Here is a 57,671-nt window from a genome sequence, read left to right on the forward strand (position 1 = left end):
CTATATTTTTAATTACTTACCATGTCTCGTCTAACTCTCCCTGCTTTTCATTTTGAGCAATCAATAACACCGGAGATATATTTCTTTCATTCAAAATCTTCAGTAAAGGATTAGACAGTTTTTCTTCGCTTAATGTCTTATCTAAAATATAACCCAATCGTTGGATTACAGGAGTATTTGGATATCTTCTTGCTGTTCTATAGAGTGCTGTTGCTTTCATCGCCTGGACTAGCTCTTGTAAAAGAGTAACAGTTCTATTCATCCCTATTTTATCGACGTAGGCTAGTAAATCCAATGCAGTCAATTCGGGAGAAGAAACATTGAGATAACCGACGTCGGTTGTTTTCTGAACAATATCATCTTGTTCCCATGAGTTTTTTGAAAAAAATGAGATCTTCAATTTTTTATTATTAATACTCCTAGGGGCCGGGGTTTCTGCCATTACAAAGTATTCCATCGGTTGTTGATGTGCTGCCCCATGCAAAGCTGCCGCAGACAACAAAGCTACATAATAGGGTTTACTCAAGGACTTCATCAGGTCGTCGATAAACAAATATGGAGGGAGCATTCCCTGATTTGAATAATTAGGTGGAATGATCACATAAAAGCCTTTTCGTATTTGAGCTATCTGTTTCTTGGTTTTATATCTATACAAGCCTTGCAGCAATGTTTTTTTAGACGACTTGAAATGATCACATACTTCTTCAAATGTAAAGGCATAACGTCCTTGGGATTGCAGGTCGACAAAGAACTGATCCCATTTATTACTTCTATCCAATTTCAAATCATCCATAATTTACATTTTCAAAACACTACATAATCTGTAGTTGTTTGCAAATATAGATAATTTATCTGATTTTTTAGTGTTGGCGCATAAAAATGGGGTTACGAAAGCTAAAAAATATCTCAATATAATTGTGAACTAAACTTGAAACATAATTTTTATACTTAAAAGGCGTTCTTTGTATGTATGAAAATGGCGTATAAAAACGGGATCTGCTCGTTTCTGAACCGTTACCGGTTTACTGAGGATGTGGTATAATGCATTGATTTTCAATAAATAATAAATGGTCGTATGGCTAGCACAGTGCCAAGAAAGATGCTTGTTGATGCCGCATCGTTTGGCGGCCGCGTTGATACCGTACAGGCAATTTATGTATGGAGGAACGGGTAATATCTTATCATTCGGAAACCATTAAATCCCAAATCGTTATCCTTCTTTTTTCGTGTCTATTCCATAACCTGAATGCGGGGTTACGGATTAGCAACATCGCTCCGTTTTAACTTGGCTTTTGAACGGTTTTCGTTGGCTTTAACCTGTTTTAGCATTCTATCCTAACTCTCTGTTTCTCAATTTTATTTCTGTACTTTCCGCTATCTCGATTTTCATATTTACTTTTATACTTCTAAGTTACTGACTTACGGGAATTTTTGTTTTATCGGGCAAATAGGAGAAACGAGTGACAGAAACCGGAATAATGGTAATAATTCCGATGAATTGTCTACAAAGTTGTTGCCTGGAGCTGTCTATTTTTGTATTGGAAGAACTATAAATGAAAAGATTATGCCACACATTGCAGTAAGTATGTTGCCCGGACGTAACCGGGAAGTAAAACAAGAACTGGCCGAAAGGCTTCGTGACACGCTGATGGAAACGCTCGGCGTGGATGAAAAATTTGTTTCCGTGTCCGTTGAGGACGTGGAACTGGAAGACTGGGACGATTCGATGAAACGTTTCCCGGAAGAGCATATTTTAATAAACCCTAATAAAAAGTAGCGGTATGAGAAAGTTTTTATTTATCCCCCTGCTATTGGTAACCCTGATGTCCATGGCATCCTGCGGAGGTTCGGACAACGATCCGCTGACACCGGAAACGCCGGGAGAAGGCGACGATAATCCGGATACGCCCACACCCGGTGGAAACGGGCGCTATCTGGTGCTCTACTGTTCACGTACAAGCAATACGGAGCGGGTGGCACAGCAGATTCAAACAACGCTTGACTGCGATATCCTGGAGGTGGAACCCCAGACTGCTTTTGAGAGTGATTACAATGCCATGCTCAGCCGGGCCCAGACGGAACTGGCAGCAATCCGAGAGGGAAATTATCCCGCAATTAAAACTTCGGTGGAGAGCTTCGGGAAGTACGATCTGATTTTCGTCGGTTATCCGATCTGGTACGGAAGCATGGCCACTCCGATGCAGACGTTTCTGCACGAACATGCCGCGAAGTTGGCAGGTAAACGCATTGCCTTGTTCGCGACGAGCGGTAGCAGCGGTATCTCTTCATCGGTCAGCGAGGCAAAAGGGCTTTGTTCCGGTGCAACTTTTACCGAAACCCTGTTGCTGACTTCTTCAACGCTTTCGCAAATGGCAAGCCGCGTGACTACATGGCTCGAACAACTCGGAGCCAACCGGGAAGAAAATAATAATAACAATACGTCTATGAAAATGAATATTACGGTTGGCGGCCGCACCATTACCGCCACGATGGAAGACAATGCCGCAGGACGGGATTTCCTGTCGCGCCTGCCGCTGGAGGTGACACTCAATGACTATAATAATATAACCGAAAAGATTTTTTATCCGTCGCCCGCGCTGACAACGGCGGGCGTCACACGCGGCTGTACGCCTGTACCCGGTGACATTACAATTTATGTCCCGTGGGGCAATGTGGCGATTTTCTGTAAGAACTGGTCGCAGACCAATGATCTGATTAAGATCGGCCACATCGACGGTGACGGTATCAGTGCGTTGAATGTGGCAGGGGATGTTGCCGTAAAGTTTGAAAAGCAATAAAAGGGTTACCACTCTACTCCTTTCGCTATGCTGCCGGAAGGGAAGCGATTGTGTTTAATCCGGCAATAAAACCTGAAATGTGGTAAGAATATCAGTAAATCAGGCACAAAGCCTCTGCCCGTAAGGACGTATTTTTGTATCAGAAATAATAAAAGGAATATAAGATGAAAAAGAATTTAGGGAATACACTTGCTCTTTATCCTACGCCGGCCGTGGTTGTCGGTACGATGGTCGACGGAAAACCGAACTGGGTGCTGGTGGGACATCTGGGCATTATCGGGCACGACCGTATTTTGGTGTCACTGGCTAAGGTGCATTATACGAACCAGGGGATTAAAGCTACCGGACGGCTATCGGTGAATACCATCGACGATAAGTTGCTCCAACGTGCGGATTATGTAGGTTGCGTAAGCGGTGCCAAGGTGGATAAGTCGGAAGTGTTCGATTATCATATCAGTGAAAACGGCACGCCGATGATCGACGATTCGCCACTGGTGATGGATTGTGAAGTGGCAGACAACTACGAAACGGATACTTTCGACAGCTTTATCTGCCGTATTTCAGCTACTTATGCCGAGGAAACCGTGCTGGGTGAGGACGGAAAGATCGATTACGGGAAACTGAAACCGATTCTGTTTGAGATGCCGACCTATTCGTATCTGCGAACGGGCGAAGTGGTGGCTAAATGTATGACTTTAGGAAAAGAATGGAAAGAGAACCGATAAATTAAACCGAATAAAAAGAGAGAGTATGCCATCGATAACAATGGAACTGGTAAAAATGAGCAAAGAAAAGAAGGCTCAGCTGGTAAAGGAAGTAACGGAATCGACTTCCCACATCACGGGATTGCCGGAGCAGACTATTTTCGTATTTATCAAGGAGAACGAACCCGAAAATGTGGGCGTAGGTGGTGTGCTTTTGCCTGACCTGAAGAAATAGTTTTTCGGCCATGAACAGCTTAAAAGTATTGTTGGTAAACGGTAGTCCGCATAAAGAGGGATGCGTGTTTACAGCCCTGACGGAAATTGCCGGAGTGCTGAAAGCGGAAGGGGTGGAATCCGACATTTTCTGGGTGGGTAATGCACCCGTTGCGGGGTGTATCGGCTGCGGGGCCTGTATCGGCAAAAGAAAGTGTTTCAGAAAGGACGTGGTCAATGATTTTGTGGCCCGGATGGACGAATACGATGGGTTTATTTTCGGCACGCCTGTCCACTATGCCGGAGTAAGTGGAGCGATGACTTCGTTTATGGACCGCCTGTTTTTTATCGATGAGTTTAATGGTGAGCATTTCGCCGGTAAACCCGCGGCTGCCATCGCCACCTGCCGTCGTAGCGGCGGTACGGCGGCACTCGATCAGATGAATAAGTATATGGCGGATTGCAATATGCCCCTCGTGCCCTCGCAATATTGGAACATCGTGCACGGGAATACTCCGGAGGAAATCCGCCGTGATGCGGAAGGGCTGCAAACGATGCGCACGCTTGCACGGAATATGGCATGGCTGCTGAAGTGTATCGAAGCGGGACGGGCTGCCGGAGTTTCTTTTCCGGCACACGAAGCGCATGCAATGACCAATTTTATCCGTTAGTTTTTTGTTTCAGAAATAATAAAATAAGGAGGAATATAAAATGAAAAAGCAACCTTTAATAGCATTAGGAACCTGGTCGTGGGGCACAGGAACGGTCGGCGGTGACCAGGTATTCGGAAATCATTTGGGAACGGAAGAATTGAAGCCCGTATTCGATGCGGCGATGGCAAACGGCCTGAATCTCTGGGATACGGCCGTAGTATATGGTATGGGAGCCTCCGAGACGGTGCTCTCTTCGTTTACAAAAAACTGCAAGCGGGAAGAGGTGCTGATTTCTACCAAGTTTACGCCGCAGATTGCCGGCGATTCGGCAAACCCCGTAGCCGATATGCTGGCCGAAAGCCTCGAACGCTTCGGGACGGATTATATCGATGTATATTGGATTCACAACCCGGCGGATGTAGAAAAATGGACTCCCCTTCTGGCTCCGCTGGTAAAGGAGGGAAAAGTGAAGCACATCGGAGTTTCCAACCACAATCTGTCCCAGATCAAACGGGCGGAAGGGATCCTGTCGAAAGAAGGGGTACACGTTTCGGCCGTTCAGAATCATTACAGTCTGTTGTACCGTTCATCGGAAAAGGCCGGAATCCTGGACTATTGCAAGGAAAACGGAATGGATTTCTGGGCATACATGGTGCTGGAACAAGGTGCGCTGAGCGGGAAATACGACACTTCCCATCCGTTGCCGGAAGGCAGTCAGCGCGGTGCGACCTATAACCCGCTGCTTCCGCAAATCGGGAAACTTGTGAGCGTTATGCGTACAGTGGGCGACCGTTACGGCATCACTCCGGCACAGGTAGCCCTGGCCTGGGCTATTGCCAAAGGAACCACTCCGATTATCGGGGTGACGAAAACCGCCCAGGTACAGGATGCCGTGCAGGCTACCGGAATCTCTCTGACAGAGGCAGATGTAAAGACCATCGAAGATGCGGCCGAAAGTACAGGCGTGGACACACGGGGTTCGTGGGAAATGCCGATGATTTAAAAAAGAGATAGGACGATGAAACGATATGCGGTTGTTATTTTGAATCTGTTTTTAGCAGGTACGGCTATGGCACAACAGGCGATGGATGTACACAGTCACACTGTTTTGCCGGAGTTCACGGCATTGCTGGAGCAGCATGATGCGGCACTGGAAGAGACGTTCCCCTTGCCTGCCTGGGATGTCGCTTCACACCTGAAGTTTATGGAGGACGCGGGTATCAAGACGAGTGTGCTTTCGATGCCTGCCCCCCAGCCTTATTTCGGGGATACAGAGGAGTGCCGCCGTGCCACACGGGGGTACAATGAAGCCTGCGCCCGGCTGAAAGCGGAATATCCCGGCAAATTTCTGTTTTGTGCTTCGCTTCCTTTGCCGGATGTAGATGCGGCTATCCGGGAAGCGGTTTATGCCCTCGATACGCTTGGCGCAGACGGCATCAAACTGGCAACGAACAGTCGGGGGCAATATGTCGGCGACGCTGCACTCGACCCGTTGATGGAGGTACTGAACGAGCGCGGAGCTGTCATACTCCTGCATCCGCATAAACCGGCTCCGGTAAATGAAGGAATTATCGCTACCGCACCGCTGGCCATTTACGAATATCCGGCCGAGACGACGCGCACAGTGATCAATATGATTTCGCGCAATGTGCCTGCCCGTTATCCGAAGCTAAAAGTAGTGGTGCCGCATTGCGGTTCGTTCCTGCCGCTGGCGATTCCCCGCATGAAAGCGGTTCACCCCGTGATGCAGGCAAAAGGATTTATGGAACCGATAAATTGGGAAGCAAACCTCCGTAATCTCTACTATGATCTGGCAGGAGGTGCTACGCCTGAAGTGGTGAAAACCTTGCTGACGATTACTACACCGGAACATCTGCTCTACGGTTCGGACTATCCTTACCAGCCGGAGCGTGTGCTGACTGCCGGACTGGCAGGGATGCGGAGATGGATCAAAGAGGACGCAACCCTTGCGCCTTATGTGGAGCAGATCCTGTACGAAAATGCAAATTACTTATTCCGTAAATGATAGTATATGAACAGGCGGAAATTCTTAAAACGCACAGCGGCAGTTGCCGCAATCGCCCTGCTGGCGAAAACGGCATCTGCCGGCAAGTGGATTGCAGGGACAGCCGGACTGCCTGCGGAAACTTTAAAATCAAAGAAAATGAATATAGTCGTATTGACCGGCAGTCCCCGTCGCAATGGGAACACGAATTATCTGGCCGAACAGTTTATCAAGGGGGCGGAAGAGAACGAGCATACCGTTTTCCGCTTTAATTGTGCCGAACATAAAGTGGCCGGGTATATGGCTTGTAATCGTTGCGGAATGGATGGCGAATGTGTGCTGAAAGATGATTTTTCCATTGTCCGTCCTCATCTGGTCGGGGCGGATATGGTGGTGTTTGTGACACCCATGTATTATTTCGGTTTTTCTTCCCAACTGAAAAGTGTGATCGACCGTTTTTATGCGATCAACGGACGCATCAAAGGTGCTCCGAAAAAAACGGCTTTTCTGATGGCTTATGCCGATACGGCCGAAAGCGAAGCAGAGCCGATGCTGCTGCACTACCGGACACTGTCCCGTTATCTGGGCTGGAAGGACTGCGGGGCGGTGGTGGCTCCGGGCGTATGGACGGCAGGGTCGGTGAAAAGTACCCGCTATGGAGACGACGCCTACCGCCTGGGTAAGAGTGTATAATCTTTAAATAAAAGAGTATGAAGAAATTAATTATCGCTTTTCTGCTGATTTCCGGAGGTATACCGGTGATGGCACAAGAAAATAAAGAGGAGGTAAAAAAGATGGATAGAACAGAGCTTTATAAAGAAACGTTTACGGCCTTATTCGGCGGTGAAGCATTGACAGGTCAGGGCACTGATCCGGAGTTTATGGATATTCTCCAGAAATTCATTTTCGGGGAAGTTTTTGCCGTCGGTGATCTTGACCATAAAACCCGGGAACTGATTACCTGTACGACCCTGGCTGTGATGCAGACTTTGCCGCAACTGAAAGCGCATGCCGCCGCAGCCCTCCACGTGGGGGTCAGCCCGGTGGAACTGCGGGAAGCGATTTATCAGTGCGCCCCTTTTATCGGTTTTCCCAAAACACTGAACGCTATTGCGGTGATGAACGAGGTATTTAAGGTACAAGGTATTCCGCTTCCTCTCGAAGCGCAGGGAACGGTTACCGAGGAAAACCGCGGAGAAAAAGGCCGCGCTATCCAGCAGCCGCTCTACGGGGATGAAATCGAGAAAAGAATGGCGGATGTGCCGGGAGGCATGGGAAAAGAGGTATCCCGTTTTCTGACGGAATATTGTTTCGGGGATATTTATACCCGGGGAGGATTGGATGTAAAAACCCGTGAGCTGCTGATTTATTGCATTCTGACTACGCTGGAAGCCGACAGCCAGCTTTCTTCGCATACCCTGGGTAATCTGAAACTGGGCAACAGTAAGGAAACGCTGACGGCGGCTGTGATCCAGTGCCTTCCCTATATCGGTTTTCCGCCGGCCATGAAGGCACTAAATGCCATCAAATCGGCCGGTCAACCTGCTCCGGAGAAGAATATGGTACGCTTGTCGAAGATCACCGTCGATCCGGCACACCTCGCGGAATACAATGTCTTTCTGAAAGAGGAAATAGAAGCCTCCATGCGGTTGGAACCCGGCGTATTGGCTCTTTATGCAGTAGCTGAAAAAGAGCGTCTGAATGAGGTAACTATCCTGGAAATTTATGCGGATGAGGCTGCCTACAAAAGCCATATCGCAACTCCGCATTTTCAGAAGTATAAACAGGGAACACTCGATATGGTGAAACACCTTGAACTGATCGACGCCATGCCGCTGATTCCCGGACTGAAAATGAAATAATCCTGATGGTTACCAATTGTTTGTTATCTTGCTTACTGTCGGATGGGGATGGTCAAAAACAATAAACCGGGGCTGAACAGCAGTGGAAGGTTCGCTCAGACAACTACGTACGGATCATATCGGTTTGCTTTACCAGCACCGGGTTGATCCGAATACGCCGATTGAGGAAGTGGGAGATACGTTTGCCGGACTTATTAAGGAGGGAAAGGTGTTGCATTGGGGTCTTTCGAAAACCGCTCCTGCCACAGTACAGCGTGCGCATGCCGTTTGTCCGCTGACGGCCGTACAAAGTGAATATTCCATGTGGTACCGGAATCCGGAAAAGGAATTGCTTCCTGCCCTGGAGGAATTGGGTATCGGTTTCGTGCCGTTCAGCCCTCTGGGAAAGGCCATACTGACAGTACGGTACGGATACGACTTTCGGGGGGTCGGATTTCCGCAGTACGATTCCCCGTTTCAGTCCGGAGAATCTGGAGCATAATGTTCTGCTTGCGGAATATGTGAAGGAGCCTGCAGCTTCCAAACAGACAACTCCGGCACGGGTAGCTCTGGGATGACACTGGAAACGTTTACTACTTTTGGTACCCGGTTGTGTAATTGTTCTAACCATAACACATTAATTGGTTTTAATGGCTCAGATACACTCTTGTTGCAGACCTGCAGGAAAGTCAACATAAGAATAGAGCTATCTTGCTTTTTAAGGTTAGAAGAGAATAAAGCCCTTATGCTTAAAACCAATTAATGTGTTAATATTCAATTATTTATTTTAAAGTCAACTTTTAATATCTCCCGGTTTTATCTGGACTTACAAATATTATTTACTCAAGGTAAACCCCAATTCAAGTTTTAAGGTATTATTGAAAATAGTTGTAATTTGACTTTTAAAACTATCTATAATGCTTTGTTTCACTATATCCGGTAATTGGTCGAAACCGTCTATGAGGTTGGGTAAAATCAAGGAAAGCAACTGGTCCTGCATCATAGCTACCATATTTTTCAAATAGGTTTTATCAAAATACATCAGTAATTCATTTTTATTTAGCTGGTAGATAAAACTGATTTTGGGAATATCCGGTACTGTTCCTCCGGTCAGTTGTCCTAAATCTGCTGAACGGAGAGCTACTTCTATATACCGTTCATCCAGTTTATAAGTAGCCCCTAAAGTAGCGGGAGTTCCGTCCTGTAAACTCATATTCACTTTCAATGTATTGTCGGCTGCAAAAGTGATACCTTTAAAATAATCTCCCATTTTTTCTTTTGCCATACTCAGGAAAATTGTTTTCAAATCTTCCACAGCTATTGACATTTTACTTTTACCAGCAGAGATTACTATAGAATCCTGGGCATATTCGAATTCAAAATGAGGTTGTCCGTAATTCCAGGTACCGATTAACGGATTGGGTTCGTCCTCACTATCACTACAGGAATACAACACGCTTGCCAGTGTCAGAATCAGAGAAAAGAGTACATACTTTTTCATATACAAAATTTTTATCCTTGTTAGATTTTAAATGAAACAGAAGCTCCAAAACGGGCAGGAGAGCCGGATTGCCCCATATCGTAATACTGGGGTAATTTTTCTCCGACCGGATTGTTGAGCATATATGTAAAAAATGCTTTATCCAGTAAATTCTTTCCCCAAATATGGAAATCAGCATATTTACCGGAAAAGTGCAGGTCCAGATTCCAAAGGAAATAAGGAGATTGTTTCAGTAAATTGGCTTCGTCAAAATACTGGGTTCCGAAACCGGTAACAGTAGTGGAAACTGCAAAATTTTCAAAGCTCAGCCAATGTAAGGGTAATTGATAGGAGAGTCCCATATGACCCGTAAATTCGGGAGACATAACAATACGGTTCCCTTCATAGGTTTTTGTCAGATGGTGATAATATTCCGAATGATTATATCCTGCTGAGAAAGTATAGGTCAAACGGGGAATAATCTCCCATTGCAAATCCACTTCTCCTCCGACACTTCGCGCATCTCCGGCATTTTTAATACTAGGTCCCATCATTCCCATTACAAAAATCTGCTGGTCCTTCCAATCGATATAAAATAGAGCCGTGGTCAGGTTGAATTTTTGACCGGGACTGAAATACTTCATTCCGACTTCATAATTCCACAACTTTTCTTTGTCATAACCCAGATCCACAAATTGAGAACTCATTTCATTTACGATGATATTGTATCCACCGGCTTTATATCCTTTTGCTATATTGGCATATACAGAAACTCCTTTTCCCCATTTTTGTAAAAAAGAAAATTTCGGTAACCAGGCAGAAAAAGCATTGTCTTTTCGGGAAACATGATAGGCCTCAAACCGGGCGGAACCGGTCAATAACAAACTATCCCGGTAATTTAAACTAACCTTCTCGTAGTCATACCGCAATCCTGCCGTCAAAACCATTCCCGGCCATAATTCTTTAACCGAAATCTGACCGTAACCGGCTATTCCTTTCGTAGCCGTCGAATTGTAATACTTTGCTTCATCCAAAGGCATAGGCAAAAGATAATGTTTGTCTTTCCCGAAAGTAGCCAGATACTTGTTTTCCAAATCCTTATAAAACCCGAATGTCCCAATCGTCCAATCCCAGTGTTTCGTGCCCACAGATTGCAGGTTTATTTCCTGTGTAACCAGATTCTGCTTCGATTTCTTATGATTGTCAAACACATCCAGATATGTAAAATCAGCATCTAAAATTTGCTTGTCTTTCGACCAGGAATAAGAAGTCATCCAGTTAAAAGCGGTATACTGTCCTTTTTTCCTCAAATTCAGATGAGAAGTCAACAAATCCCGCTTGTAAGAGGAAGGAGTATTATAATTTACCCTGTACCGCTCTTTTTTCAAGGAATCTACTGCATAATAAGCATACCCGCCGTCATAAGAATGTTCATAATTCGCTCCGAACGAAATCTTCCAATTCCGGGCAGCATAAATATTACCCAGGTATTGTCCATTATAAGATTCTGTCGGATTAGATCTCCTTCCGTTTTCAAAGGCATTTTTAAAATAACCTTTGGATTTATTATAGGAGAAAGAGAGTTTATTGTAAACACTCTTTACCGGCAAGTCAAGAATAAGATTGTAATGCTGAGAAGTATAACTAGCCACTCCGATTTTTCCCCTCAGGGCAAATTTATTTCCGGCCGGACGGGTATTTATATTAATTAAACCGTTGATACTATTTCTTCCGTATAAAGTGGTTTGCGGCCCCCTCAGCACCTCAATCTGTTGGATATCGTACAGATCAAAAACAAAGGCATTTTTGTCAAAAACCGGCACCCCGTCTACGTAAAGGCCTACAGGAGGAGTTCCGGAGACCGTGCCGATTCCACGAATATACATAGGAGTAGAAAGTTTTAATCCTCCTTCCTGCATATAAAAATTGGGAACTATACCCGAAATATTACGTAAGTCAGGATTATTTTCGCCCGGAATAGACCGCTCATTGATTACAGTTAAGGCGACCGGAATATCGGAAGGAGACAGTTCCCGTTTTTCCGCAGTAACCGTTACTTCCTGCAATTGCCGGACAATACTGTATACTGAATCGGGACTCAATAGCGCAGATTGTTGGGTAAATGCCGGAAAGTAAGCGCAGCATAATAAAATTATAAATATATAACGCATACTCATAAATCAAAATGATAATAAAATAGATAAAAATCCCGATGAGGGAAAAAATAGACTTCCGTTTCTATAAAAAGTTTTCACCTAAAGTCACTTAGCCTCTACGGTAAACTTTTATACAAATAAAGTAATTTCCGAAAAGACAACAGGAGGAGCCCTTAAAAAGGAAAAATCAGAAAAAATACCCGGGGAATGAGGAGAGAAATAGATTAACTGTTTTACCTCCGGGATAAAATCTGAATGCCGATATTCAATTTTTTCTTCTTTTTTTTCACAGGCAACATACCATTCATTTGCATTTTCCGTTTTTTCAGTTGCTTTAATGTCCGCTACTAATACTTCCGACGGAACGATCTTTTCCTGAATACAGAAAAAAATTCCGAAAAAAGCCGGAACCAGAAAATAGATTAATATGTTGGTTGATGCGCTTAAGAAAAACATGTGACAAATATATAAAAATATTACTGATATGTATGAGAAACCCATTTATTTAAAATAAATATAAAATAGTCTATTGGTCCATAAAAATCTTCCGTTTTTTTGAAAAATTAAAAAAAATATGTATTTTTGTAGTGAAAACAAATTTGTACTGATTACAAATAAAGTATGGATACAGTCTTTACAGCTCAGGATTATTTAATAAAATACAGAATCAAGCCTTCGGTGCAGCGGATTGCCATTCTGGATTATCTGATGAAGTACAGGACGCATCCGTCTGCAGACGAAATATACGGGGCCCTTTTCAGAAGTATCCCGACTTTATCCAAAACGACGGTATACAATACGTTAAAACTATTTGCGGAACAGGGGGTTTTGTGTATATTGGGAATAGATGAACGGAATGTGCGTTACGATATTGACACCTCCGGTCATGCTCATTTTATATGTATCGGATGTGGTAAGATATATGATATCCGGGTTGCAGATCTGGATAAATTAATCTCAAAAGGAAAAGAAGAATTTTCTGTAACAGAAATGCGTCTCTATTACAAAGGATATTGTAAATATTGTCAGAAAGCGAAAGAACTGAAAAATGTAATAACAGAATAGGCTATTATTAAAATTAAATTGTTATGAAAAAATTTATTTGTACTGTATGTGGTTATGTGTATGAAGGAGAAGAAGCTCCGGAATTTTGTCCTCAGTGTAAGGCTCCGAAAAATAAATTCAAAGAATTGGAAGAGACGGAAGGGGCTCTTACGTTCGTAGATGAGCACGTGATTGGAGTTGCACAAGGCGTGGATACTGAAGTATTAGAAGGATTAAAAGCTCATTTTAACGGAGAATGCACAGAAGTAGGTATGTATCTGGCTATGAGCCGTCAGGCAGACCGGGAAGGTTATCCTGAAATAGCAGAAGCTTTTAAGCGTTATGCCTGGGAAGAGGCGGAACATGCATCTAAATTCTGTGAATTGCTTGGTGAAATGGTTTGGGATACCAAGACAAACCTGAAAAAAAGAATGGAAGCCGAAGCCGGTGCTTGTGAAGATAAAAAACGGATTGCAACTTTAGCTAAAAAACTGAACTTAGACGCCATACACGATACGGTTCACGAAATGTGTAAGGATGAAGCCCGTCATGGAAAAGGTTTTGAAGGTTTATATAACCGCTATTTCAAAAAATAAAGGAAATTAAATCCCCCCATCTGTTCTTTTTAGTGAATAAGGGATGATGCCTGATCAGGGTTTGTTTGAACAGGATTGGTCAACGGACCTGGAAAGGGAATCCGGTACTTTTATTTTGCCGGAAAAAGTCTTGATCTGTTCCCGGGAATATTGCACTAAAAATGGATGGGGGGTATTTTTTATACGGATATGATTTATTTCTGTCTTTCTCTTTATGCCAGGAGACTGTAAATTCCGGGGGAATATTATCTTTGCAGAAAAATGGAGTAATGATTCCTATCAGAAATAACGACTTATTTACTTTCACAACCCCGTCTTCTTTCAGTTTACCCAAACATTCCGGGCGGCTTTATATCCCATTGAAAAAATGGGAATTCTTATGTCATACTTTGTATTTAAAAAAATATCCCTTTTTATTAGGTCCGAAAGGATGTGGCAAATCTTCGGTTGCCCGTGAACTGGCTGAAGCCATGGGAATGGATTATTATGCATTTAATATGGGGCAGGCTTTTAAACCGAAAAAAATGTTTATCGGAGGATTGATTATCGGAGACAGTGGAAAAACAGAAGCGGTACGGTCTGAATTTTTTAAAGCTTTTATTTCTTCCCGGCCTACATTAATTTTTTTGGATGAACTTACGCGTACGCCGGCTGTGGCGGCTAATTTTTTGATGACGGTATTGGATCGCCAACAGTCTTACCTCTACGATGAAGACTCCGGGAAACGATATAACAAAGGTGAACAGGTTTTGTTTGCAGCTGCCGGCAATACAGGTTTTGCTTATGTGTCGGCCCAGCGGTTGGATACGGCTTTTGAGGACCGTTTTGTTAAAACCCGCTTGGATTATCTTTCTCCGGCCGAAGAGACAGCTTTACTGATGCATGAAATAAAAAATATTTCCCGTTCAGAAGCTTCCCGTCTGGCTGAAGTGGCTCGTCTTTTGAGACTGGGGGAAGAAAAAGAAGTATTGAGTGTTTCTTTGTCTACCCGCCAGGTTTTGGATGCAGCAGCTTATCTTCCTTTGGGCTATACGTTACAGGAAATTGTGGAAGAAGTTATTCTTACGAATTATCTGATTTCCGGAGAAGAAACCATTGCCCGTTCTTTATTGCAGACGTTATGAGCGATTTAACTTCCGGCTATTTGGAACGAATATTTGAAGATCAGTACATTGAACGGGAATGGTGGGGAGATTTTCCTGTCCCGTCCGCCTTGATCGGGAAAAATATTCACTTTAAATCCCTTTCCGACCTGACGGCTGTAAGTGCAAAGATAGCCTTGTATTTACTGGGAGAAATTCCTTCTATTGTATTGTCCAATAAGGCCCCTTGTCTATCGGCAACTCCCTCAAAAATCGCACTTAATATTAAATTGTTGCGTCTGAATCTCCCTGAGAATATCAAAACAGAGGCTCTTTTCGGATGTTTTATCCATGAATTAGCGCATGCTATGTATACCCGCAGAGACTGGGAAGCTGCCGGACAGAAATCTTATCCGAAGTCCCTAAGCGGTTTTATACATCTTATTGAAGACAGAAGGGTGGAATCCAGACTAGTACTCGATTTCCCGGGATATCACCATTTTTTATATACTGCCCGCCGTTTATTTGCATCAGTCGGTTGGGAAGCTATTGAAAAACGCATCGGCTTTTACGGAGGAATACATCCGGAAAATGACGGGGCAGGTACGGAGGGTACAGAAGCTTTGTGTGATTACATATCTACCTTTATATTATATCCCCATATACTGGAAGATCCTTTTTATATAAAAGATATATGCGCTTTCCCAGGAAATGAAAAGAAAATAGAGGAAGTCGGGCGCGTGCTGAAAAAGATCCGGAATTACGCTGCTCTTTCTTTTCCGGAAGTGGAGGAACTGGCAGAGGAATTAACCCGTATTACAGGTATCCGGGATATTTATTACGAAGATTTCTATTTGAAAGAAATGAAAAATGCCCTAAGAGGTATGGAAAACTATAAGTCGGATCAGGAGGTCCGGTTGGCAGAATCTGTTATCCGGTGTATGCAAAAAACATTTAATCCGGAAAAACAATATACGTATTTACCTGCCGGACATCCGGCAGACCATCATTCCCAGACGGCAGAGAGAACATTTGTACATCAAATCCGGGAAACCGAAGCCAAATCCGGGGAAATATCGGAAACTATTCTGAATAAAGCCCGTGAACTGGCCTCAGGCATACAACTTCAGTTGTCTATGTTTTCCGCAAAAACGGATAAATACCGGATTTTGTACGAACAGGATGCCGGCGAATTGGATGAAGAAGAATTATATCAGTCCCGTTTTAATAAAAATATTTTCTGGGAAGAATCGCCTTTACCTGCGGTTTATCTGGAAATTGTCATTCTCCTCGACCTGTCCGGTTCTATGATTACAGGAGATAAAATCCCTATGCAAATTACATTATCTCTGGCTTTAGCACTGGCTTTCGAAAGATATGCGAACCGAATCAGTTATTCTATATATGGACATCGTTGTGATGAAGAAGGAATAGAGATTACTTGTTTCCACAAAAGGGGAACTCCTTTTAAAATTCATAAGTTATTTTCCCAGGAAGCGAATCATGCCAATGCGGATGGTTATGCTTTAGACTATTGTCTGAAGAAATTCCGGACAGAGGCTCCTCACAAATTGTTTTTGATGATTTCAGACGGGACACCTTCTGTTGTAGGATATGAAGGAGAAGATGCAAAAGAACATGTAAGGCAGGTAGTAGATGAGGCGAAACGACAGCATATAGAAGTACTTTCTTTAGGGATCGACAACTTCGATCAGGAAGATATGTATGACGAATTTATCCCTTATTCCGGTATAGAAACGGCAAACCGTTTGTCAAGATGGCTCAGGCGAAAATTTATTTCTTTTGCTGATGAAATTACTTTTATCCTATTTCTCTTTTTTTTCTCTTCGCTGTCCCTCGGGCACATATAATATAAAAATGGCAGGGCGTTTATTTATATCCGGGATTTTCCCTTGCCAGGACCTGACGGGAAGAGTTTCTATGTATTCATTTTCTGTGGTCAAATCACAGGCAATACACAACAGGGTAGAAGGGGAAAGGGTAGTTAGTATTTCCTGAAAAAGTTTCAGATTCCGGTAAGGAGTCTCAATGAATATTTGGGTCCGGTTCTCCTGGGCCGACTGTCTTTCATAAGTTTTCAGGGCCTTTGTGCGTTCGGGGGATTTTACCGGAAGATAACCATTAAAAGAAAAATGCTGCCCGTTACAACCGGATGCCATAAGGGCCAATACTATGGAAGAAGGGCCTACCAAGGGTATAACTTGATAAGCACGGGCATGGGCCAGCGCAACCAATTCTGCCCCCGGATCGGCAATCCCGGGACAACCGGCTTCTGAGATAATCCCGACATCTTCTTTTTCCAGCCACTCCAGGCAAGATTCAATTTCGCGGGGAGTGGAATGTTCATTCAGATCCAGAAAAACAAGTTGGCCGACATCTATAGCCCGGTCTATTTTTTTCAATAAACGACGTGTATTTTTAGGGTTTTCCGTTGCAAAAACCTTCAGCCTTTTTAAGACCTCCATTACTTTCAAAGGTAAAACAGCTGAAAATTCTGTTTCCCCTAATACATTGGGCAATAAATAAAGTTTTCCCATACCTGATTCTTTGGGACAAAATTAGTAAAAAGCCCTGAAATTTTTCTTTTCTTTCAGAAAAAGAGCTAAGTTAAATCCTTTTTATCAAAATTTGCGTGGCTTTAAAGAAGGAGATTTCCACATTATTTTTATCTTTGTGAAAGGAATTGAGATTCAGAAAATTTTATGAAATTAACAATATTAGGGAGTGGGACTTCTCAAGGTATTCCGGTTATTGCTTGTGAATGTGATGTTTGTAAATCGGAAGATCCAAAAGATAAAAGATTGAGGTGTTCGGCTATGCTGGAGATAAACGGTAAAAAAATTATTATCGATGCCGGTCCGGATTTCAGATATCAGATGTTAAGGGCAGGAGTGAAGGATATCCGGGCTATTTTATTGACACACGGCCATAAAGATCACGTTGGCGGATTAGACGATGTCAGGGCTTTCAATTGGGTAAAACACGGAGCTGTAGATATTTATGCTGATATTCGTACAAAAGAAATTGTTTTCAAAGATTATTCTTATGCTTTCAGTGAGTACCGGTATCCGGGAGTACCGGAAATGAATGTACGGTTAATGGACCGCGCTCCTTTTTTTATCGATGAAATTGAAGTACAACCGGTAATCGTGATGCACCATAAATTACCGGTTACGGGATTCCGGATTGAAAATTTTGCTTATATTACAGATGCAAATGTTATTCCGGAAGAATCGATGCAAAAGTTAAAGGGTGTGGAATATATGGTTATCAACGCATTGCGAAAAGAAAGTCACTTATCTCATTTTACGTTAGCACAGGCAATAGAGGTCGTGCAAAAATTGAAAGTCAGGGAAGCCTGGATTACCCATATCGGTCATCAGATGGGAAAAGCTGCAGAGGTGACGAAAGAAATTCCCAAAAACATACATTTAGCATATGATATGATGGAAGTGAGTTTCTGAGATTAGGTTAAAGTTTACGGTCTTTTTTGTCAGAAATCTCATTGAATTTATTACATTTGTGGGATTTTAGCAATAATTACCTGAATGAAGGGATAAATAATTGTTTTATAATCGATTAATTGCAAATTTGAATAGATGGAAAACGGCGGAGAAAAAATCATTAAGATTAATATAGAGGAAGAAATGAAATCATCCTACATTGATTATTCAATGTCGGTGATTGTCTCACGTGCCTTGCCTGATGTGAGAGACGGAATGAAGCCTGTGCACAGAAGAGTACTTTATGGAATGAATGAATTAGGGGTTACTTCCAATAAGCCCTATAAAAAATCTGCCAGGATAGTAGGAGAAGTAATGGGAAAATATCATCCTCATGGAGATAGTTCCGTATACATGACGATGGTCCGTATGGCACAACCGTGGTCTTTACGTTATCCTTTGGTAGACGGGCAGGGGAACTTCGGTTCTGTAGACGGGGATAGTCCGGCTGCCATGCGTTATACAGAAGCCCGTATGAAAAAGATCGCTGAGGAAATGCTGGCAGATCTGGATAAGGATACGGTAGATATGGCCCCGAATTTCGATGAATCTTTGAAGGAGCCGACTGTATTGCCTTCTAAAATCCCGAATTTACTGGTCAACGGAGCTTCGGGTATTGCTGTCGGAATGGCAACCAACATGGCTCCTCACAACATCAACGATGTGGTAGAGGCGATCTGTGCTTATATTGACAACAACGATATCGATATCGAAGAACTGATTAAAATTGTCAAGGCTCCGGATTTTCCTACGGGAGGTACGATATACGGTTACAACGGAGTGAAAGAATCATACCGTACCGGAAGAGGAAGAATTATCGTTCGTGCAAAGACTTCTATTGAAGTGACGCCCACAGGACGTGAGAAAATCATCGTTCATGAGATTCCTTACCAGGTGAATAAACTGGAATTGATACTCCGGATAGCAGATCTCATTAACGAAAAGAAAATTGAAGGTATTTCCAATGTCAATGACGAATCGGACCGGAACGGGATGCGGATTGTAATTGACGTGAAAAAAGATGCCATTTCCAATGTCGTATTGAATACATTACTGAAACATACGGCTTTGCAGACTTCTTTCGGAGTAAACAATGTGGTTTTGGTGCACGGACGTCCTAAATTATTGAATCTGAAAGATTTGATTTACCATTTTGTAGGACACCGGCACGAAGTGGTGACCCGGCGTACCCAATTTGAACTGAGACAGGCAGAAAAACGGGCTCATATTCTGGAAGGCTTGATTATTGCCTGTGACAATATAGATGAGGTGATCCGCATCATCCGTGGTTCTAAAACGCCGGAGGAAGCGAGAAATACCTTGATGGAACGCTTTAGCCTGACCGATGTACAAGCTTCTGCTATTGTCGATATGCGACTGAGGCAGCTGACCGGCCTGGAACAGGATAAACTGAGGGCAGAATACGAAGAAATTGAAAAACTGATTGCTCATTTGCAAGAGATACTGGCAAGCGTTGAATTACGTATGGAGATCATTAAGAATGAGTTGATCGAAATGAAACAATTGTACGGGGACGAACGCCGTACAGATATAGTTTATGCTTCGGAAGAATTTAACCCGGAAGATTTCTATGCAGATGAGGAAATGGTAATTACTATTTCCCATATGGGATACATAAAACGTACTCCTCTGAGCGAATATAAAGTGCAGAACAGAGGAGGGGTAGGTTCTAAAGGTTCTGCCACCCGGGACGAAGATTTTCTGGAACACATGATTATGGCCACCATGCACAACACTATGCTTTTCTTTACAGAGAAAGGAAAGTGTTTCTGGCTGAAAGTATACGAAATTCCGGAAGGAACCAAACAATCGAAGGGACGGGCAATCCAGAATATGCTGAATATAGAGCCGGATGACAAAGTGAAAGCTTATATCAATCTGTTGGATTTAAAAGATACGGACTATATCAATAGTAACTATATTGTTTTATGTTCCAAAAAGGGAATTATTAAGAAGACAACCCTGGAAGCGTATTCCCGTCCGCGGCAGAACGGGGTGAATGCGATCACCATAAAAGAGGGGGATCAGTTGTTGGAAGCCAAGTTGACAAATGGAGAAAAGGATATTATGCTGGCCGTAAAGTCCGGAAAGGCGATCCGTTTCCCGGAAAACAAAGTTCGTCCGATGGGACGTACGGCTTCCGGAGTGAGAGGAATTACCTTAGGGAATGAAGATGATGAAGTAATAGGAATGATTTGCATAGAACCGGAAAAAGCCAATGTGCTGGTCGTTTCCGAAAATGGATATGGAAAACGTTCTGATATTGAGGATTACCGGATTACAAACAGGGGAGGAAAGGGAGTGAAGACCCTTAATCTTACAGAAAAGACAGGTGAATTGATCTCTTTGATCGACGTAACCGACGAAGATCATCTGATGATTATTACGAAATCCGGTTTGACAATTCGATTAGAAGTTGCATCTTTGCGGGTAATGGGACGAAACACTCAGGGAGTAAAATTAATTAATCTCAGAAACGACGATGCCATTGCCGCTGTAGCAAAAGTTTCAGCTTCCAGGGAAGAAGAAAAAGAAGGAGGGGAGAATACAAGTGAAGAAGAGACCGGTTCAGAAGTTTAATTGCTGTTGTGAAACAAATTACGCGTTTTTAACGTGAAACTGAAATATAAATTAAATAAACATGTACGTATGAGAAAATTAACTTTTATTATGATTTTACTTTTTTGTGCTACAGCAACATATGCACAGAAAGGAAAAGTAGCACAAGCTAGCAGTTACTTGAGTTCCGGGAAATTGGACGAAGCTAAAAAACTGATAGATGAGGCGATTACGCATGAAAATTGTGTAAATGATCCTAAAAGTTATTTCGTAAAAGGTCAGATTTATCAAGCTATTTATGAAAGTCCTCTGCCTGACTATAAAAAGTTGGATCCAAACGCTTTGGAGGTAGCCTGGGAAGCTTATCAGAAAGTTCAGCAACTGGACGAAAAAGGGAAATTTCCTAAAAAATTGAAAGTGCAATATGAAAATTTGGCGATTGATTTTGCTAACAGAGGAGTAGAATTTTATACTACGGAAAATTTTCAGGGCGCCTTAAATGCATTTAAAAAAGTATTGGAAATTGAAAAATCCCCGATTATAAATAATCCGGCTGTGGATACTGCTATTATTTTCAATGCCGGTCTGGCTGCTCAGAAAGCAAATCTGTATCAGGAAGCAGAAAACTATTACAAAGAAGCCTTGAAATACAATTATGAGCCGGCCAAAACATACGTTATGTTAGCCAGTGTTCTGAAAGAACAAGGTAAGAGTGAAGAGGCCCTTCAATACCTGCAAAAAGGATATGAAATAGCTCCGAACGATCCCTTTACATTGGTAGAATTAATTAATTACTATCTATTGGGCGGAGAACCGGAAAAAGCTGAAGTTTATCTGGATGCAGCCATTAAGCAAGACCCCAACAATCCTTCCTATTACCGGGCAAAAGGTACTTTATACGAAAAAATGAAACAGCCGGAAAAAGCTGAAGGCATGTACGAAAAAGCATTGTCGCTCGATCCGAAAGATTTCAATTCACAGTATTATTTAGCTAATTTGAAGTTAAATGCTGCCAATGAGCTGAACAAAGAGGTGTTCGCTATCGAAGATGCCGATGAATACAACCGGGAAATTCAAAAAGTATACGCTGCATACGCCAATGTAATCCCTTATTTTGAAAAAGCATTGGAATTACAACCGGGAGAAAGAAATACGATGACTATTCTGAAAGAACTTTATTTCAGACTTCGTTCTACAGATCCTGTATATCAGCAAAAATACGACGATATGCAAAATGCTTTACAGCAACAAGCAGAATAAACTGAAATCAGGGAGGGGAAAGGATATCCCCTCCTTTTCATTTTTAATATTACTTTACATAATATAAATTATAGGACAAACATTTTTTTATAATTTTTCAGATTAGAAAAACGATGACCCCAGAATTTATTATATTTGCGCAAATATAGTAAAAGGTAAATATAGCGAAGATGCAGAATAAAATCGTTATTGTTACCGGAGCGTCGTCTGGAATTGGGAAAGCACTGGTATATGGCTTTGCTGCCCAAGGTTGCAAGATTGTAATGGCCGCCCGGAATATGGATAAGTTGTCATTTATAGAGCAAGAGTTACGTGCTCAGGGAATTGAAATCATTTCGGTACAGACGGATGTGTCGCAGGAAACAGATTGCAAGAATCTCATTGATCGGGCGTATCAGCAATTTGGAGGCATTGATATATTGGTGAATAACGCAGGTATATCCATGCGGGCTCTGTTTGAGGACTTGGATCTGGATGTACTTCGCCGCCTGATGGATGTTAATTTCTGGGGTACCGTTTATTGTAGTAAATACGCTCTTCCTCATTTATTAAAGAGTCGCGGAAGTCTGGTGGGAATCATTTCCATTGCAGGGTTTATCGGTTTACCCGGACGGACCGGCTATTCAGCCAGTAAATTTGCCATGCGTGGTTTTTTAAATACCCTGCGTATTGAAAATTTAAAGAAAGGTCTGCATGTATTGGTGGCAGCTCCCGGGTTTACAGCCACTAACATCCGAACGACAGCACTGGATGCAGCGGGTTGCCAGCAAGGGGAAAGTCCCCGGGATGAAACGAGTATGATGTCGGCAGAAAAATGTGCTTCATTGATTATTAAAGGAATACGAAAGAAGAAAAGGGAAATTATCATGACTTTTGTAGAAGGGAAATTAACTGTTTTCCTGAATAAATGGTGGCCCCGTCTCGTGGATAAGCTGGCTTATACCCATATGGCAAAAGAACCTAATTCTCCATTTAAATGAGCATTAAAAGGCTGAAAACAAACTTTGAATATAAATATCTTTACTACTATGATCCGAACAATATTGATGGTGTGTGTGCTATTATTCAGTACAGATCTTACTTTTGGACAATTGATTTGCCCTGAGGAGGTTCAGCCTATTCCCCTGCCTCTCCAGCCGCTTGTGTCCCCTCATTCTCTTTTCCCCAAAGATTTGTCGTATTTAAAACGGAAACTGAAAAATGCAGAAATAGAAAATCCGGCAATCCGCTATACCGTTCAATACCTTGAAAATAAGAAATATGCCGATAAGGAATTAAATAAAGCCTTAAATACATTGATTCAGTATGTGGAGAATGATTCCTTGAGGCGTATGGTCCATTATCTGCGGGATTATATACAAACTACCGGAGAAAAAGAAGAAGCTTTAAATAAAATACAGACAAAGCTGATGTTTGACAGTGTCGCTTTATATACAAGGCATGCCCATTTACTGACGACGGATTATCATACTTATATGAATTCCGATTTGTCTACTTTAGCCAATTATGTCCGTAACGATTCAAATTATATATGGTTAAAAGACATCAGCCGGGATTCAGTATTACTGGAAGTCCTGAATGTAGCGGACAGTTCTGTGCAGTTTTGGATCAATAACGGACGTACTGAATTCCATCGTTTCTGGGCCATTAATAAAACCGGAGACTCGATTGGTACCTGGATAGAAGCTGCACCTCCCGGTAATAATATACGGGTATATGTTGACGATAATGTTTACCAGGCTAAAATATATACAAAAGAGAACAACCCCCGGGAATTGAATTATCAGATGGGGAAAAAATATTTTGATATTCACCAGATAAAACCGGGAAAATTACACCGTCGTTACTGGACTTATTATTCTGAAGTAGAATTGGCCATGGGACAAGGTTATCTGGCCAATTGGTCGAGCGGTGGCGAGAATTCCTTATCTGTCCTCAGTAATATCCGTTTTTTTGTCAACTACAATAAAAACAGAACCAGCTGGGAAAATTTTATGCATTACCGTCTGGGATTTTTGAAAAGCGGAGATCAGGGTTTACGTAAGAATGAAGAAAAACTGGAATTGAATTCGAAATTAGGACATCAGGCTTTTAAAAACTGGTATTATACCACCCAGTTAAATATCCAGACCATGATTTTCAATTCTTACGAGTATTCTGATAATGAAAAAACGTTGGTAGGAAACTTTATGAGTCCGGCCTATTTTACGCTTTCTTTGGGTCTTGATTACAAACCCAATGAGAATTTTTCTCTTTACCTCTCTCCCATTGCCGGAAAATGGACATACGTACGGGATACTTCTGGTATAGATCCTACACGTTACGGAGTAGACCTGGGAAAAAAATCCAAGGGGGATGCCGGTGCCCGGCTGGAATTGCGGAATAAATTCAATTTGTTTGAAGTAATAGATATCCGGAATGAATTGATCTTATTCAGCAGTTATTACAATTCACAACAGGCTTTTACAGCTAATTGGCAAGTGCAGATCGATTTTAAAATAAACTATTTTATGCGGGCTTCGATATATACGAATGTCGTATACGATGAAAACTACTCCAAAAAAATGCAGTTTAAAGAAAACCTGAATCTGGGTGTTAATTTTAGATTTTAAACTATGATAAATTTTGATAATAGTGAAATCGGAAATATTGTGATCCACAAAGTTGGAAATAAATACGAAGGAGGTGAGCTGACAATTTCAGACAATTGTTTCCTGCCCGACGACCCTGATGTGATCAGTTTATTAAAAAACTATTTTCTGTCCCCGTTTAAAAAGGATGCCTTTTACAATTTTCTGCCTTACGGGGAAGATTTGGGAAATAATCCTGTATATGCAGCTGTAAATACAATTTTTACTGATAACAGGGAATTTTATACCCAATCCGTAGCGATAGCCGAACAACTTTTTGAACAATCCAACAATCCCAATATCAAATCCGGTGAGCTATATATCGTTTATTTCCGGAATTGTAATATTGAAGAAGGACTTTGCGATGCTGTCGGTATTTTTAAGTCGGAAAACAAAGATACTTTTTTAAAGATCATTCTGAACCAGAATACTTATCAGCTGAAAAGCGAATCGGGTATTAATATCCGGAAATTGGATAAGGCTTGCTTAATCTTCAATATCCATCCGGAATCTGGCTATAAAGTTTCCGTAATCGATAAAACCAATCTCAAGGAAGCTATTTACTGGACAAATGATTTTCTGGGCTTACAACCCGGTAATGACAGTTATTTTCAAACGTCGAATTACCTGAATTTATGTAAAGATTTTGTCAAAGATATTTACAATAATGAAAACGATGTCCCCCGTGCTGATCAAATTGATATGCTAAACCGTTCGCTCAACTTCTTTAAGGAGGCAGAAGTTTTCTCTGAGGACCGTTTTAAGGAAGAAGTTGTAAAAGAGCCGGAAGTTATCAATGCCTTTGAAAACTTTAAAAAACAATACGAAACTGAAAAAGAAATCCCTTTTCAGCAGACCTTTCCGGTATCTGACTATGCCGTAAAAGACGGGAAAAAATATTTCAGACATGTGCTGAAATTGGACAAAAATTTTCATGTGTATATCCACGGGCAACGGAAATATATTGAAAAAGGATACGATACGGCCCGGGATATGAATTATTACAAGCTTTATTTCCGGGACGAAGAATGAAAAAAATAATCCGTATTGCACTCCTCTTGTTTGTGCTTGCAGGTATAGCCTGGGGAACAGCCTATTATTTTATATACTGGCCCAATACGCAGGTAAAAGATAAAGGAATTATCTATATTCAGGAAGGAGATTCTTTTGATACAGTGTTGGAAATCCTGCAAAGCAAAGGATATATAGAAAATATGTATACTCTTCGCAAGGTGGCCGGATGGAAAAAATATCCGGAACGGATAAAATCCGGACGATACCGGTTGCAGGACAGAATGAGCAACAATGCCCTGGTGAATTTATTGCGTTCGGGGAATCAGGAAGCCGTAAATTTTACTTTTAATAATGTCCGGACTTTCCAGCAGCTGGCCGGTATTGTTGACCGTCAATTGGAAATGGATTCGGTTGTTTTTCTGGAAGCTGTTCAAAATCCGGAAATAACCAAGGAATTTGGATTTACTCCGGAAAATTTCAGGACGATGTTCCTGCCCAATACCTACCAAATATATTGGAACATTTCTCCTGCTGATTTTATTTCTAAAATGGCCGTAGAGTATAAAAGATTCTGGAACTCTAGCCGTCAGGAAAAAGCAAAAAAGACAGGGCTTTCTCCGGTAGAAGTAATCATTTTGGCTTCCATTGTGGAAGAAGAGACGGTAAAACCGGAGGAATACCCTGTCATCGCCGGCGTTTATATCAACCGTATAAAAAAAGATATCCCTCTGGCCGCCTGTCCTACCCTTAAATATGCGTGGGGAGATTTTAGTTTGCAGAGGATATTGACAAAACATACAGAAATTGATTCTCCATACAATACTTATAAATACACAGGGCTTCCTCCTGGACCGGTCCGTATGCCTTCCATACAGGTCATAGATGCCGTACTCAATTATCAGAAACACGACTATCTTTTTTTCTGTGCCAAAAGTGACTTTTCAGGGGAACATCATTTTTCGAGGACCTTGCGTCAGCATAACGAATATGCCCGTCAATATCACGAGGCTTTAAACAGGAGAAGGATCTATCATTGAATGTCCCGGATTTCTTCCCGAAGTCGTCCTGGCGAGGGAGTGCAAAGAATATAAATCAAAAATAATTTTTGCAATTCATACAAAAACATTATCTTTGCGCCGATAAAATAATTTTGTACTAATAATCAATTAATTATGTTGAATCATTACGAGACCGTTTTCATTACAACTCCCGTTTTATCTGAAATACAGATAAAGGAAGCGGTAGAAAAGTTCAAGAGTACCATTACGGAAAATGGAGGTACGATTGAACATGAGGAGGCATGGGGCCTTCGGAAGCTGGCTTATCCGATCCAGAAGAAAACTACCGGATTTTATAATTTACTCCAATTTGAGGCAGAAGGGGCCTTGGTAGATAAGCTGGAAACGGCTTACCGCCGGGATGAAAGAGTTATCCGTTTTCTGACCTTCAGATTAGACAAGTATGCATATGAGTATGCTTTAAAGAGAAGAAGTAAAAACCAAGAAAAAAAAGAGGAGAAATAAGCCATGGCACAGAATGAAAGTGAAATCAGATATTTAACTCCGCCTTCAGTAGAAGTTAAAAAGAAAAAATACTGCCGTTTTTTAAAGAGCAGAATTAAATTTATCGATTACAAGGATCCTGAATTCCTGAAAAAATTTTTGAATGAACAAGGAAAAATCCTTCCTAGAAGAATTACCGGAACTTCTCTGAAATACCAAAGGAAAGTGGCTACCGCAGTGAAAAGAGCGAGACATCTTGCTTTATTGCCTTATGTAACCGATTTGATGAAATAATTTAAGGAAGGAGGACAAAATGCAGATTATATTATTAACAGATATAGCAAACTTAGGTCATAAGGACGACATAATTAACGTAAAGCCGGGTTATGGTCGGAACTACCTTATCCCCCAGGGATATGCTATCCTAGCAACCGAATCGGCTAAAAAAATTGTAGCTGAGAATACCAAACAAAGAGCACATAAAGAAGCCAAACTGAGAGCAGAAGCTCAGGAATTGGCTACGAAACTCGAAACTTTGAAATTGACAATTGGGGCTAAGACCAGTAGTACAGGTAAAATTTTCGGTTCTGTTAACAGCATCATGATCGCTGAAGCTTTACAAGCCCAGGGATATGAAATTGACAGAAAGAAAATCATGCTGAAAGATATCAAAGAAGTGGGAACCTATTCAGCTGTTATTAAACTTCACAGAGATGTGAAAGTGAATGTTGAATTCGAAGTGGTTTCTGAATAATTAAATTGAGTCATTAACAAGACTTAAACGTATTTCCAAACATATCCAAACAAAAAGCATCCGTCAAAGGATGCTTTTTTATTGCCGTAATTTTCACTATCTTTGTAAACTGATGTACCTTTTCAGAAGAAGAAAAGGAAGAAGGTGTTGCAACAGATTGGTTATTGAAATGGAAAAGGAAAAACAATATATAGAGCTGAAGGGAGTCCGGGTACATAATCTGAAAAATATCGATTTAAAAATTGAGCTGAATAAATTGATTGTGATTACCGGCGTATCGGGTAGTGGAAAATCATCTCTGGCATTTGATACATTGTATGCGGAAGGCCAACGAAGATATGTTGAGAGTCTGTCGGCTTATGCAAGACAGTTTTTAGGGAGATTAAATAAACCGGAATGTGATTATATCAAAGGCATTCCACCAGCTGTGGCGATTGAACAAAAGGTAAATACCTCCAATCCCCGTTCTACAGTAGGAACTTCTACAGAAATATATGATTATATAAAATTGCTTTATGCACGAGCGGGGCAAACTTTTTCTCCGGTATCCGGTACAATTGTGCAACGGGATTCGGTTGACAGTATTTGTACTTATATTTTGGAGGGACACGAGGGGAAAACTGTCATCATTATGGCCCGGCCGGAAAAACTGCAGGAAAAAGAGAATCTATCTCTCTTGTTGAATCAGGGGTTTAGCAGAATCAAGTGCGGAGATCAGTTTTTACGGATTAACGATGTAATTGATAATCTCTCTCTGTTAGACACTAAGGAAGAAATTTATCTGGTAGTAGACCGGATTTCCATCAATTCGGAAAGGGATACCCAATCCCGCATTTCTGAGTCAGTGGAAACGGCTCTCTATGAAGGTAACGGAGAGTGTCTTATCGAAATAGACGGAATACTGCGGTCTTTTTCAAACCGGTTTGAAGCCGACGGAATGACGTTTCAGATTCCTTCTGTCAATATGTTTAGTTTTAATTCTCCCATAGGTGCTTGTCCAAAGTGTGAAGGTTATGGCAGAGTATTGGGAATAGATGAGGATTTAGTTGTCCCCAACAAAGCCCTGAGTGTGTATGAGGATGCCGTCATGTGCTGGCGCGGGGAAGTGATGAGCGAATGGAAGCGGGATCTTCTCCAAAACGCTCATTATGTGAAATTTCCCGTACATACCCCTTATTACGAATTAACTTCAGAGGAGAAAAAACTGCTTTGGAACGGTTGCCGGTATTTTCACGGAATCTACGATTTTTTTACTTATCTGGAATCCAAAAAATACAAGATTCAGAACCGGGTAATGATTGCCAGGTATACCGGCAAAACAAAATGTCCGGATTGTAATGGTACGCGCTTAAAACCGGAAGCTACTTATGTAAAAATTGACGGAAAATCCGTACCGGAGCTGGTCGAAATGCCTGTAGATGAGCTGAAGCAATTTTTCGATCATTTGACTTTAACCGATTATCAGCAAAAAGTAGCGGAACGGATATTGCCGGATATTCGCAGCCGTCTTGAATTTTTACAGGAAGTCGGATTAGGTTATCTGACCTTAAATCGTCTCTCTTCTTCTCTTTCCGGAGGGGAATCCCAGCGCATCAATCTGGCAACTTCTTTGGGGTCTGCACTGGTCGGTTCCCTTTATATACTGGATGAACCCAGTATAGGTCTGCATTCCAGGGATACAGAACAGCTGATAAAAGTCCTGAAAAGATTGAGGGATCTTGGAAATACGGTTATCGTGGTAGAGCATGATGAAGATATTATCCGGGCTGCAGATGAAATTATAGACATCGGTCCTTATGCCGGCAGACTTGGCGGAGAAGTCGTATTTCAGGGAAATATGGAAGATATGAAAAAAGCCCGTACCCTGACGGCGGGTTATATCTATGGCAAAGAGCATATTGAAGTCCCTAAACAACGTCGTTCTTTTTCCCGGAAGATTACGATCACAGGGGCTACGGAAAATAATCTGAAGAATATTTCTGTGGACATTCCTTTAGGGGTAATGACTGCAGTAACGGGTGTTAGCGGGTCGGGAAAGAGTACACTAATCAAGAATATACTGGTCCCGGCCCTACAGAAATACTATGGAGATTATTCGGACCGGACCGGCAGTTTTGATCAATTATTAGGGGATTTAAAAGCTTTGTCAGCAGTAGAATTTATAGATCAGAATCCAATAGGGAAATCGACCCGTTCCAATCCGGTTACTTATGTCAAAGCCTGGGACGATATCCGTAAAATATTTGCAGATCAGAAATTATCGAAACAACAGGGTTTTAAACCTTCCCATTTTTCTTTTAATGTACCCGGCGGACGTTGTGAAGAATGCCAGGGCGAAGGGATTATCAAAGTCGAAATGCAATTTATGGCCGACGTATATCTGGAATGCGAACATTGTAAAGGGCAGCGTTTTAAGGAAGATGTACTGGAAGTCAAATACAAGGAAAAAAATATATTTGAGGTATTGGAAATGACCGTTAATCAGGCTGTTGAATTCTTTTCTACCGGAAATTCTCATAGCGAACGGAGCATTGTGGAAAAGTTGCAAAGACTGGTAGACGTGGGCCTGGGATATGTCAAACTGGGACAATCTTCCAGTACGCTGAGCGGAGGTGAAAGCCAGCGGGTAAAGCTGGCCTACCACCTGAGCCGGGAAAATCCCGAACCTACCTTATTTGTATTTGATGAACCGACGACCGGTTTACATTTCCACGATATCCACAAGTTGATGGATTCTTTAAATGCTCTCCTGGACCGTGGACATACCGTATTGATCATCGAACACAATATGGACGTTATAAAATGTGCAGACCATATCATTGATTTGGGACCGGAAGGGGGAAAACAAGGAGGATATATCGTTTTTGAAGGACGGCCGGAAGAACTGATCCATTGCGAACAGTCCTATACCGGAAAATATCTGAAAGAAAAATTAAGATAAAGGAATATTAGGTGTGTCATGCGTAATACCAATAGTATGAAAAAAATAATCGATTTCATTGTAAAAGAAAATCGGAAACTCAATGAAAACATGTTTTTATTGAGTTTATATGCAGAAGAATTACCTCCGCTCCTGCCGGGACAGTTTGTAAACGTTAAGGTAGAAGATTCTCCTGCTACTTTTTTGAGGCGTCCCCTGTCCGTACACGATGTCGATGAACAAAACGGATTGTTATTTTTACTGATCAAAATAGCCGGTCCAGGTACTCAAAAACTCGCACAATTAAAGGCAAATGAAAAGTTGAATATTATACTTCCCTTAGGAAATTCTTTTTCTATACCACAGTCAGGGCGTTGTCTTCTGATTGGCGGAGGCGTAGGTATAGCTCCTTTATTGCATTTATCCAAAGAGATGCATAAAAAAGGGGTAACTCCCGATTTATTGATCGGAGTCCGTTCGAAAAAAGACATTGTGCTTGAAGAATCTTTCGGACGCTACGCCCGTTTGTATTATACAACAGAAGATGGTTCATACGGGGAAAAAGGATATCCTACCCAACATTCTCTTTTATCCGAACATTACGACCATATTTTTTGCTGTGGTCCGGATCTCATGATGAAAGCCGTTGCCAAACACGCTTCTGCCCATCATATTAATTGTGAGGTATCTCTGGAAAATTTAATGGCCTGCGGTATCGGGGCTTGTCTGTGTTGCGTGACGGACACAACCTCCGGCCATCAGTGTGTGTGTACAGCAGGACCTGTTTTTAATATAAAAGATTTGAAATGGCAGATTTAAACATTCACTTGAAAGGATTGGATTTAAAAAATCCGGTATTGACGGCATCCGGCACATTCGGTTACGGTTCTGAATTTCAGGATTTCATTGATCTCTCCCGGTTGGGAGGCTTTATCGTCAAAGGAACTACTTTAAATCCCCGGGAAGGAAACCCCTATCCGCGTATGGCAGAAACCCCGTCTGGAATGCTGAATGCTGTAGGCTTACAAAATAAAGGAGTGGATTATTTTATAAACCATATTTATCCCGGAATAAAAGGAGTATCTACTTCAGTACTGGTAAATGTTTCAGGGTCGACTATTTCTGATTATGTAGCTACTGCAGAGAAAATTAATGAACTTGTCCATATTCCGGGAATAGAACTGAATATCTCCTGCCCGAATGTAAAAGAAGGCGGTATGGCTTTCGGGACCCGTTGTTCTTCCGTTTCGGAAGTAGTTAAAGCTGTCCGTCAGGTATATCACAAACACTTAATGGTGAAATTATCCCCTAACGTTACGGATATTCAGGAAATAGCACTCACGGCAGAAGGCGAAGGTGCAGATTCCGTTTCTTTAATCAATACGCTTATGGGAATGGCCGTCGATATCCGAACCCGAAAACCAAAACTGAGTACTATTACCGGAGGATTAAGCGGACCTTGTGTGAAACCTGTCGCCTTGCGTATGGTATGGCAGGTTGCCAAAGCCGTAAAAATACCGGTTGTCGGATTGGGGGGAATTATGAATGCAGAAGACGCTATCGAGTTCTTTTTGGCAGGAGCTTCTGCCATTCAGGTAGGTACAGCGAATTTTACAGATCCCGGAATAACAGTAAAAATAATTAAGGGGATAAATGACTACCTGGATCAAAACGGTTTTCAAAAAATACAGGATATTATTGGATTAATCTGAATTTTATCCTTTTGTATAATCTTCAAAACTCCCGTCTGTAAAAAATAAAACAATTCGTTCTACTGTTTTACCTGGCGTAATGTCCGGTAAAGCAGTAGTAATTCCTTTAGTTGCCGCCGGAACAGCTATTTCACTTTCTGTTGCCTTTTCTTCTTTGGCTTTGCTCTTTTCTGACTGTTGTACAACAGTTTCAGATCCATCCGAAATTATCACAGATTCAGAAACCAGCATTTTGCCTTTTCCCATCAACAGCCAATCCATACTGATATCCGGAAATACCCTGGCAATATTTACCAGCACATCATATCCGGGTTTATTTCTTCCTTTTAATAAATGCGAAATCGCAGAGGGATTGACATCTATCATATTTGCGAATTTTGTAGCCGTAAGCCCCTTCTTTTCAATAAGTTCATTTAAACGTTCTTTCATAACTCTGAATCTTTGTAAAAATGTAATGCATACTATACAAAGTACCTCAATTGATATTACAAATGTAACAAAAATAAACTCAAAAATCAAATTACATTTGTAATATAAGATTGATTACATCTGTAATATATTTACGTCGGTTTTTTTGTAAACTCTGAATAATTGAAGTTCAAGACATTACTTAAATAAGCATATAATAGTTTAATAATCAATATTTAAAACCGATCCTACCCTATTTTGCAGTTTGTTTTATGATTAAATTTATTATTTATATAAATCTTATAAACATATGATTATAAAACACTTTATAAATATTATATTATAAATTTCCTACAAAAATAAGAACATTTAAAGGATATCCGCCTTTAATTCATAAATAAAAAAATTAAATAATTGTATATATATCACAGGTTTTCAATTAATTATGTATCAAACATAAATGAAAGTGATATCTTTTGAATTCCGGTTTGGTTTACATTTGTATACTTTCTTTCTTTAAACAAACTTGTTACAAATGTAATAGGGCTCTCTGCGATTTACCGGCCAAAAATCCGATTACAAATGTAACATGATTTTTTATAAATCCCGAACTGTTTTTTAGACGGTACTTTGACTGGTTATTTGTAAATTGTACGATTCTTATTATATTTGAAAAAATAATAAAATTGAATAATTTATGACGATAAAAGAAAAACTGGCTGCTTTAAGGAATATCATGGACCGGGAAGGTTTAGATGCTTATATTGTTTCCGGAATTGATCCGCACAACAGTGAATATTTACCGGAGGCCTGGCAACAGCGGAAATGGATATCCGGTTTTACCGGTTCGTATGGTACAGTTGTCGTAACCAGAGAAGAGACAGGTTTGTGGACCGATACCCGCTATTTTATTCAGGCCGGGAAGGAATTGGAGGGAAGCGGTATCCGGATGCACAAATTGAGGGTACCGGAAGCGGTAGATTATCCCGAATGGTTAAACAGTATACTTCCGGAAGAATCGAAAGTCGGAATTGATAGTTTTTGTATGACTGTCGGAGAGGTCGAACGGTTAAAACAACTGTTTACTTCCAAAAAAATTCAGGTTGTGGAAAAAACCGATTTACTGGGCGAAATTTGGTTGGACCGGCCTGCTCTTCCGGATGCTCCCGTATTTTTATTGGATGAAAAATATACAGGACAGTCTACAGTACAAAAAATTCAGTGTGTCCGGGAGGATATAAAAGAAAAAGGTGCAGATGCCATTCTTTTCAGCTGTCTGGACGAAATCGCCTGGTTGTACAACATAAGAGGAAACGATATTCCCTATAATCCGGTTGTGATCAGTTATGCCTTGGTCTCTTCCGAGCAGGCCTGGCTGTTCGTAAAACCTTCTAAAATTCCGCTGGAGGTCAAGCGTTCATTGGAAGATGCCGGGGTGGAAATTCGGGATTATCACCATTTATTTCTTTTCCTGGAGGAATGGAAAGACCGGAAGAGAATAAGCCTGGACACTTCTACATTGAATTTTGCCGTATATCATAAAATTGCAGTTTCTCACGAGATCATAGCAGCCAAATCTCCGGTCGTCCTTTGGAAAGCAGTGAAAAATTCCACGGAAATAGCAGGTTTCCGGAAAGCCTGTCAGCAAGACGGGATTGCAATGACCCGATTTTTTTACTGGTTGGAAAAGCAAATAGAAAAACAGCCTGTTTCCGAAACGGAAGCAGCTGCAAAACTCACCGCTCTGCGGCGGGAAAACCCGGATTATATTTCCGACAGTTTTCACACCATTTCCGCTTATGGTCCCAATGCAGCTTTACCACACTATTCGGCTCTGCCAGGAAAAGATACATTGCTGCAACCCAAAGGTTTGTATCTGGTGGACTCCGGAGGCCAGTATTGGTATGGTACAACGGATATCACCCGTACCGTGCCGCTGGGAGAATTGACCCCTCTGGAAAAAGAAGATTACACTCTTGTGCTGAAAGGAATGATTGGCCTAAGCAGATGTATTTTTCCACAGGGAACTACCGGAGCAAACATTGATATCATTGCCAGGCAGCCATTATGGAATCATTTTAGGAATTTCGGACATGGGACCGGACACGGGATCGGACATTTTCTATGCGTACACGAAGGACCGCAGGATATTCGTCAAAGCTGGAGAGACCAGGCCCTTTTACCGGGTATGGTGACTTCCGACGAACCAGGCATATACCGGGAAAATGCTCACGGTGTAAGGCATGAAAATATTATAGCTTGTTATCAATTGTGTGAAAACGAATTTGGAAAATGGCTCGGTTTTGAACCACTAACACTTTGTTATTTCGACACATCAGCCCTGGTAATTGAATTATTGAGTGAAGAAGAAAAAGAATGGCTGAATGAATATCATCAAAAAGTGTATGAATTAATTGCTCCTGACCTTCATCCCGAAGAAACAGCCTGGCTCCAAAAGAAAACAAAAAAAATTTAAAAAAGATTGCGTCATTCTGGAAAGGATGACGCAACCTTTTTGGATGTACTGCATCTTATCAACAGCTATCGATGTGTAAATTGGACAACATAATAGAGAAATGTAAAAAAGGTGATCCGAAGGCTGCCGAAGAGCTCTATAAACTATTCGCTAGCCGGATGTTTGCTATATGTCTCCGATATTCACAGGATAGATCTGAAGCTGAAGATCATTTGCAGGACGGGTTTCTGAAAGTGTTTGAATCGATAGCACAATATTCAGGCAGAGGCTCTTTCGAAGGCTGGATGAAAAGGATTTTTATTCACATCATATTTGAGAAATACCGGAAAAATAACAGAATGATGGTCGTGGAAGAGGTTCCGGAAAGGACAGTAACGGATGTGGAAGAGAATATTTATATTCCGGAAGATATTCTGTTCGGCTTTATAGAAGAATTACCGGAAAGATACAGGCAGGTTTTCCAGCTTTATGCGATCGATGAAATGCAACACAAGGAAATTGCTGCGTTAGCAGGTATAAGTGAAGGGACTTCAAAATCTAATTTGGCCCGGGCAAGAGATATACTGAAAAGGAAAATTAAAGATTACCTGAAATATGAGCACTAATATAGATTCTTTATTTAAAAAGGCATACCAAAACAGGCATGCTGAGCCGCCAGCTTATATTTGGGAAAATATAAACCGACAACTGCAAGTCAATAAAAGAAAAAGAAAAATTATCCTGTGGCGTTACAGAACAGCTGCGGCCATAGCTTTGTTACTTGCTGTAAGCGGGATAGCAATTTTAAAAAATACTTCGGACACTGTCCCTGTGTTTTATTCCTCTTCTGTCCGACCGGTAAATAAACTGGAATATATCCTGCCTGAATCCCGGTTAGCCGTTATTGTCCCGGCTGTTTACAAAGTATCTGCAATTGAAGAACGGGTTCCGCAAAAACGTACCGTATTTTCTGAAATAATCCCGGAACGTTTGGATGAAGAAAAAGTTGCATCGCTTACTTTTCATGGCCCTTCTATTAATTTAAAGCAAAAAGACTATATTCCGCTGGTCAATAAACAATCTTATAAAACTTTACAGCTATACAATCAAATTTTAGAAGCAGAGCAGTCCGATAAAAAATTTGCATTGCTTCCCGGTAAAAAGACAAAAATTTTACTGAGTGGGCATATCGCTCCCGGTTATGCTTCCGGAATTTATAATTCTCCGGATGCACAAAGTCAGGCTTATAATTTTCCCAAGAACCAGATGAGCGGTATATTTAATTTAAGCGGAGGAATGAAAGTAGCTATTATTCCTCACAAACGTTTTTCTATACAAACGGGGATTATGTATACCCGTATGGGACAAAAATCCGGAGAGAGCCGGGCCTATACTTATATGGATAATAGTAAAACCCCGGGATATATTTTGTCTCCGCTAGGGGCTGTGAATAAAAAAGTTACCAAATCTCCTCTTGGTAATATCAAGAGCAGAAGTACAGCAGAAGTTGTCGGGTCTCCCAGTTTTATCACCACAAAAGACGGTAGCAGCAGTGAAATAGAACAGGTATTCGATGCCCTGGAAATTCCGATAGCTGTAAAATATTACCTGAACAATAGCAAAATCCGGTTTAGCGTATTGGCCGGTTTCAGCGGAAGTTTTATCATCAGCAACAAAGCGTATCTGACTCGTGAAAATAGCAGGGAATACATCGGCAGTACGGAAAATATCCGGAATTTCAATATCAGTACCGACTGGGCTATCGGAATCGAATATCCAATCTCTCCCAAAATCAAAGTTATGCTGGAACCGGGATTTCGTTATTATTTACAATCGATTAGTGAAGATGAAAATATTGATTTTAAACCTTATATCTTTTCCTTTTCCACAGGGATCGGCATTAATTTTTAAAAATATTTCCGGTTGAGAATTTCGCTATAAATAATCGCTTTTTTCCAATCGAAATCCGTCTCCTCTGTTTCTTCTTCAGCCTTTTTCGTCTTTTCTTCAGAAGCTGTATGCAAAGCGGCAAGTTTTTCATTGTAGTAATCGTCACTTTCTGTCGTCTTATAAGCCTCCATCCCACCTTTGTAATAATCAGAATACGTTTCAATCAGTACCGGATCAGTCCCGGTTTCCCTCTCTTCCTCCAGCCATTCTCCGTCATATTCTGTTTCCGCTGTGCTATCCGGATTTGGTTTTACGGGTTTTTTCTTCGACTGGGATCTTATAAAACCAATGCCTCCTACAATCAAAGTCATAAGGAGGTATATCCAGTCGGAAGTATTGTTATCGCTCATTTTCTGTCTTTTTAATTTACAGCCTGCTTTTCTTTGTCGTTCAAAAGTAGCATTTTTTATTTATACTCTTTACGTAAAAAACAAATATTCCTGTTGAATCAGAATTAAAGTTAATAATTTCATCTTTTCGCCCGCTACAGATAATACATAAATTATTGTAAATCATATATTAACCACCTGCGAAGCGTTCCTCTAATAAAAATATTACACTATCTGCGAATTTATGAAAAAAAAACGTTCTTTTTTTTTACCTTTGCGACGAAACGAAATTTACACTAATAAAATATCCGGATGAAAAGAGCATTAATCAGTGTTTTTGATAAAACGGGAATTGTTGATTTTGCAAAATCATTAAATTCCATGGGATGGGAAATCATTTCTACCGGAGGAACCTCTAAAAAACTGAAAGAAGAAGGCGTTCAAGTTCAAGATATTTCAGACCTGACAAAGTTCCCCGAATGTTTCGACGGCCGAGTAAAAACGTTACATCCTCACGTAGAAGGAGGAATACTGGCTGTCAGAGACAATGATCATCATCTCCAACAAATGAAGGAATTGGGAATTGAACCGATAGATATGGTCGTATGCAACCTTTACCCTTTTAAGCAAACTATTTTGAAACCTGGGGTTTCTCAGGAAGAAATCATTGAAAATATTGATATTGGCGGTCCCACGATGATTCGTGCAGCAGCTAAGAACTATCGTTTTGTAACGGTTCTGACGGATCCTGAAGATTACGGTAAAGTTATACAAGAACTTCAGGAAGAGGGAGACACTTCTTTGAAAACCAAAGAAATGCTGGCAGCTAAAGTTTTTATACATACAGCGCATTACGATGCATTGATTGCAAACTATTTTTCAGAACGTTTGCACATCCGCGAACCTAAAACGGTTACCCTTACTTTTGAGAAAAAGCAGACGTTGAGGTACGGAGAAAATCCGCATCAGGCGGCTGCTTTTTACACTGCTATAAAAGGAACGGAAGGCACTTTAACTGCTGCCCGGCAGTTACACGGGAAAGAGCTATCTTACAATAATATCGGAGACACTGACGGAGCCCTGGAAACATTAAAAGAATTCGAGGAGCCCACGGTCGTTGCAGCTAAGCATGCCAATCCCTGTGGAGTAGGCAGTGCGCCTACGCTTGCTGAGGCCTATAGAAAAGCTTACGAAGCGGACCCTGTTTCCATTTATGGGGGGATCGTAGCGGCTAACCGGGAAATTGACAGAGAAACGGCAGAAATGATGTCTCAAATCTTCCTGGAAGTGATTCTGGCTCCCTCCTTTTCACCGGAAGCATTGGAGCTTTTAACCAAAAAGAAAAATATCCGTTTGCTTCAGCTTGACAACATCCTGAAAACGGATAAATCGGCTTGTAAAGCCAAAACTGTATTGGGAGGCTTACTGATTCAGGATTTAGATACCCTTCTCCTCGCAGAAGAGGGACTAAAAGTAGTGAGCAAACGTCATCCCGATGAAAAGGAAAAGGAAGATTTGCTTTTTGCCTGGAAAGTTGTAAAGCATACCAAATCGAATGGAATTGCTATTGCAAAAGACAAATGCACGACGGGTGTCGGACCGGGACAAGTCAGCCGTATTTGGGCATTGGAAAATGCAATCCGGCAGGGAGGAGACCGGATAAAAGGAAGTGTCATGGCTTCAGATGCTTTCTTTCCTTTCCCGGATTGTGTGGAAGCAGCTTACAAAGCCGGTATCACGGCTATTATACAACCCGGAGGTTCCGTCCGGGATCAGGAATCGATCGAAGCCGCTGACAAATATGGGATTGCAATGATTTTTACAGGAATGAGACATTTCAAACACTAAATAAAGACATGGGATTATTTTCTTTTTTATCACAAGATATAGCTGTTGACCTGGGTACGGCCAACACCATTATAATAAACAACGATAAAATGGTTGTAAATGAACCTTCTATCGTAGCGATTGACCGCCGGACAGAAAAAGTTATTGCCATTGGGGAAAAAGCCCGGCAGATGCAGGGGAAAACGCATGACAATATCAAAACCATACGTCCTTTAAGGGATGGTGTTATTGCCGACTTTAATGCTGCAGAGCAAATGATCCGCGGTATGATTAAAATGGCCAATATTAATAACAAATTCTTTTCTCCTTCTTTACGCATTGTCATTTGTATCCCTTCGGGAAGTACAGAAGTTGAAGTACGTGCTGTACGGGATTCTTCCGAACATGCCGGAGGCCGCGACGTCTATATGATTTACGAACCTATGGCAGCAGCTTTGGGTATCGGTTTAGACGTAGAAGCTCCGGAAGGCAATATGATTGTGGATATAGGGGGAGGAACTACGGAAATTGCTGTGATCTCTCTGGGAGGTATTGTCACCAATAAGTCTATCCGTATCGCAGGAGATGACCTTACCGATGATATCCAGGAATATATGCGTCACCAGCACAATATAAAAATCGGAGAAAGAACAGCTGAAGAAATCAAAATTCATGTGGGATCGGCCCTTTCAGAACTGGATGAGCCACCGGCCGATTTTATTGTGCAGGGCCCGAATCAGATGACTTCCCTCCCGGTTGAAGTGCCGGTTTCTTATCAGGAAATAGCGCACTGTCTGGAAAAATCTATCTCTAAGATCGAAATTGCCATCCTGGGAGCTTTGGAACAAACTCCTCCGGAACTGTATGCTGATATTGTCAATAAAGGGATATACCTGGCCGGAGGCGGTGCACTTTTAAGAGGATTAGACAAGCGTTTGTCCGATAAGCTCAATATACCTTTCCATATAGCAGAAGACCCCTTGCGTGCTGTTGCCCGTGGAACAGGTATAGCTCTGAAGAATGTGGACAAATTCTCATTCCTGATCCGCTGATCAATCATTAATGTTGACGGCTGTTAAAAAGACAGATCGATTTGTTCTGCCTTTTCAACAGCCGTCGCAAGACAAATGAACCGTGAAGAATATTATAAAACTTATATTAAAGTACCATTTTACTATAATTTTTATACTATTGGAAGTTGTGGCATTTTCTTTAATTGTACAACACAATAACTATCAGAAAACAGTTTTTTCCCGGCAAACTTCTTCACTTTTTTGCTATATTTCTTCCTACCTGACGGATATTCAAAATTATTTTCATTTGGAATCTGCCAACCGGAAATTACTGGAAGAAAATACGGCACTGAGGAACAGAATCGAACAAATGAGGGGGACTTTCGCTCCCGTTACAATAGATACTGCAATAGTGACAGTATCGTATGTATACCGGAAAGCACAAACCATCAACTCCAATTTTAATAAAACTAAAAATTATATTACAATTGATAAGGGGTTTACGGACGGAATAAGAAAAGAAATGGCTGTAATCTCTCCAGACGGAGTAGTGGGAATTATCCGGAATATCAGTAATCACTATGCAGTTGTGCTCCCTTTGATAAATGTCAATCTCAGGGTTTCTGCAAAAGTTAAAAAAAACGGATATTACGGTTCCCTGCAATGGGACGGAAATGACTACCGCTATTCTTATCTGAATGATATTCCCTTCCACGTAGACGTACAGAGAGGAGATACCATTGTGACATCAGGGTTTTCTTCTATTTTTCCGGAAGGGGAACTGGTCGGATTCGTAGAATCAGTTGACAAGGAGACGGCTAATTTCCTATCCATTAAAGTAAAACTGGCAACTGATTTTAAGAAAATATCGGATATCTATGTGATAGAAAACAGAAAGAAAGAAGAGAAAAGAGAATTAGAGGCCACTACCTATGAAGAGAAATAGGTCGGATAAATTTGTGATACAATGAACAGTGCTAAATATTGGATTCATGTTTTATGTTTATTTATTATTCAGATAACAATTCTGGACAATATCCAGTTGCATTCCTATATTTATATCAATATCTATATTTTAGCGATACTGGTTTTACCTTACGGTATGAAGAAAGTTACCGTGCTTTTTCTTGCCTTTTTATTCGGTTTAATCATGGACTTAGCGAATAATACGATGGGAATTCATGCTGCAGCAACTACTTTTCTGGCTTATATCCGTCCTAAATTATTACAGTTTACACTGAACCGTGAACAAATTGATGAAATTGAAGGGACGCATAAAATGAGAAATTTAGGCTGGTTTTTAAAATATACCTCCTTTTCAGTACTGGCTTACAATATTGTTTTAATTCTGGCTGAGGCTTTTTCATTTGTCAATATTGGAATTACTTTTATGCGTATCTTGTGTAGTAGTATAGTTTCTTATATTTTTATTCTCCTTTATTATTTCATTGCGATCAAAAAGAGGCAGGAATAAACAGAAGGATGAGAAGGCGGGGTGATTTTTAAAGGTTTCGGTAAATAATGAACAAATTTACTCATAGAAAAACTGTAATTTCGGGTATCATTATCGGAATATTCGGAATATGTATTATACAATTATTCATTTTACAGGTTGTAGACGACTCGTATAAGCTTTCTGCGATTAACAATGCCCAGCGGACAGAGACTCAATATCCTGCCCGGGGATTAATTTATGACCGGAATCAGGAATTATTGGTGTATAATCAGGCCGCTTATGATTTAATGATTATTCCGCGCCAGGTAAAAACATTTGATACACTGGAATTGATATCTATTTTGGGTATTTCCAAAGAAACACTCGAAAAAAACATCAATAAATGTAAACACTATTCCAATTTCAAAGCGTCTATCCTTATTTCCCAGATCACCGACGATAAATATGCCCGTTTACAGGAAAAATTGTACAAATATCCTGGATTTTTTATGCAAACCCGGACGCTTCGGAAATATAACGTAGCTCATTCAGCGGATGTGTTTGGTTATATCGGTGAAGTAAGCCCTGCCCAAATTGAGCGGGATAGCAATTATGCTTTGGGGGATTATATCGGTATAAACGGTTTGGAAAAAAGCTATGAAACTGTACTTCGGGGTACTAAAGGAAAAAGAATTCTGTTAGTGGACAATTACAATCGGGTTAAAGGTTCTTATCACAATGGGGACTACGATGTTCCGGCAGTCGTGGGAGGAAATATTACGACGACTTTAGATATTAAATTGCAGGAGTATGCTTATCAATTGATGAAAAATAAAAAAGGGGGAATTGTAGCCATTGAACCTGCTACGGGAGAAATATTATTGAAAGTATCCAGTCCCGGTTATGATCCTCAACTTTTGGTGGGTCTGGAAAGGGGAGCAAATTACCGGAAGTTGCAAAACGATGAGAATACCCCCCTGTTCGACCGTACAGTTATGGCTTCCTACCCTCCCGGTTCCACCTTCAAGACCATTCAGGCTCTGATTGGTTTACAGGAAGGAGTAATCACTCCGGAGTCCCGTTTTGAATGCCACGGAGGTTATTTTTTCAACGGTTTACGCATGGGATGTCACAATCACGTCTCTCCTCTCGATTTGAGGGCATCTATACAACATTCCTGCAATCCGTATTATGTAAATGTATGGAGACGGATTTTGGAAAATCCCAAATACCACAATGTCCGGGATGCTTATGGGAATTGGAGAAAATATGCCATGTCCTTTGGTCTGGGACAAAAAATATGCCCGGATTTCCGGAATGAACTGAGTGGTTCTATTCCCAGCCAGGAATATTTCGACAGGGTGCATAAAACGAAAAACTGGCATTGGATGTATATTATGTCCTTATCTATCGGACAGGGAGAACTTTTGATCACTCCGATACAAATTGCCAATATTGCAGCCTGTATTGCCAACCGCGGTTATTATATGACCCCTCATATCGTACGCCCTTCCGGACAAGTGGAGAATTATGCAGAAAAACATACCATTCCCATTGACCGGAAAAATTTTGAAATAGTCATCGAAGGGATGCAAAAAGCGGCAGAAGGAGGAACCGCACGCGTTGCCTCCATCGATTCGGTGACGGTCTGCGGTAAAACAGGTACAGTACAGAATCCCCATGGGGCCGACCATTCGGTATTTATGGCATTTGCTCCCAAGGAGAATCCGCAAATAGCCATTGTCGTATATGTCGAAAATGGAATGTGGGGAGCAACTTATGCCGCTCCTATTGCAGGTTTGATTATGGAAAAATACCTGAAAGGTAAAATCTCTCCCCGCAAAAAAGAACTGGAACAGCGGATGATGAATGCAAATCTACTGCCCGTAAGTAAACAAGCGAAGTCTCGGGAAAATAAAGAAGGTGAAGGAAATTAATATACAAGAGAATGAACAGACAATCTAACCTTTTAAAAAATATTGACTGGGTATCTATTTTCCTCTATACCGTATTGATCTTTATGGGGTGGCTGAATATTTATGCAGCTGTTTACGACGATACACACAGTAATATTTTAGATATCACTCAAAAATACGGAAAACAATTGATCTGGATCGGGGCATCCTTTCTGATCGGTTTTTTAATCTTATTGACGGACAGTAAATTTTTCACGGCTTTTTCTTTCGTCATTTACGGTTTAATGATCGGCTTACTGGCGGCAGTGCTGGTTTTCGGACGGGAAGTAAACGGGGCCCGTTCCTGGTTTGAATTAGGAGGAATCCGCATACAGCCGGCAGAATTCGCCAAGTTTGCTACTGCATTGGCTGTAGCAAATGTCATGAGCCGTCATGGTTTTAAAATCATGCGTTTTTCCAGTTTACTCCAGGTTGGTATCCTTCTGATTATTCCGGCTGCCTTGATTATTTTGCAAAACGATACCGGTTCTGCTTTAGTATACAGTTCGTTTATCCTGGTTATGTACAGGGAAGGTATGCATGGTTCTATTCTTTTACTCTGTTTTATTACGGTCGCCCTTTTTATCCTTACTTTATTGTATAATCCTTTTACGGTTTTATGTATTATTATTTTCGCCAGTCTGATAGCATTCTGGTATTATCGTCAGGGGAAAAATGAGTGGTATAAAGTATTTGTCTTTCTGACCGGATGCTTCTTTTTATTATGGGGAATCCGCTGGTTATTGGAATGGCCGGTTTCCCTTTACCATTTGTTATTGTACTCCTATGTTTTCACTTGTATTACCGGAATTTATTTTATCTACAAGCGGAAAATGAAACATATTATGTTGGTTCTTCTGGCTTCCTGGCTTTGTATAGGAGCTACCATTTCAGTAAGCTATGCTTTCGACCATCTTCAGCCTCACCAAAAAGACCGGATCAACAATTTACTGGGGATAGAAACAGACCTGACCGGAGCGGGCTATAATGTAAATCAATCCAAAATAGCAATCGGTTCAGGAGGATTCTGGGGGAAAGGCTATTTACAGGGCACTCAGACGAAATTCAACTTTGTGCCGGAACAAAGTACAGATTTCATTTTCTGCACTGTTGGGGAGGAATGGGGATTTGCCGGTACGACTGTAGTAATCATATTATTTTTAGTATTTATTCTGAGGCTTATTCACCTTGCCGAACGGCAGCGTTCCGATTTTTCCCGGATTTATGGATATGCCGTAGCCTGTATCCTTTTTTTCCATGTCGCCATAAATGTCGGTATGACAATCGGTATTGCCCCTGTCATCGGCATCCCTCTCCCCTTCTTTAGCTACGGCGGATCCTCTTTATGGGCATTTACCATCCTGATTTTTATATTCTTACGTTTAGATGCCAATCGCTTGCAAGTATTCAATTAACCGGAACTGAATTTTAGTTCCTCTCCCTCTAATAAGAACAAAAAAAGGTTTTACACAAACGTTTTAAATATCGGGCTTTTTTTCTACTTTAGTGCCTTCATTAGAAAGAAATATGCTTATGAAAACATTGATAACAAATATAAAACAACTGGTACAGACAGAGACAACTCCCCGGAAATGGGTGGCCGGAAAAGATATGGCTCATCTGGAAACAATAGACAATGCTTATCTGTTAGTGGAAGATGAAAAAATTGCAGCCTTCGGACCTATGGAAAAATTAAACCGGGAAGAAATAGAAAAAGAAACCGGAATTTTAAAAGAAATAGATGCGACGGGACGGCTCGTATTGCCTTCCTTTTGTGATTCTCATACTCATCTGGTATATGCCGGTAGCCGTGAAATCGAATACATTGATAAAATCCGGGGGCTATCTTATGAGGAAATTGCCCGCAGAGGGGGAGGAATATTAAATTCAGCACAAAGGATAAAAGAAGCGACTGAAGAGGAATTGTACAACTCTGCTTTCGAAAGATTGGAAGAAATAGCTATGTACGGCACAGGAGCTGTCGAGATCAAAAGCGGATACGGATTGGATACGGAAGGGGAATTAAAAATGTTGAGGGTGATCCGCCGTTTAAAAGAAAATACTCCTCTGTTGATTAAATCCACTTTCTTGGGTGCTCATGCCGTGCCTCTCCTTTACAAGCACGATCAAACAGCATATGTGGATTTAATTATCAATGAAATGATCCCGGCTATAGCGGCAGAAGATTTAGCAGATTTTATAGATGTGTTCTGTGATAAGGGATTTTTTACTGTAGAAGATACCGATCGCCTGTTAAATGCAGGTATGAAATATGGAATGCGTGCGAAGATCCATGCTAACGAACTGGACTACTCGGGTGGTGTGCAAGTCGGCGTAAAATACAACGCCATTTCTGTAGACCATCTGGAACATGTAGGAGAAAAAGAAATTGCATGCCTTTTGGAGAGCGAGACGATGCCGACTGTTTTACCCGGCGCTGCCTTTTTCCTGAATATGCCTCACTCCCCTGTACGCCAAATGATCAATGCCGGATTGCCGGTAGCTTTAGCTTCCGATTTTAATCCGGGCTCCTCTCCTTCCGGAAATATGAAATTTATCATGTCTTTAGGTTGTATCAATTACAAAATGCTACCGGAAGAAGTGATCCATGCAACCACGATTAACTCCGCTTATGCTATGGGCGTTGAAGAAGAAGCCGGAAGTATTGCAGTCGGGAAATGGGCTAATTTTTACATTACTTTGCCGGTTCCCGGAATCGAATATCTCCCTTATGCTTATGGAAGTCATCTGATCGATGCCGTCTTTTTAAAAGGAGAACAAATGTAAGAAAAGAAAATTTCTAAAAATCACTTGCTGAACAAGACCATCAACTGATTGAAAAAGTAAATATAAACATCTTATATACAAACGTTTATAAAACTGAATGTCAGGCGGAATATAAATACAAAAAATATGAAAAAACAGCTTATCGAGTGTGTTCCCAATTTCAGTGAAGGGAACGACATGAATATTATCAATCAGATTACCGATGCCATGAAAACGGTAGAAGGGATCAGTGTCATCGACGTGGACCCGGGGAAAGCGACGAACCGTACCGTAGTAACAATGGTAGGAGAACCGGAAGCGGTATGTGAAGCTGCCTTCCGGGCCGTCAAAAAGGCTTCCGAATTAATCGATATGACCCGACACAAAGGGGCTCATCCCCGTTTCGGTGCAACCGACGTATGCCCTTTAATTCCTGTTTCCGATATTACCATGGAAGAAACGGTAGAATATGCAAGAAAACTGGGGGAACGGATCGGAAAAGAACTTCAGATACCTGTTTACTGTTATGAATTTGCCGCTTTTACGCCGGAAAGAAGAAATCTGGCTACCTGCAGGGCCGGGGAATACGAAGCCTTGGGAGAACGGTTGGGAAGTGAACAATGGCATCCTGATTTCGGTCCGCGGGAACTGAACGCACATACCGCCAAAACAGGGGCTACAGCTGTAGGAGCCCGGAATTTTCTGGTAGCCTATAATATAAACCTCAATACGACCTCCACCCGGCGTGCGAATGCTATTGCTTTTGATGTAAGAGAAAGAGGACGGGTAAAGCGGGAAGGTAATCCGATTACCGGAAAACCGGTGAAAGATGAGAACGGAAAAAATGTGATGATCCCGGGTACACTTAAATCCGTCAAAGCTATCGGCTGGTACATAGAAGAATATGGTATTGCACAGATTTCCATGAATCTGACAGATATTTCTGTGACGGCTGTGCATGAAGCTTTTGATGAAGTCTGCCGGAAAGCTGCAGAAAGGGGAATTCGGGTAACCGGTTCCGAACTGGTCGGAGTTATCCCTCTGCAGGCCATGCTGGATGCCGGTCGCTATTTTTTACGGAAACAACAGCGTTCAACCGGGATTTCAGATAAAGAACTGATTAAAATTGCTGTCAAATCATTGGGATTAGACGAACTGTATCCATTCGATCCGAAGAAAAAAATTATCGAGTATATACTGGAAGAAGAAGCCAATAAAGGCCATAAAAAATTAATTGACCTGAGTTTGACGGATTTTGCCGACGAAACGGCTTCCGAATCACCCGCACCCGGAGGAGGGTCCATATCTGCCTATATGGGTGCCCTGGGAGCAGCACTGGGTAGTATGGTAGCCAACCTCTCTTCTCACAAGCGCGGTTGGGACGAGCGTTGGGAAGAATTCAGCGACTGGGCTGAAAAAGGAAAAGCTTTTCAAACGCAGTTAATGAAGTTAGTAGACGAAGATACTAACGCTTTCAATAAAATAATGGATGCTTTCAGCCTTCCTAAAAAGACTGAAGAAGAAAAAATGATCCGGAAACAAGCTGTACAGGAAGCAACCCGTTTTGCTACAGAAGTTCCTTTTAAAACGATGCAGCTTTGTTATGAATGCATGTCTGTCACCAAAGCTATGGCAGAAATCGGAAATCCAAACTCCGTTACGGATGCCGGAGTAGGTGCACTTGCTGCCCGGGCCGGAGTAATGGGTGCCTTTCTGAATGTAAAAATAAATGCATCCGGACTGGACGATAAAGCATATGCTGACAAAATTATTCGTGAAGGGGAAAATATCGTAGAGAAAGCCCGTCAACTGGAAGCAGAGATTCTGCAAATTGTCCATTCTAAGATTTAAACACCGTTTTTACGGTAACTATCCGTCCCCAAAGCCGTTTTAAAAAGAATAAAACGGTTTTGGGGATTTTGCTGCTAAAACAAATAATAGCTTTCTTTTACATATTTTATTAACAAAGATTTAAGAAAAAATTTTATAACGATAAGGAAGAATCATCAATTTGATTAATTTTGAACGTTTATAAAAAGTACACTTTAAGACGATGGAAAATAAACATTACACGGGTTTATCGGAACAACAGGTAAAGGAAAATCGTGAAAAGTACGGAGAAAATCTGCTAACGCCTCCTCCCCAGGTTCCCCTCTGGAAATTATTTCTGGAAAAATTCAAGGATCCGATTATTCGTATTTTGTTAGTCGCTGCTGCTCTTTCTCTGATCATCTCCATTCTTCACAATGAGTATGCAGAAACCATCGGTATTATTGTAGCTATTTTATTGGCAACGGGGGTGGGTTTTTGGTTTGAAATGGATGCCAACAGAAAATTCAAACTGCTGAATCAGGTAAACGACGATATTCTGGTAAAAGTTATACGGGAAGGAAATATTCAGGAAATTCCCAAAAGGGATATTGTCGTCGGAGATATTGTCGTATTGGAAACCGGAGAAGAAGTTCCGGCTGACGGAGATTTGTTGGAAGCTATTTCGCTCCAGGTAAACGAATCGACTTTAACGGGAGAGCCGATAATTGATAAAACGACGAACCCGCGGGAATATGATTCAGAGGCGACCTACCCTTCAAACCGCATCCTTCGGGGAACAACAATTGTCAATGGACATTGTATTTACGAAGTTAAAACAGTCGGGGATGCTACCGAATTCGGAAAAGTGGCTGAAAAATCGACAGAAATTACCGATGATAAAACGCCGCTCAGTAAGCAACTGGAACGCCTGGCACATTTTATCAGTATTGTAGGATTTATTGTTGCAGGGCTTACTTTCGTTGGTTTACTGGGAAAAGATATCGTTGAGGGATTTTTTACCTCCGAAAATCTTTTTACCCTGGATACAGCAGGCAGGATACTGAAATATTTTATGGTAGCTGTCACTTTAATTGTCGTTTCGGTACCGGAAGGGCTTCCGATGAGTGTTACGCTGAGTTTGGCATTAAGCATGAGAAAAATGCTAAAGACTAATAATTTAGTCCGCAAAATGCATGCCTGTGAAACAATGGGAGCTACGACTGTTATTTGTACGGATAAAACCGGTACACTGACCCAAAACCAGATGCAGGTATATCAGACGGACTTTTATGCCCTCCGGGACCAGAAATTAGCAGGGGATGAAATCAGTAAACTGATTAAAGAAGGTATTTCTGTAAATTCCACAGCTTTTCTGGATTACACTGATCCGGAAAAAATTAAAACTTTGGGAAATCCGACAGAAGCAGCCCTTTTACTATGGCTGCATTCTCAGGGAATCAATTATATCGATTACAGAGAAAACGCTTCTATCGCAGAACAACTCACTTTTTCCACAGAACGGAAATATATGGCTACGATTGTAAATCTCTCAGAGGAAGAACAAATCCTTTACATAAAAGGAGCACCTGAGATTGTATTCTCGAAATGCAGCCGGGTACTGTCTCCGGAAGGTTTGAAGCCGGTAACTGAATACAGGGAGATTGTAGAAAAACAACTGTTGGATTACCAGAACCAGGCCATGCGTACTTTAGGTTTTGCATACAGAACTGTGAGTTGTAAAGGAGAAAATTGTATTGAAAGATTTGTGGAAAACGAACTTATTTTTCTGGGAATTGTTGCCATCTCCGATCCTGTCCGTCCGGATGTCCCGGCAGCCGTACAAAGATGCCTGAATGCAGGGATTGATGTAAAAATTGTAACTGGTGATACACCTGCTACAGCCCGGGAAATCGGAAGGCAAATCGGAATCTGGAAAGAAGGGGATACAGCTGAACAAATAATTACAGGTGTAGATTTTGAAAAATTACCCGAAACGGAAGCTGCCCAACGGGTCTTAAAGCTAAAGATTATGTGCCGGGCCCGGCCTACCGATAAACAACGTTTAGTCGATCTGTTAAAACAATCCGGAGCTATAGTTGCGGTAACAGGAGATGGTACAAACGATGCGCCGGCTTTAAATCATGCCGACGTAGGACTGTCCATGGGAACAGGTACTTCCGTCGCAAAAGAAGCCAGTGATATTACGCTTCTGGACGATTCTTTCAATAGTATTGCAACAGCTGTTATGTGGGGACGTTCTCTCTATCACAATATACAACGTTTCATTCTGTTTCAGTTAACAATCAATCTTTCTGCACTTCTGATTGTGCTTATAGGTTCAATTTTCGGACAGGAATTACCGTTGACCGTTACTCAGATGTTATGGGTAAATATGATTATTGATACTTTTGCGGCAGGTGCCCTGGCTTCTCTCCCTCCTAATCCGAATGTGATGAATGAAAAACCGCGGAAAGCAACGGATTTTATTATCACCAAACCCATGCGGAACCGGATTATCGGCATAGGACTTTCATTTACATTTATTTTACTGGGATTGATGTATTATTTTACCAATGAAGAAGGTCTGATTTCCCGCTATGACTTATCGGTATTCTTTACCACTTTTGTCATGCTGCAGTTTTGGAATATGTTCAATGCCAAGGCTTTTATTTCCGGAAGTTCTGCATTTAAAGGGCTTTCTAAAAGTACCGGCTTTCTCATCGTTATGGTCATTATACCCATTGGTCAGTTCCTGATCGTAGAATTCGGAGGGAATGTTTTCCGGACGGTACCTCTATCGCTCAAGGACTGGGGATTGATAATCAGTCTGACGTCTTCCGTATTGTGGACAGGCGAAATTGTCCGGCTGATCCGGAAACAAGGAAAGAAGACGCATTCATCCGCTAAACGGTAGTTTGTTTCAGACAAAGGTTTTTAACCTGCTGCTTCGTGGAAACGATGTGCCGGTTAAACAGAGTCAGATTGCTCCGCTGTTAAGAGTGATACAGTCTGTTTTTGCATTGGACAGACTGTAAACCGGAACGGCGTTCATTCCATCTTGAACATCCTTTTTCTTACGACAGACAAAATACAAAGGATGATAGGTCAAAGGATAGCCCCGGGGAGTTGAAAATAACAAACGGTATTCCGCACAAAAACGTTCCAGACGACCTTTTGTCCAGGTATCAGCCCGCCCTACAGCATTTACACCGGTACGCTTCATATGCCGGATAATTTCAAGCGGATCTGAAAAATAAAGAGTGTGTTTTGTCTCTTCTGTATACAAAATCTCAAAATCTTTGGCTAAAAATGCGGACAATTCAAACCGGTCCGGATAAACAAGTCCCTGATGAGTAATTGTTTTCAGTTCATATAAATTATCTTTGCCGAACGTACTGAATGCCAAAATACCCTCTTTTGCCAAATGCCGGGCGAACTTTTTAAATACGACTTCCGGGGAATTTAGCCATTGAAAAGTAGAAGAAGAGACAATTGCATTAAATGTTCCGGGTAAAGCGACCGACTCGATATCCCCCACCAGACAAGAATTATGCTCAATTCCACATGCAGCTGAAGTTTTCCGACACATTTCCTCTACGAGATCATTTATAATTAAAACATGATTTCCCTGCCTCTCCTTTAACTTCCGGGTAAGTAAACCTGTACCGCATCCTACTTCCAGCATGCGGAATAAAGTATTTTCCGCGTATTTTTCCACCAATTGAAAAAGTCTTCCGGCAATTCGTTTCTGCACGGCAGCATTTTCTTCATAACTCTCCACACTACGCCGGAAACGGCATTTTATCTCTGCTTTGTCCATATTAAGTAACCGATTAAAATGAATTATACCTTTCAGGATCATAACCGTCTTTATTAAAAGAGACTATGAAAACAGTAAATAAGTAGGCAGTTCTACCTTATTTATTTCCGCTTGAATTAATATAATCCTATTGATAATCAATATAAATACATCTGCTTATTTCACTTTATACTTTACAAATGTCTTCCCAGGACCGGAAGGCATAAAACGGATAATGGGCCGTCGGCAGACTTTCTGTCAAAACCCCTCTCTCCTGCCACCAGTTTTTTTGGTTTTCTACAGGGAAAATAAGATCTTTTTCTGAGATAAAAGCCTTATCCCATTTCAGAGTATTCCGATAAATTTCGCTTTGCTTACGAATTGCCTCCAATTCCCGGATTTGCTCTCTCAGTTTACGTCCTGACGGATTATAGAGGAATTTTTCCCTTTCCTCCGGACAGGTGAACATACGGGAAAAAAATTTATCCCTCCCTTTTTCATCCATACGTCTTTCCGTTAACAAATAAACGGGAAGAGGTATTCCCCAACAGTTATCGACCGGTCTTTCCGTACCGTTAAAAGCTATCAGGCAATCGGGATGAACTCCCCATTCCGGTAAAACATTGGCAGCTGCCCATACTCCCATCGACCAAGCCACCACATTTATCTTTTTATATCCGCTAAAAGAGGGAATGCCACCACTGTCCAGAACGCAGTAGTCCCAACACATTACAGTATCCGTAACCTCTTCCAGACAAGGAAAAGTCCGTTCATCCATCCCCCACCCGTTAAAAAAAACAAGAACCTGGTCTGTATTATTTTTAGTAAGCCATTCTATTCGCATATTTTCGGGAATAAAAATTTACGTATACTATTCCAGACAACCGATGAAATCAAATAAACATTCGTAATCTTCTGCTGGAATGGCAGCGTTTAACGAAAAACGTATCCGGGCTTCATTTTTTGGTACTGTCGGATACCTTACGGGCAAAGCAAAAAATCCATTATCCCGAAGCAATTCTGCCATTTCGATACTGCTTTCATTCGATCCGCACAGGAAAGGCACGATATGGGAACTTCCCCTCGTTTCAAAACCATTTTCAGTCAGCACTTCTCTCAATTTATCTGCCGTATTCGCCAACTTTAAACGTAATTCATAAAAATCAGGCATATGGTTTAATACAAAACGGGTCCAGGCCACATTGACAGGAGGTAAAGCCGTGGTAAAAATCAAACTTCTCTGTGTATTCACTAAAAATTCTTTGAATAATTCCGAACATACCACAAAGGCTCCCATGGAAGCAAAAGCTTTCCCAAATGTTCCGATAATAAAGTCAATATCTTCCATACAAGCCTGTTCTTCACAACACCCCAGTCCATTTGTACCCCTTACCCCCACAGCATGAGCTTCATCCACATACAAAAAAGTTTCAAATTCTTTTTTAATTTCACAAAGCTCCTGTAAGTCTGCTATATCCCCGTCCATACTGAACACAGACTCCGTAACGATAAACACATTTTCGTATTCCTCCCGGTGCTGTTTTAAAAGATTCCGCAAATGTTCCATATCCAGATGCCGATATCTCAACAGCTCAGCTTCACTCAGCCGTATGCCGTCAATAAGACTGGCATGCACTAATTTATCGGCGATTATCAAATCCCGTTTAGAGGCCAGGGCGGGTAAGATACCGATATTGGCATGATAACCGGAGGTAAAGACCAAAGCAGCTTCCTTTCCATACAAATCGGACAGATCCGCTTCCAGCATTCCGTAATATTCGTGATTCCCGGATAATAATCTGGAAGATACAGCACTGTAAGGCAAGGCCCTGACATCGGTCTGTCCGTAAAATTCCTCCAACAGCTTCGGATAAGAAGACAAACCCAGATAGTCGTTCGAAGAAAGATTTAACATCTCCCGTCCGTCGTCGTGGATGAGAAAGCCGTTATGCTGTATATTGCGCAATTGCCGGAAATTTCCGGCTTCTTTTATTTTTTCTAACTTATGAAGATAACGTTCAAAATTCATATCTTATTGTTTGAATGACAGTTTCCGATTAAAACTGATACATCTTTCCGGATCGGAATAGCATTTATTATAAAAATAGTAAACAAGCCGATAGTTTTATCTGAATAACTAAGGTTTTATTTCGCTGACCACTTTTAATAAAGCTTCCGTCAACCGATGTAATTCCCCGGGACGAATGATAAAAGGAGGCATAATGTAAACCAATTTGCCAAAGGGACGTACCCATACCCCTTCCCGTACAAAAGCGGCCTGAATTTCTCCCATCCGGACAGGTTCTTTCATTTGTATAACCCCTATCGCTCCCAGCACACGAACTTCTTCTACCTGTGGATATTCTGCTGCCGGAGCGAGTTCTTTTTTCAATTGAGCTTCTATTTCCCCGATCTTGTTCTCCAAATCATAACTCAGGATCAAATCGACAGACGCCTGAGCTACTGCACAAGCCAAGGGATTTCCCATAAAAGTAGGACCATGCATAAATACATACGGATCTTTTGAACAGATTCCGGCCGCCACTTTATCACTCGCCATAGTGGCAGCAAAACTCATATAGCCTCCTGTAATGGCCTTTCCGATACACATTATATCCGGAGAAATTCCGGCATGTTCCACAGCCCATAACTTTCCGGTCCGTCCGAATCCTGTAGCAATTTCATCACATATAAGTAGCACATTATACTGATCGCATAATTCACGTACTTTCCGAAGGTATTCTGCAGAATAAAACCACATGCCTCCGGCTCCCTGAACGATAGGTTCCAGTATGACTGCTGCTATATGATCCCGGTTTTTCTCCAGGCATTCTCTAAAAGGACGGATATCTTCTTCCCTACACTTTTCCCCGTAACGACAAGCAGGATGTTCAATAAAATACTGAACGGGCAGACAACCCTGAAAAATACCATGCATACCGGTGACGGGATCACAGACAGACATAGCATTCCAGGTATCCCCATGATATCCTTTCGTCAGGGTCAGAAAATGTTTTTTAGCCAAATTACCGGAAGCATACCAATATTGCAGCGCCATCTTCATCGCCACTTCTACAGCAACAGAACCCGAATCACAAAAAAATATTTTGTCTATTCCTTCCGGAGCTATCGACAATATTTTTTGGGCCAATTCTACTGCCGGCCTGTGTGTAAACCCACCGAACATGATATGAGACATGGAGGACAGCTGATTCTCAATAGCTGCATTTAACAACGGATGATTATAACCGTGTACAGCACACCACCAGGATGACATCCCATCAATCAGACGTCTTCCGTCTTCCAGCTCGATAAATACTCCTTCTGCCTTTTTTACCGGATATACAGGTAAAGGATCGATCGTAGAAGTATACGGATGCCAGATATGTTCCCGGTCGTATTTTAAAATTTCATTTAAATCCATATTGTTACTGGGTTATTCTGTTCTTTCAATCTGTAGTAAAACCTAAAGCCTTTACTTTAGCCATATCTTCTTTTACCCGGGAACCGATCGTTGTGAGCAAATCCCCCACAATAGCGGCATTAATCCCGGCTTGTATAGCTTTCTCTTCGATATGCCTGATCAACAGCCTGCCTCCGGCGAACCGTAAATAAGCGTCCGGATTTATGAATCGGAACAACGCTATAGTGGTTAGTATTTCGGTATCATTCAGGGGAGACATTTTTTCCAGGGGTGTACCCGGTATGGGATTGAGTACGTTGATCGGAATAGACTTTATATGTAAATCCCTCAAAGTAAGGGCAAGATCGATCCGATCCTCCATTTGTTCTCCCATTCCGATAATTCCTCCGGAACACACTTCCATTCCTACTTCGCGGGCGGCCCGTATCGTCCTGATTTTGTCCTCAGTAGAATGAGTGGTACACAACTGGGAAAAATAGTGGGGAGAAGTCTCCAAATTACAATGGTAACGAAGTATACCCGCTTCTTTTAAACGGTTTAACTGAGATTTATTTAGTAATCCCATCGAAGCACATAAATGGATATCTGCTTTTGCTTTTATTTTCCGGGCATATTCACATATTTTGTCTATATTCCTGTCGGAAAGAGACCGGCCGCTGGTCACAAAAGAAAATTTATCCACTCCGTAAGCAGCATTGGATAAAGCAAGTTCTATACACTTCTCTTCGTCTATCAACTCATATTCCGCTATATGAGTTTTAAAAACAACGGATTGTGCACACCATTTGCAATTCTCCGAGCACCGTCCCGAACGGGCGTTGATGATAGAACACGTGTCAAAATGCCTGCCGCATTTCTGATCCCGGATTTCACCTGCAGCTTTATATAAAGTATCCTTATCAGCTAACTGACTCAACTTTATTGCTTCCTCACGGGTTAATTGTTCCCCTCCCAATATTCGCTTTTGTAATGTATAAATCAGCATATTTTAGGATTAAAAAAGGGATATACAGCATTCACTGTCATATCCCCGTTTATATGTGTTCGTATAATTTTTCTTTCCGTCAGGGCATATTTCACCCTTAAATAACAGATTGCATCTTTTGAATACTTGCTCCCCAGCCAAAACATTCTCCTCTTCCTGCGAGCAGGCATCTTCATTTACAATAATACCTAGCCGGGCCGCTTTGAGTAAAGCACAACCATACATGTGAATCGCCAGAACCGATATGCATACATTCTTTCCCAAAGCCGCAAAAACAGCGAAACCTTTTCTGCTCCAGCACGAAAAGTATATTTTATCTCTTTTTGAATCTGTATTTCGCTTTATTTTATCTTTCATGGCACGTATTAAACATCCTGACAAAATGTGCGGCAAGATACTAAAATTTTGTGAAAACAAGGCGCCTTATAAATATTATCGGCTTCTTTTTTCTTTCACGACAGATCTCTGACAGGGACCTCCTTCAGAACAAAGATTGTTTTATAAACCAATTTTTTTTAGTAATATTGTTGTTAGACGTTTTTTAAATTCTGATAATAGAAAAAATAATTTCCTATGGAAAAAATCGATTTACAGCGTATTTATAAAAGAAAAAAAACAGACCGGGATATTTTTCAGGAATTAATGGCTTTTAAAGTAAAGGAGATCCTGCTTATCGCTAATTACTACGATGCTTATACCATCGAAAGAGAAGGACAATTTACAGACAAAGTATACGGAGAGTACCTGCAGGTTAATTTATATACGGCTCCCCGCTTTATTTCCGTTGCCAGTGAAGAGGAGGCTTTGGAAGTACTGTCGGAACGCAAGATTCACCTAATCGTTATTATGGCAGGCTTGGACAAAGAAACCCCTCTGCGAATCAGCCTCCGGCTGAAACAGAAATACGAGGAAATTCCGCAAATGATGCTGGTCAATAACAATGCGGATTTAGCTTATTTCGACAGTATCGAAGATCAGTTGAATCAAAGTATAGAACGTATTTTTGTCTGGAATGGATCGGCAAAGATCTTTTTAGCCATGGCCA

51 protein-coding genes and 2 pseudogenes (1 of these 53 running past the window's edge) are annotated in these 57,671 nt (G+C 41.3%); 40 read left to right on the plus strand and 13 right to left on the minus strand.

Features of this window, described 5'->3' with window-relative positions; all coding sequences use genetic code 11:
* Positions 1-16: 16 nt before the first annotated feature.
* Positions 17-793 (minus strand): type IV toxin-antitoxin system AbiEi family antitoxin, encoded by a 777-nt coding sequence (locus Q0465_RS06290; protein ID WP_298614177.1) that lies wholly within the window; start codon positions 791-793, stop codon positions 17-19.
* 771 nt (positions 794-1,564) lie between these two features.
* Between Q0465_RS06290 and Q0465_RS06295 the strand changes: the two genes are divergently transcribed.
* The 10 genes and pseudogenes from Q0465_RS06295 to Q0465_RS06340 form a co-directional block, all read left to right on the plus strand.
* Positions 1,565-1,777 carry a tautomerase family protein gene (locus Q0465_RS06295; RefSeq protein ID WP_298614179.1) on the plus strand — a complete coding sequence of 71 codons (213 nt, stop codon included), beginning with the start codon at positions 1,565-1,567 and terminating at the stop codon, positions 1,775-1,777.
* A 4-nt stretch (positions 1,778-1,781) separates the two neighbouring features.
* Positions 1,782-2,798, plus strand: coding sequence for a cyclophilin-like fold protein (locus tag Q0465_RS06300; protein ID WP_298614181.1), 1,017 nt, complete (start codon positions 1,782-1,784; stop codon positions 2,796-2,798).
* Positions 2,799-2,962: 164 nt separating this feature from the next.
* Positions 2,963-3,490: pseudogene (locus tag Q0465_RS06305) on the plus strand (flavin reductase family protein); the annotation flags it as partial.
* 58 nt (positions 3,491-3,548) lie between these two features.
* Entirely contained in the window at positions 3,549-3,737 is a 189-nt protein-coding gene (gene dmpI, locus Q0465_RS06310; protein WP_298614182.1) for a 4-oxalocrotonate tautomerase DmpI, read from the plus strand.
* 10 nt (positions 3,738-3,747) lie between these two features.
* The gene (locus Q0465_RS06315) at positions 3,748-4,386 is read left to right on the plus strand and encodes a flavodoxin family protein (protein ID WP_298614184.1); all 639 of its coding nucleotides are present in this window, start codon (positions 3,748-3,750) and stop codon (positions 4,384-4,386) included.
* 40 nt (positions 4,387-4,426) lie between these two features.
* Positions 4,427-5,371 (plus strand): aldo/keto reductase, encoded by a 945-nt coding sequence (locus tag Q0465_RS06320; protein WP_298614186.1) that lies wholly within the window; start codon positions 4,427-4,429, stop codon positions 5,369-5,371.
* Positions 5,372-5,452: 81 nt separating this feature from the next.
* On the plus strand, positions 5,453-6,394 hold the full coding sequence (locus Q0465_RS06325) for an amidohydrolase family protein (RefSeq protein ID WP_298614340.1): 942 nt from the start codon (positions 5,453-5,455) through the stop codon (positions 6,392-6,394).
* 6 nt (positions 6,395-6,400) lie between these two features.
* Positions 6,401-7,066 (plus strand): flavodoxin family protein, encoded by a 666-nt coding sequence (locus Q0465_RS06330; protein ID WP_298614188.1) that lies wholly within the window; start codon positions 6,401-6,403, stop codon positions 7,064-7,066.
* A gap of 17 nt (positions 7,067-7,083) precedes the next feature.
* Positions 7,084-8,235 (plus strand): carboxymuconolactone decarboxylase family protein, encoded by a 1,152-nt coding sequence (locus Q0465_RS06335; protein ID WP_298614190.1) that lies wholly within the window; start codon positions 7,084-7,086, stop codon positions 8,233-8,235.
* Between the two features lie 79 nt (positions 8,236-8,314).
* Positions 8,315-8,786: pseudogene (locus tag Q0465_RS06340) on the plus strand (aldo/keto reductase); the annotation flags it as partial.
* A gap of 263 nt (positions 8,787-9,049) precedes the next feature.
* On the opposite strand, the gene Q0465_RS06345 reads toward Q0465_RS06340, so the two are convergent.
* From Q0465_RS06345 to Q0465_RS06355, 3 genes are all read right to left on the minus strand, one after another.
* Positions 9,050-9,715 (minus strand): DUF4923 family protein, encoded by a 666-nt coding sequence (locus Q0465_RS06345; RefSeq protein ID WP_298614193.1) that lies wholly within the window; start codon positions 9,713-9,715, stop codon positions 9,050-9,052.
* A 20-nt stretch (positions 9,716-9,735) separates the two neighbouring features.
* Positions 9,736-11,865 carry a TonB-dependent receptor gene (locus Q0465_RS06350; RefSeq protein WP_298614195.1) on the minus strand — a complete coding sequence of 710 codons (2,130 nt, stop codon included), beginning with the start codon at positions 11,863-11,865 and terminating at the stop codon, positions 9,736-9,738.
* 114 nt (positions 11,866-11,979) lie between these two features.
* Positions 11,980-12,306: a hypothetical protein gene (locus Q0465_RS06355; RefSeq protein WP_298614197.1), complete on the minus strand. Its 327-nt coding sequence runs from the start codon at positions 12,304-12,306 to the stop codon at positions 11,980-11,982.
* 165 nt (positions 12,307-12,471) lie between these two features.
* Here Q0465_RS06355 and Q0465_RS06360 point away from each other — a divergent pair, with 165 nt between their 5' ends.
* From Q0465_RS06360 to Q0465_RS06375, 4 genes are all read left to right on the plus strand, one after another.
* Entirely contained in the window at positions 12,472-12,915 is a 444-nt protein-coding gene (locus tag Q0465_RS06360) for a Fur family transcriptional regulator (protein ID WP_298614199.1), read from the plus strand.
* 23 nt (positions 12,916-12,938) lie between these two features.
* A complete protein-coding gene (locus Q0465_RS06365; protein ID WP_298614201.1) occupies positions 12,939-13,490 on the plus strand; it encodes a ferritin family protein in 552 nt (183 codons plus the stop codon).
* Positions 13,491-13,759: 269 nt separating this feature from the next.
* The gene (locus Q0465_RS06370; RefSeq protein WP_298614202.1) at positions 13,760-14,614 is read left to right on the plus strand and encodes an AAA family ATPase; all 855 of its coding nucleotides are present in this window, start codon (positions 13,760-13,762) and stop codon (positions 14,612-14,614) included.
* Complete coding sequence (locus Q0465_RS06375) at positions 14,611-16,443, plus strand: VWA domain-containing protein (protein ID WP_298614204.1); 1,833 nt, start codon at positions 14,611-14,613, stop codon at positions 16,441-16,443. Before Q0465_RS06370 ends, Q0465_RS06375 begins: the two co-directional genes overlap by 4 nt.
* Here Q0465_RS06375 and Q0465_RS06380 read toward each other — a convergent pair.
* Positions 16,399-17,130 carry an SAM-dependent methyltransferase gene (locus Q0465_RS06380; protein ID WP_298614206.1) on the minus strand — a complete coding sequence of 244 codons (732 nt, stop codon included), beginning with the start codon at positions 17,128-17,130 and terminating at the stop codon, positions 16,399-16,401. The two genes, Q0465_RS06375 and Q0465_RS06380, sit on opposite strands and share 45 nt — an antisense overlap.
* 165 nt (positions 17,131-17,295) lie before the next feature.
* On the opposite strand from Q0465_RS06380, the gene Q0465_RS06385 reads away from it, so the two are divergent.
* The 13 genes from Q0465_RS06385 to Q0465_RS06445 all read left to right on the plus strand — a co-directional run bounded on the left by Q0465_RS06385 (position 17,296) and on the right by Q0465_RS06445 (position 32,468).
* The gene (locus Q0465_RS06385; RefSeq protein WP_298614208.1) at positions 17,296-18,057 is read left to right on the plus strand and encodes an MBL fold metallo-hydrolase; all 762 of its coding nucleotides are present in this window, start codon (positions 17,296-17,298) and stop codon (positions 18,055-18,057) included.
* Between the two features lie 135 nt (positions 18,058-18,192).
* Positions 18,193-20,697, plus strand: a complete 2,505-nt coding sequence (gene gyrA / locus Q0465_RS06390) for a DNA gyrase subunit A (protein ID WP_298614210.1) — start codon at positions 18,193-18,195, stop codon at positions 20,695-20,697.
* A gap of 69 nt (positions 20,698-20,766) precedes the next feature.
* On the plus strand, positions 20,767-21,936 hold the full coding sequence (locus Q0465_RS06395; protein WP_298614212.1) for a tetratricopeptide repeat protein: 1,170 nt from the start codon (positions 20,767-20,769) through the stop codon (positions 21,934-21,936).
* A gap of 170 nt (positions 21,937-22,106) precedes the next feature.
* Positions 22,107-22,916, plus strand: a complete 810-nt coding sequence (locus tag Q0465_RS06400) for an SDR family oxidoreductase (protein ID WP_298614214.1) — start codon at positions 22,107-22,109, stop codon at positions 22,914-22,916.
* Between the two features lie 48 nt (positions 22,917-22,964).
* A complete protein-coding gene (locus Q0465_RS06405; RefSeq protein WP_298614216.1) occupies positions 22,965-24,548 on the plus strand; it encodes a DUF3078 domain-containing protein in 1,584 nt (527 codons plus the stop codon).
* A gap of 3 nt (positions 24,549-24,551) precedes the next feature.
* A complete protein-coding gene (locus tag Q0465_RS06410) occupies positions 24,552-25,598 on the plus strand; it encodes a nucleoid-associated protein (protein WP_298614218.1) in 1,047 nt (348 codons plus the stop codon).
* Positions 25,595-26,617, plus strand: coding sequence for an endolytic transglycosylase MltG (gene mltG / locus Q0465_RS06415; RefSeq protein WP_298614220.1), 1,023 nt, complete (start codon positions 25,595-25,597; stop codon positions 26,615-26,617). Before Q0465_RS06410 ends, mltG begins: the two co-directional genes overlap by 4 nt.
* 138 nt (positions 26,618-26,755) lie before the next feature.
* On the plus strand, positions 26,756-27,103 hold the full coding sequence (gene rpsF, locus Q0465_RS06420; RefSeq protein ID WP_298614342.1) for a 30S ribosomal protein S6: 348 nt from the start codon (positions 26,756-26,758) through the stop codon (positions 27,101-27,103).
* A gap of 3 nt (positions 27,104-27,106) precedes the next feature.
* On the plus strand, positions 27,107-27,376 hold the full coding sequence (gene rpsR / locus Q0465_RS06425) for a 30S ribosomal protein S18 (RefSeq protein ID WP_009136073.1): 270 nt from the start codon (positions 27,107-27,109) through the stop codon (positions 27,374-27,376).
* A gap of 19 nt (positions 27,377-27,395) precedes the next feature.
* Complete coding sequence (gene rplI, locus Q0465_RS06430) at positions 27,396-27,836, plus strand: 50S ribosomal protein L9 (RefSeq protein ID WP_298614228.1); 441 nt, start codon at positions 27,396-27,398, stop codon at positions 27,834-27,836.
* A gap of 169 nt (positions 27,837-28,005) precedes the next feature.
* Entirely contained in the window at positions 28,006-30,777 is a 2,772-nt protein-coding gene (uvrA, locus tag Q0465_RS06435; protein ID WP_298614230.1) for an excinuclease ABC subunit UvrA, read from the plus strand.
* A 36-nt stretch (positions 30,778-30,813) separates the two neighbouring features.
* Entirely contained in the window at positions 30,814-31,575 is a 762-nt protein-coding gene (locus Q0465_RS06440) for a dihydroorotate dehydrogenase electron transfer subunit (RefSeq protein ID WP_298614232.1), read from the plus strand.
* Positions 31,563-32,468, plus strand: a complete 906-nt coding sequence (locus Q0465_RS06445; protein ID WP_298614234.1) for a dihydroorotate dehydrogenase — start codon at positions 31,563-31,565, stop codon at positions 32,466-32,468. The genes Q0465_RS06440 and Q0465_RS06445 overlap by 13 nt, the downstream gene beginning before the upstream one ends.
* A 3-nt stretch (positions 32,469-32,471) precedes the next feature.
* On the opposite strand, the gene Q0465_RS06450 is transcribed toward Q0465_RS06445, so the two are convergent.
* Positions 32,472-32,897, minus strand: coding sequence for a helix-turn-helix transcriptional regulator (locus Q0465_RS06450; protein WP_298614236.1), 426 nt, complete (start codon positions 32,895-32,897; stop codon positions 32,472-32,474).
* Between the two features lie 676 nt (positions 32,898-33,573).
* On the opposite strand from Q0465_RS06450, the gene Q0465_RS06455 reads away from it, so the two are divergent.
* From Q0465_RS06455 to Q0465_RS06465, 3 genes are all read left to right on the plus strand, one after another.
* Positions 33,574-35,352, plus strand: a complete 1,779-nt coding sequence (locus Q0465_RS06455; protein WP_298614238.1) for an aminopeptidase P family protein — start codon at positions 33,574-33,576, stop codon at positions 35,350-35,352.
* A gap of 71 nt (positions 35,353-35,423) precedes the next feature.
* Positions 35,424-35,957 carry a sigma-70 family RNA polymerase sigma factor gene (locus Q0465_RS06460; protein WP_298614240.1) on the plus strand — a complete coding sequence of 178 codons (534 nt, stop codon included), beginning with the start codon at positions 35,424-35,426 and terminating at the stop codon, positions 35,955-35,957.
* The gene (locus tag Q0465_RS06465) at positions 35,947-37,242 is read left to right on the plus strand and encodes an outer membrane beta-barrel protein (protein WP_298614242.1); all 1,296 of its coding nucleotides are present in this window, start codon (positions 35,947-35,949) and stop codon (positions 37,240-37,242) included. The genes Q0465_RS06460 and Q0465_RS06465 overlap by 11 nt, the downstream gene beginning before the upstream one ends.
* Here the strand turns inward: Q0465_RS06465 and Q0465_RS06470 are convergent.
* Entirely contained in the window at positions 37,239-37,631 is a 393-nt protein-coding gene (locus Q0465_RS06470) for a hypothetical protein (RefSeq protein ID WP_298614244.1), read from the minus strand. The genes Q0465_RS06465 and Q0465_RS06470 overlap by 4 nt on opposite strands.
* A gap of 291 nt (positions 37,632-37,922) precedes the next feature.
* Here Q0465_RS06470 and purH point away from each other — a divergent pair, with 291 nt between their 5' ends.
* From purH to Q0465_RS06515, 9 genes are all read left to right on the plus strand, one after another.
* Complete coding sequence (purH, locus tag Q0465_RS06475) at positions 37,923-39,458, plus strand: bifunctional phosphoribosylaminoimidazolecarboxamide formyltransferase/IMP cyclohydrolase (RefSeq protein WP_298614246.1); 1,536 nt, start codon at positions 37,923-37,925, stop codon at positions 39,456-39,458.
* 8 nt (positions 39,459-39,466) lie between these two features.
* A complete protein-coding gene (locus Q0465_RS06480) occupies positions 39,467-40,489 on the plus strand; it encodes a rod shape-determining protein (protein ID WP_009136110.1) in 1,023 nt (340 codons plus the stop codon).
* 82 nt (positions 40,490-40,571) lie between these two features.
* Positions 40,572-41,396 (plus strand): rod shape-determining protein MreC, encoded by an 825-nt coding sequence (mreC, locus tag Q0465_RS06485; protein WP_298614250.1) that lies wholly within the window; start codon positions 40,572-40,574, stop codon positions 41,394-41,396.
* A 21-nt stretch (positions 41,397-41,417) separates the two neighbouring features.
* A complete protein-coding gene (locus tag Q0465_RS06490; protein WP_298614252.1) occupies positions 41,418-41,924 on the plus strand; it encodes a rod shape-determining protein MreD in 507 nt (168 codons plus the stop codon).
* Between the two features lie 47 nt (positions 41,925-41,971).
* Entirely contained in the window at positions 41,972-43,822 is a 1,851-nt protein-coding gene (gene mrdA, locus Q0465_RS06495) for a penicillin-binding protein 2 (RefSeq protein WP_298614254.1), read from the plus strand.
* A gap of 11 nt (positions 43,823-43,833) precedes the next feature.
* Positions 43,834-45,255, plus strand: a complete 1,422-nt coding sequence (rodA, locus tag Q0465_RS06500) for a rod shape-determining protein RodA (protein WP_298614256.1) — start codon at positions 43,834-43,836, stop codon at positions 45,253-45,255.
* 118 nt (positions 45,256-45,373) lie between these two features.
* Positions 45,374-46,627 carry an imidazolonepropionase gene (gene hutI, locus Q0465_RS06505; RefSeq protein ID WP_298614258.1) on the plus strand — a complete coding sequence of 418 codons (1,254 nt, stop codon included), beginning with the start codon at positions 45,374-45,376 and terminating at the stop codon, positions 46,625-46,627.
* A 126-nt stretch (positions 46,628-46,753) separates the two neighbouring features.
* Positions 46,754-48,457 (plus strand): glutamate formimidoyltransferase, encoded by a 1,704-nt coding sequence (gene ftcD, locus Q0465_RS06510; RefSeq protein WP_298614259.1) that lies wholly within the window; start codon positions 46,754-46,756, stop codon positions 48,455-48,457.
* Between the two features lie 202 nt (positions 48,458-48,659).
* Complete coding sequence (locus tag Q0465_RS06515; protein WP_298614261.1) at positions 48,660-51,332, plus strand: calcium-translocating P-type ATPase, PMCA-type; 2,673 nt, start codon at positions 48,660-48,662, stop codon at positions 51,330-51,332.
* A gap of 63 nt (positions 51,333-51,395) precedes the next feature.
* Here Q0465_RS06515 and bioC read toward each other — a convergent pair whose 3' ends face one another.
* From bioC to Q0465_RS06545, 6 genes are all read right to left on the minus strand, one after another.
* Positions 51,396-52,280 (minus strand): malonyl-ACP O-methyltransferase BioC, encoded by an 885-nt coding sequence (bioC, locus tag Q0465_RS06520; RefSeq protein ID WP_298614263.1) that lies wholly within the window; start codon positions 52,278-52,280, stop codon positions 51,396-51,398.
* Positions 52,281-52,404: 124 nt separating this feature from the next.
* On the minus strand, positions 52,405-53,061 hold the full coding sequence (locus Q0465_RS06525) for a pimeloyl-ACP methyl esterase BioG family protein (RefSeq protein ID WP_298614265.1): 657 nt from the start codon (positions 53,059-53,061) through the stop codon (positions 52,405-52,407).
* Positions 53,062-53,088: 27 nt separating this feature from the next.
* Positions 53,089-54,246, minus strand: a complete 1,158-nt coding sequence (locus tag Q0465_RS06530) for an 8-amino-7-oxononanoate synthase (RefSeq protein WP_298614267.1) — start codon at positions 54,244-54,246, stop codon at positions 53,089-53,091.
* Positions 54,247-54,354: 108 nt separating this feature from the next.
* Positions 54,355-55,641: an adenosylmethionine--8-amino-7-oxononanoate transaminase gene (bioA, locus tag Q0465_RS06535; RefSeq protein WP_298614269.1), complete on the minus strand. Its 1,287-nt coding sequence runs from the start codon at positions 55,639-55,641 to the stop codon at positions 54,355-54,357.
* Between the two features lie 25 nt (positions 55,642-55,666).
* A complete protein-coding gene (bioB, locus tag Q0465_RS06540) occupies positions 55,667-56,626 on the minus strand; it encodes a biotin synthase BioB (RefSeq protein WP_298614271.1) in 960 nt (319 codons plus the stop codon).
* Between the two features lie 9 nt (positions 56,627-56,635).
* Positions 56,636-56,983 carry a hypothetical protein gene (locus Q0465_RS06545; RefSeq protein WP_298614273.1) on the minus strand — a complete coding sequence of 116 codons (348 nt, stop codon included), beginning with the start codon at positions 56,981-56,983 and terminating at the stop codon, positions 56,636-56,638.
* Between the two features lie 216 nt (positions 56,984-57,199).
* Between Q0465_RS06545 and Q0465_RS06550 the strand changes: the two genes are divergently transcribed.
* Positions 57,200-57,671 carry the start of a PEP/pyruvate-binding domain-containing protein gene (locus tag Q0465_RS06550; RefSeq protein ID WP_298614275.1) on the plus strand. The gene runs 2,504 nt beyond the window's last position, so only the first 472 of its 2,976 coding nucleotides appear in the window; its start codon is at positions 57,200-57,202; its stop codon lies off the right edge, out of view.

It is taken from the genome of uncultured Odoribacter sp. (assembly GCF_937966165.1).
Lineage (GTDB): Bacteria > Bacteroidota > Bacteroidia > Bacteroidales > Marinifilaceae > Culturomica.

Excerpts from the sequence above, each read along its gene's own strand:
- bioB (WP_298614271.1), bottom strand. The coding sequence starts at position 56,626 with ATGCTGATTTATACATTACAAAAGCGAATATTGGGAGGGGAACAATTA.
- bioC (WP_298614263.1), bottom strand. The coding sequence starts at position 52,280 with ATGATCCTGAAAGGTATAATTCATTTTAATCGGTTACTTAATATGGAC.
- Q0465_RS06380 (WP_298614206.1), bottom strand. The coding sequence starts at position 17,130 with ATGGGAAAACTTTATTTATTGCCCAATGTATTAGGGGAAACAGAATTT.
- rplI (WP_298614228.1), top strand. The coding sequence starts at position 27,396 with ATGCAGATTATATTATTAACAGATATAGCAAACTTAGGTCATAAGGAC.
- Q0465_RS06335 (WP_298614190.1), top strand. The coding sequence starts at position 7,084 with ATGAAGAAATTAATTATCGCTTTTCTGCTGATTTCCGGAGGTATACCG.
- Q0465_RS06515 (WP_298614261.1), top strand. The coding sequence starts at position 48,660 with ATGGAAAATAAACATTACACGGGTTTATCGGAACAACAGGTAAAGGAA.
- Q0465_RS06530 (WP_298614267.1), bottom strand. The coding sequence starts at position 54,246 with ATGAATTTTGAACGTTATCTTCATAAGTTAGAAAAAATAAAAGAAGCC.
- Q0465_RS06450 (WP_298614236.1), bottom strand. The coding sequence starts at position 32,897 with ATGAAAGAACGTTTAAATGAACTTATTGAAAAGAAGGGGCTTACGGCT.
- uvrA (WP_298614230.1), top strand. The coding sequence starts at position 28,006 with ATGGAAAAGGAAAAACAATATATAGAGCTGAAGGGAGTCCGGGTACAT.
- Q0465_RS06360 (WP_298614199.1), top strand. The coding sequence starts at position 12,472 with ATGGATACAGTCTTTACAGCTCAGGATTATTTAATAAAATACAGAATC.
- ftcD (WP_298614259.1), top strand. The coding sequence starts at position 46,754 with ATGAAAAAACAGCTTATCGAGTGTGTTCCCAATTTCAGTGAAGGGAAC.
- Q0465_RS06465 (WP_298614242.1), top strand. The coding sequence starts at position 35,947 with ATGAGCACTAATATAGATTCTTTATTTAAAAAGGCATACCAAAACAGG.
- Q0465_RS06545 (WP_298614273.1), bottom strand. The coding sequence starts at position 56,983 with ATGAAAGATAAAATAAAGCGAAATACAGATTCAAAAAGAGATAAAATA.
- mltG (WP_298614220.1), top strand. The coding sequence starts at position 25,595 with ATGAAAAAAATAATCCGTATTGCACTCCTCTTGTTTGTGCTTGCAGGT.
- Q0465_RS06320 (WP_298614186.1), top strand. The coding sequence starts at position 4,427 with ATGAAAAAGCAACCTTTAATAGCATTAGGAACCTGGTCGTGGGGCACA.
- Q0465_RS06365 (WP_298614201.1), top strand. The coding sequence starts at position 12,939 with ATGAAAAAATTTATTTGTACTGTATGTGGTTATGTGTATGAAGGAGAA.
- dmpI (WP_298614182.1), top strand. The coding sequence starts at position 3,549 with ATGCCATCGATAACAATGGAACTGGTAAAAATGAGCAAAGAAAAGAAG.
- Q0465_RS06315 (WP_298614184.1), top strand. The coding sequence starts at position 3,748 with ATGAACAGCTTAAAAGTATTGTTGGTAAACGGTAGTCCGCATAAAGAG.
- rpsR (WP_009136073.1), top strand. The coding sequence starts at position 27,107 with ATGGCACAGAATGAAAGTGAAATCAGATATTTAACTCCGCCTTCAGTA.
- Q0465_RS06445 (WP_298614234.1), top strand. The coding sequence starts at position 31,563 with ATGGCAGATTTAAACATTCACTTGAAAGGATTGGATTTAAAAAATCCG.
- Q0465_RS06370 (WP_298614202.1), top strand. The coding sequence starts at position 13,760 with ATGATTCCTATCAGAAATAACGACTTATTTACTTTCACAACCCCGTCT.
- Q0465_RS06395 (WP_298614212.1), top strand. The coding sequence starts at position 20,767 with ATGAGAAAATTAACTTTTATTATGATTTTACTTTTTTGTGCTACAGCA.
- Q0465_RS06295 (WP_298614179.1), top strand. The coding sequence starts at position 1,565 with ATGCCACACATTGCAGTAAGTATGTTGCCCGGACGTAACCGGGAAGTA.
- Q0465_RS06350 (WP_298614195.1), bottom strand. The coding sequence starts at position 11,865 with ATGCGTTATATATTTATAATTTTATTATGCTGCGCTTACTTTCCGGCA.
- Q0465_RS06325 (WP_298614340.1), top strand. The coding sequence starts at position 5,453 with ATGGATGTACACAGTCACACTGTTTTGCCGGAGTTCACGGCATTGCTG.
- Q0465_RS06440 (WP_298614232.1), top strand. The coding sequence starts at position 30,814 with ATGAAAAAAATAATCGATTTCATTGTAAAAGAAAATCGGAAACTCAAT.
- Q0465_RS06480 (WP_009136110.1), top strand. The coding sequence starts at position 39,467 with ATGGGATTATTTTCTTTTTTATCACAAGATATAGCTGTTGACCTGGGT.
- Q0465_RS06290 (WP_298614177.1), bottom strand. The coding sequence starts at position 793 with ATGGATGATTTGAAATTGGATAGAAGTAATAAATGGGATCAGTTCTTT.
- Q0465_RS06490 (WP_298614252.1), top strand. The coding sequence starts at position 41,418 with ATGAACAGTGCTAAATATTGGATTCATGTTTTATGTTTATTTATTATT.
- rodA (WP_298614256.1), top strand. The coding sequence starts at position 43,834 with ATGAACAGACAATCTAACCTTTTAAAAAATATTGACTGGGTATCTATT.
- Q0465_RS06405 (WP_298614216.1), top strand. The coding sequence starts at position 22,965 with ATGATCCGAACAATATTGATGGTGTGTGTGCTATTATTCAGTACAGAT.
- hutI (WP_298614258.1), top strand. The coding sequence starts at position 45,374 with ATGAAAACATTGATAACAAATATAAAACAACTGGTACAGACAGAGACA.
- Q0465_RS06330 (WP_298614188.1), top strand. The coding sequence starts at position 6,401 with ATGAACAGGCGGAAATTCTTAAAACGCACAGCGGCAGTTGCCGCAATC.
- Q0465_RS06300 (WP_298614181.1), top strand. The coding sequence starts at position 1,782 with ATGAGAAAGTTTTTATTTATCCCCCTGCTATTGGTAACCCTGATGTCC.
- Q0465_RS06460 (WP_298614240.1), top strand. The coding sequence starts at position 35,424 with ATGTGTAAATTGGACAACATAATAGAGAAATGTAAAAAAGGTGATCCG.
- purH (WP_298614246.1), top strand. The coding sequence starts at position 37,923 with ATGAAAAGAGCATTAATCAGTGTTTTTGATAAAACGGGAATTGTTGAT.
- Q0465_RS06525 (WP_298614265.1), bottom strand. The coding sequence starts at position 53,061 with ATGCGAATAGAATGGCTTACTAAAAATAATACAGACCAGGTTCTTGTT.
- gyrA (WP_298614210.1), top strand. The coding sequence starts at position 18,193 with ATGGAAAACGGCGGAGAAAAAATCATTAAGATTAATATAGAGGAAGAA.
- Q0465_RS06410 (WP_298614218.1), top strand. The coding sequence starts at position 24,552 with ATGATAAATTTTGATAATAGTGAAATCGGAAATATTGTGATCCACAAA.
- Q0465_RS06375 (WP_298614204.1), top strand. The coding sequence starts at position 14,611 with ATGAGCGATTTAACTTCCGGCTATTTGGAACGAATATTTGAAGATCAG.
- Q0465_RS06470 (WP_298614244.1), bottom strand. The coding sequence starts at position 37,631 with ATGAGCGATAACAATACTTCCGACTGGATATACCTCCTTATGACTTTG.
- Q0465_RS06455 (WP_298614238.1), top strand. The coding sequence starts at position 33,574 with ATGACGATAAAAGAAAAACTGGCTGCTTTAAGGAATATCATGGACCGG.
- Q0465_RS06385 (WP_298614208.1), top strand. The coding sequence starts at position 17,296 with ATGAAATTAACAATATTAGGGAGTGGGACTTCTCAAGGTATTCCGGTT.
- Q0465_RS06345 (WP_298614193.1), bottom strand. The coding sequence starts at position 9,715 with ATGAAAAAGTATGTACTCTTTTCTCTGATTCTGACACTGGCAAGCGTG.
- bioA (WP_298614269.1), bottom strand. The coding sequence starts at position 55,641 with ATGGATTTAAATGAAATTTTAAAATACGACCGGGAACATATCTGGCAT.
- Q0465_RS06400 (WP_298614214.1), top strand. The coding sequence starts at position 22,107 with ATGCAGAATAAAATCGTTATTGTTACCGGAGCGTCGTCTGGAATTGGG.
- Q0465_RS06355 (WP_298614197.1), bottom strand. The coding sequence starts at position 12,306 with ATGTTTTTCTTAAGCGCATCAACCAACATATTAATCTATTTTCTGGTT.
- mrdA (WP_298614254.1), top strand. The coding sequence starts at position 41,972 with ATGAACAAATTTACTCATAGAAAAACTGTAATTTCGGGTATCATTATC.